The sequence below is a fragment of the Halomonas sp. LC1 genome (genome assembly GCF_030247125.1).
GTDB lineage: Bacteria > Pseudomonadota > Gammaproteobacteria > Pseudomonadales > Halomonadaceae > Vreelandella.
In genome coordinates, this window is sequence record NZ_JASSPG010000008.1 from 224240 (window position 1) to 274114 (window position 49875).

Sequence of the window (49875 nt, forward strand, 5' to 3'; positions counted from 1 at the left end):
GAATGACTCGCGCCTGCTGGCTGACGGCATTGGGAGTCACCAGCGCAGCGACCACTTCGGCCAAGCTGAAACGGGCGGGGCCGAGTGCCAAATCCACACAGAGACTGAGCAGCAGCGCGAGGGTCAGCCCCACCAGAATCAGCTGTCGACGCCACACTTGAGCGCGATAGAACGTGCGTCCGGCGGTTGGGTGGGCGACGTTGGCATTACTCATCATGAAGCGTTATCCAGTAGCCGGGCTGATAATCGATCGGCAGAAACCGGTCGTGAAGCTCTTCCAAGGTAGCTTCGGGGTCTAAATCTTCAAACAGCTCGGGATGGAACCACTTGGCTAGCTGCTGTACGGCAACGAAGTAGTAGGGGCTGTTATAGAACTGGTGCCAAATCGCGTGAACGTTCCCTGTCTCGACGGCGTCGATGCCGGTCATGGCGGTGCGGGTCGTTAACGCTTGCAGTTTTTCCCGTGCCTGCGCCTGATCGGCGCCGGGACCAACACCAACCCAGTCACCGCCTGGCACGTAGGCATCCCAACTGCCGCCCGTGACCACCACGTGCTGCGGGTTGGCGGCGATGATTTGCTCGGGGTTGAGGTTGCCAAAGCTGGCGGGGATGATGCCGTCGGCGATGTTGGTGCCGCCTGCCAGCGTCACGTACTCGCCAAAGTTGGCAGGGCCGAAGCTCATGCAGCACTCATCCGAATAGCCGCCTGCACGATCGACGAAGACCCGTGGTCGTTCGGGATTGGCTTGCTCGATGACCTCCGTAACCCGGGCGAGCTGCGCTTCGGCAAAGGTGATGAACTCCTCGGCAGCGGCCTCGTCGTTCATCAACTGGCCGATCAGACGCATCGATGGAATGGTGTTCTCGATGGGGTCTTCGCGGAAGTCCACGTACACGATGGGAATGTCCAGTTCCGCGAGCTTGTCATCGTAGGCGGCATCCTCGGTGGCTGCTTTTGCCTCGATGTTCATCAGAATCAGGTCGGGATTCAGCGACGCCGCTTGTTCGACATCGAAGGTGCCATCTTTGAAGCCTCCAAAGGTGGGAATCGAAGCCATCTCGGGGAAGCGCTCTAAGTAGCGCTGGTAGTTGTCAGGGTCTGCTTGTGAAAAGTCTTCTCGCCAGCCCACCACGTGGGCCAGTGGTGCGTCGGGTTCGAGCATGCCCAGCAGATAGATTTGCCTGCCTTCGCCCAGGATGACGCGTTCGGCAGGGGCGTCTAGGGTGATCTGTCGGCCAGCAATATCAGTGACCGTGATGGGCGCCGCGATAGCCGACGCGCAAACGAGAGATGTCAGCGCACCGACGAAAGGAAGAGAGAGACGTAACAGCATAGTGGCATTGGTTACCTGAGTTCTTTAGCGTCTACGCTAACGATGAGTGTTTAATCAAACATAGATGTTGATGTTAATTGCTATTCTCATGTCGGCATTATCCTCAAAAGCGGGAAAGGTGTCGAGGTAAGCGATAAGCGTTAGCGTTGAGCAACACGCCGTTGCAACGAATTCTCATTCGTTGCTTGGCTCTTGCGGGGGCGGCGATTAGGCTAGTAGGGCATCACGTCTGTCGACTTGGAGAGAACCGCATGCCTTTATCCCGAGCAGAGATTGCCACCCCATCCGGCGCGCGGTTGATCAACCGCCTGTGCAAGCACTGGGCCCATAAACTTGAGGTGGAATACACCGAGCAGGACGCCAAAATCGTGTTTGCCAGCGGTACCTGCCTGATGCACGCCGAGCCAGAACGGTTGCTGGTCTCTATCGAAACCCTCGAAGAGGAGCACCTGGATCAGCTCGAAGGCGTGGTCGAAAGCCATTTGGTGCGGATGGCGAAAGACGAACCGCTAGAGATCGTCTGGGAAAATTGAAGTGATCGAGGGGCGGCGGCGTTAGCGCCGCATCGGCCGGGGTGGTCTGTTATAATCTCGGCCACCCTTTTTGTTTCTAGATTGATGCCAAATAGCGCACGCGTAGGAGTTTCCATGACCCGAATTGCCATTGTAGGCGTAGCTGGCCGCATGGGCCGCACGTTAGTCAACGCCGTCGAGCAAGAAGCCGATGCCTCCCTGGCGGGCGGTATCGTGGAGCCGGGCAGCTCCTTGGCCGGTGCCGATATCGGCGAGCTGGCGGGCGTAGGCAAGCGGGGCGTGGTGGCGGTCGATTCGCTCAGCGCCATCGTCGATGACTTCGACGTGCTGATCGACTTCACCGCACCGCAGGTGACGCTGGCGAACCTGGCATTCTGTGCCGAGCACGGTAAGCGCATCGTGATCGGCACCACCGGCATGAACGATGACGAACTGGCCGAGCTGGATAGCTACCGCGATAAAGTCGCCATGGTCTTCGCCCCCAACATGAGCGTGGGCGTGAACCTAACGCTGAAACTGCTGCAAATGGCGGCCAAAGCGCTGGGTGATGAAGGGTACGACATTGAAGTGATCGAATCGCACCACCGCCATAAAGTCGATGCGCCTTCCGGTACGGCCATCAAAATGGGGGAAGTGGTCGCGGAAAGCCTTGGCCGCACCCTAAAAGAGCACGGCGTGTTCGAGCGGGTAGGGCAGTGCGGCCCGCGCACCGACAAAGAGATCGGCTTTGCGACCGTTCGCGCAGGCGATATCGTCGGTGAGCATACCGTGATGTTCGCCACCGAAGGCGAGCGCATCGAGATTACCCACAAGGCCTCAAGCCGCATGACCTTTGCCAAAGGCGCTGTGCGCGCCGCTCGCTGGGTCGCCAGCCAGCCTCATGGCCGCTACGACATGCAAGACGTCTTGGAGCTTCATTGATTGGCAAAGCGTTCTTTACCCTATGCTGAAAATAAAGGGCTAGCCGACGGTCGGTAAATCCTGTAACATTCCAAAAATTTTGGCCGAGTGGCTTTCAATAGCCAGTAAAACGCCTGCAGCGAATGTCTGTGGTAGTGGATGTCAGTGGAAAGTGAACCACGCTTGTTGCACTGGCCGTTAGGTTAGAGAAAAGAGTCAGCGAACTGCTGCGCCATGGTCACGACCGTTACGGTGGCATGGATGAGAACAACAAGCGGGATGAAACCGATGTTTTTATTGTCGGCTTCGTCCCGCTTTTTTACGACCCGACGTTTGCACGCAAACGCCGACAACCGGATCGCCGAGCCTGCGCCCACAGGCTCCCACCAGCATGGGAGAACTTGTCTTGAATAACCCCGCATTGAGCAAACCCGCGATATTGGCCCTGGAAGATGGCAGTGTGTTTCATGGAACGGCCATTGGCGCGGATGGAGTCACAAGCGGTGAGGTGGTGTTCAATACAGCCATGACCGGCTACCAGGAAATCCTCACCGACCCCTCTTACACCCGCCAAATCGTCACCCTGACTTACCCGCATATCGGCAATACCGGTATTAATTCCGAAGATGTGGAGTCCGCCTCCATTGCGGCAGCGGGCCTGGTGATTCGCGATCTTCCCCTGCTGGCCAGCAGCTTCCGCTCCGAGCAAACCCTCTCTGATTATCTGAAAAGCCAAAACGTGCTAGGCATTGCGGATATCGATACCCGCCGCCTAACGCGTATTTTGCGCGATAAAGGTGCCCAGAACGGCGCGATTCTGGCAGGTGCCGATGCAGAGGGCGACGATGCCGTCGAGCGGGCGCTGGCAGCGGCGAAGGCGTTTCCGGGCTTGAAGGGCATGGATTTGGCCAAAGAAGTCTCTTGCAAAGAGGCTTACGAGTGGTCGGAAGGCGAGTGGACCTTGGGCGAAGGCTACGCGGATGCGAGCCAGGGCGAGCGCCTCTACCACGTGGTGGCGTTCGATTACGGCGTGAAGTTCAACATCCTGCGCATGCTGGCGGCGCGGGGCTGCCGCTTGACCGTGGTGCCGGCGCAAACGCCTGCGGCAGAGGTGCTGGCGATGAACCCGGACGGCGTGTTCCTGGCCAACGGCCCCGGCGACCCCGAGCCCTGTGACTACGCGATTAAAGCGATTCAGGAAGTGTTGGAAACCGACACGCCGGTGTTCGGCATTTGCTTGGGCCACCAGCTGCTGGCGCTGGCCTCCGGTGCCAAAACCGTCAAGATGGGCCACGGCCACCACGGTGCCAACCATCCGGTACAAGACCTGGATACCGGCACGGTGATGATCACCAGCCAGAACCACGGCTTTGCGGCCGATGAAGCGACCCTGCCGAGCAACGTACGTGCCACGCACCGCTCGCTGTTCGACGGCACTCTGCAGGGGATTGAGCGTACCGATCGTCCGGCGTTTAGCTTCCAGGGCCACCCGGAAGCCAGCCCTGGCCCGCGCGATGTAGCGCCGCTGTTCGATCGCTTTATCGCCATGATGCAGGCGCGCCGCTAGGTTCGCCGCGCTGCCTCTCATTGCCTAGTTACGCCGTTTTGATGCTCATCGTCACCACTTTTTGCGGGAACCGTTATGCCTAAGCGTACCGATATCAATAGCATTCTTATCATTGGCGCTGGTCCGATCGTCATCGGCCAGGCCTGCGAATTCGACTACTCCGGCGCCCAGGCGTGTAAAGCCCTGCGCGAGGAGGGGTACCGGGTTATTTTGGTCAACTCCAACCCGGCCACGATCATGACCGATCCCGCCATGGCCGATGCTACCTACATCGAGCCGATTACCTGGCAGGCGGTCGAGAAAATCATCGAAGCCGAGCGTCCTGACGTGATTCTGCCCACCATGGGTGGCCAGACCGCGCTGAACTGCGCGCTCGACCTGGACAAGCACGGCGTATTGGCCAAGTACGGTGTCGAGATGATCGGTGCCAATGCCGATGCCATCAACAAAGCCGAAGACCGCGATCTGTTCGACAAGGCGATGAAGAACATCGGCCTGGAGTGCCCCAAAGCGAAAGTGGCGCACACCATGGACGAGGCGTGGGAAATCCAGGCGGAGCTTGGCTTCCCGACGATCATTCGCCCCTCCTACACCATGGGCGGCTCCGGCGGCGGTGTGGCGTACAACAAGGAAGAGTTCGAAGAGATCTGCACCCGCGGTTTCGAACTGTCCAACAACCACGAGCTGCTCATCGATGAGTCGCTGCTGGGTTGGAAAGAGTACGAAATGGAGGTGGTGCGCGATAAGAACGATAACTGCATCATCGTCTGCGCGATCGAAAACTTCGACCCGATGGGCGTCCACACCGGCGACTCCATCACCGTGGCACCGGCGCAAACGCTGACCGATAAAGAGTATCAGATCATGCGCGACGCCAGCCTCGCGGTGCTGCGCGAGATCGGCGTGGAAACCGGCGGGTCGAACGTTCAGTTCGGTATGGACCCGAAGACTGGCCGCATGGTCGTCATCGAGATGAACCCCCGCGTCTCCCGTTCGTCGGCGCTGGCCTCGAAGGCCACCGGCTTCCCAATTGCCAAGATCGCGGCGAAGCTGGCGGTGGGATATACCCTGGACGAACTGCAGAACGACATCACGGGCGGCCAAACCCCAGCGTCGTTCGAACCGTCCATCGACTATGTCGTGACCAAAATTCCGCGTTTTACCTTCGAGAAGTTTCCCCAAGCGAACGATCGCCTGACCACCCAGATGAAGTCGGTGGGCGAGGTGATGGCGATTGGCCGTACGTTCCAAGAATCGCTGCAAAAAGCGCTGCGTGGCATGGAAACCGGTAACGACGGCCTCGACCCGATCATTACCGAGTTCACCGATGACGCCATGGCCCAGATCAAGGGCGAGCTGCAGGCGGCAGGGGCCGAGCGTATCTTCTTCGTGGCCGACGCCATGCGCGCGGGCATGAGCGTGGACGACGTGTTTGCGCTGACCAATATCGACCGTTGGTTCCTGGTTCAGCTGGAAGACCTGATTCTGACCGAAGCGGCGGTCTCCAAGCGCGCGTTGGCGGATCTCTCCGCTCGCGAGCTGTTCCAGCTCAAGCGCAAGGGCTTCTCGGATGCACGTCTAGCGAAGCTATTGGGTGTGTCCGAAAAAGAGTTCCGCAAGACTCGTCAGGCAGCCAATATCCGTCCGGTCTACAAGCGCGTGGATACCTGCGCTGCCGAATTTGCGTCGGACACGGCCTACATGTACTCCACCTACGAGGAAGAGTGCGAAGCGGACGTGTCTGATCGCCAGAAAATCATGGTGTTGGGCGGTGGCCCGAACCGTATCGGCCAGGGTATCGAGTTCGATTACTGCTGCGTTCACGCCGCCTTCGCCATGCGCGATGACGGCTACGAAACCATCATGGTCAACTGCAACCCGGAAACCGTCTCTACCGACTACGACACCTCTGATCGTCTCTACTTCGAGCCGGTCACGCTGGAAGACGTGCTGGAAATTGCCGATAAAGAGAAGCCGGTAGGCGTGATTGTACAGTTTGGTGGTCAAACGCCGCTGAAGCTGGCCCGCGAGCTGGAAGCTGCAGGCGTGCCGATCATCGGTACCACGCCGGACGCCATCGACCGCGCTGAAGACCGCGAGCGCTTCCAGGTGATGATCGACAAGCTCGGCCTGAAACAGCCGCCCAACGCCACTGCGCGCAGTTTCGAAGATGCCTTCGCCAAAGCCGAAAAAATTGGCTACCCCCTGGTCGTGCGCCCGAGCTACGTCCTGGGCGGCCGGGCGATGGAGATCGTCTACGACGCCTCCGAGCTCGAAAACTACATGACCAACGCGGTGAAGGTCTCTAACGACTCGCCAGTACTGCTGGATCACTTCCTGAGCGCCGCGGTGGAAGTGGATATCGATGCAGTCTCTGACGGCCAGCAGGTCGTAATTGGCGGTATCATGCAGCACGTCGAGCAAGCGGGCGTTCACTCTGGCGACTCTGCCTGCGCGCTGCCGCCTTACTCGCTGCCTGCCGACGTGCAGGACGAGATGCGCGAGCAGGTCAAGAAAATGGCCGTGGAGTTGGGCGTCAAAGGCCTGATGAACGTGCAGCTGGCGTGGCAAGATGGTGAGATCTACGTGATCGAGGTCAATCCACGCGCCTCGCGTACCGTGCCGTTTGTTTCCAAGTGCATCGGCACCTCGCTGGCCCAGATTGCTGCGCGCTGCATGGCCGGTAAAACCCTCGCCGAGCAGGGCTTCGAGCGGGAAATCGTGCCGCACTTCTACAGCGTCAAAGAAGCGGTCTTCCCGTTCAACAAGTTCCAGGGCGTTGACCCGATTCTCTCGCCGGAGATGAAGTCCACCGGTGAAGTGATGGGCTCGGGCGATACCTTCGCTGAAGCCTTCTTCAAGGCGCAGCTAGGCGCGGGCGAAGCGATCCCGGCGCTGGATGGCGACCGTAAAGCGTTCCTGTCGGTGCGTGAACCTGACAAGCAGGGGATTATCGAAGTGGCCCGTTCTCTGCTAACATTGGGCTTCACACTTTGTGCAACACGCGGTACGGCAGCGGCCATCGAAGCCGCCGGGCTACCCGTGGAGCACGTCAATAAAGTCTACGAAGGCCGTCCCCATATCGTCGATCTGCTGAAGAACGACGAAATCGCCTACATCGTGAACACTACCGAAGGTCGTCAGGCAATTAACGACTCTTCGATCATTCGCCGTACTGCTCTCGCGCGCAAGGTGCCCTATGCGACCACCTTGGCGGGCGCTAATGCTGTTTGCATGGCGCTAGAGTACGGTAGGGAGATTACGGTGCGGCGCCTTCAGGATCTGCATGCAGGAGCAAGTCAATGAACAAGGTCCCGATGACGGTGGCGGGAGAAAAAAGCCTTCGCGAAGAGCTCAACCACTTGAAGGGCGAAGAGCGCCCCCGAGTGATTGCGGCCATCGCCGAAGCGCGTGAACACGGTGACCTCAAGGAGAACGCCGAGTATCACGCCGCCCGCGAGCAGCAGGGGTTTATTGAAGGTCGTATCCAGGAAATCGAGAGCAAGCTTTCGGGTGCCCAGGTGATCGATGTCACCAAGCTGCCGAAGACCGGTAAGGTGATTTTTGGAGTGACTGTGTCGCTCTTGAACCTGGATAGTGATGCCAGCGTTACCTATCGCATTGTTGGCGAAGATGAAGCCGACATTAAAGCGGGTCGTATTTCGGTCACTTCACCCATTGCGCGCGCGCTGATTGGTAAAGAAGAGGGCGATGTGGTGGTGGTGAAGACGCCCGGCGGCGACGTTGAGTACGAAATTGAGAGTGTTGAACACCTCTAATGCTGTGCGAATAGCGCCATAAAAAGGCCCGATGCAGGTAGCTGCTTCGGGCCTTTTAGCTTAGCGGCGCTTGGCGCCGTGTCAGCATAGTGCTGTGCGCGTTAGTGCCGCCCGTGATGGTTCTCGAAGCGGGTAACGTTGGAGAGCTTGGGGTTAGCCTTTGGGTTGCGGCGATAAAGCAGCGCCATTTTGCCAATGGTCTGCACCAGCTCGGCGTTGCTGTCAGCCAGCAGCTCGTTGATCATCGCAGCGCGGTCATCCCGTTCGGGTAGGGCGAGCTTTACTTTGATTAGCTCGTGATCATTGAGCGCGCGGCTGAGTTCTGCGAGCAGATTTTCGGAGACGCCGTTCTCAGAAACGGTGACCACGGGGTTCAAATGGTGGCCAATGCTACGAAATGCTTTCTTTTGTGCCTGTGACAAGCTCATGGTATCTTGCGGTATCCCGGTTAGCGCTTAACGTTCCATCTTACGGTGAAATGCCGCTAAGTGAAAGCAATCACGTGAACGCGCCCATCTCTTATTCCAGTGTCAGATTCCCACATGCAGCAAAAGCCCCCAAGCCGTAAACATTCAGTGAGCAAAACCAGCAACAACTGGAAGAAAGAACACTTCGACGACCAGTATGTGAAGCAGAGCTGGCAGGATGGCTACCGCTCTCGGGCGAGCTACAAGCTGCTAGAGTTGGACGAGAAAGATAAGCTGTTTCGCAACGGGATGACGGTCATCGACCTCGGCGCTGCCCCAGGTGGGTGGAGCCAAATCGCTGCCGAAAAAGTCGGCCCGGAAGGGGTCGTCATTGCGTCGGACATCTTGGAAATGGACGCTCTGGCCGGTGTGGACTTCATTCAGGGCGATTTCACCGAAGAGAGCGTGCTCAATGCGATTCTTGAACGTTTGGGAAATCGTCCGGTAGACCTTGTTATGTCGGACATGGCCCCCAATATGAGTGGTATGGCAGCCATCGATCAGCCCCAGGCCATGTATCTCGTCGAGCTGGCATTGGAACTGGCCCGGGAAACGCTTTCACCCAAAGGTCGGTTTTTGGTCAAGGTCTTTCAAGGCGAAGGGTTCGATGCGTATCTAAAAGAACTGCGCGGCAGTTTCGACCGTGTGGTCACTCGTAAGCCAGACGCCTCGCGTGCGCGCTCTCGGGAAGTCTACTTTTTAGCGGAGGGCTTTCGCGGTTAACCAGGGCTGGCAAGGCGCTGGCGCAATAGCAAAGATTTATCACCGCGATTGCCAGACAGGCAAGCGCAAGGTGTGTCACATTAGGCACAATGGACGAGCGTGACACAGATGGCCCAACGCCCAATGGGCTTTGGCAATGGTTGAACGTTAAGCTCTAGTGTAAGGTCAGAGTATTAGCGGTTAACTGACGGATTCTTGTAATGAGGGTAGCCCCTTGAACGATATGGCGAAGAACCTGATTCTGTGGTTGGTCATCGCGGCCGTTCTACTGACAGTGTTCAATAATTTCAGTACGGAAAGCGCACCGCAGACCACGAACTACTCCCAGTTCGTGCAACAGGTGCAAAATCAGCAGGTACGTAGCGTCACCATCGATGGCTACACCATCACCGGTGAGCGCACGGATGGTTCGCAGTTCCAGACCATTCGCCCAGCAGCGGAAGACCCCAAGCTGATGGACGACCTGCTCAGCAATAACGTCACCGTGGTCGGTAAGGAGCCAGAGCAGCAGAGCATCTGGACACGTCTGCTGATCGCCAGCTTCCCGATTCTGCTGATTCTGGCCATCTTCATGTTCTTCATGCGCCAAATGCAAGGCGGCGCTGGGGGCGGTAAAGGCGGCCCGATGAGCTTTGGCAAGTCCAAAGCGAAGCTGCTCTCTCAGGACCAGATCAAAACCACCTTTGCCGACGTGGCAGGCTGTGACGAAGCGAAGGAAGAGGTCGAAGAGCTGGTCGACTTCCTGCGTGACCCGACCAAGTTTCAGCGCCTGGGTGGAACGATTCCCCGTGGCGTGCTGATGGTGGGCCCGCCCGGTACCGGTAAGACACTGCTTGCCAAGTCCATCGCGGGCGAAGCCAAAGTGCCGTTTTTCTCGATTTCTGGTTCCGACTTCGTCGAGATGTTCGTCGGTGTGGGCGCGTCTCGCGTTCGCGATATGTTCGAACAGGCCAAGAAGCAGGCGCCCTGCATCATCTTCATCGATGAGATCGATGCCGTTGGCCGTTCGCGCGGTACCGGCATGGGGGGCGGCAACGATGAGCGTGAGCAAACGCTGAACCAGCTGCTGGTGGAAATGGACGGCTTTGAAGCCAACGAAGGCATCATCGTCATCGCCGCCACCAACCGTCCGGACGTTCTCGACCCGGCGCTGCTGCGCCCCGGTCGTTTCGACCGTCAGGTCACCGTTGGTCTGCCAGACATTCGAGGCCGCGAGCACATTCTGGGCGTTCACCTGCGCAAGGTGCCGCTGGCCGATGACGTCAAGCCGCAGCTCATCGCACGCGGTACGCCTGGCTTCTCGGGGGCCGATCTCGCAAACCTGGTGAACGAAGCTGCTCTGTTTGCCGCACGCCGTAACAAGCGTTTGGTGGGCATGGATGAGCTTGAGCTTGCCAAGGACAAGATCATGATGGGCGCAGAGCGCAAATCCATGGTCATGACCGACAAAGAGAAGCTCAATACGGCTTATCACGAAGCGGGCCATGCGATCATCGGTTTGGTCATGCCCGAGCACGACCCGGTCTACAAGGTGACGATCATTCCCCGTGGCCGCGCGCTCGGTGTGACGATGTTCCTACCCGAAGAAGATCGCTACAGCCTGTCGCGTCAGCAAATCATTAGCCAAATCTGCTCGCTGTTTGGTGGTCGTATCGCCGAAGAGATGACATTGGGTGCCAACGGTGTCACGACCGGTGCTTCCAACGATATCAAGCGGGCGACCGAATTGGCCCATAACATGGTCGCCAAGTGGGGGCTCTCGGATGAGATGGGTCCGATCATGTACGACGAGGACGAGTCTCACCAGTTCCTCGGCGGCCCAGGCCAAGGTGGCGGCAAGCTGAAGTCGGGCGAAACCACGACGCGGCTCGATAAAGAAGTGCGCAAGATCATCGATGAGTGCTACGAGCAGGCGCGTCAAATCCTGCATGACAACCGCGATAAGCTGGATGCCATGGCAGAAGCGCTGATGAAGTTCGAAACCATCGATGCCAACCAGTTGAAGGATATCATGGAAGGTCGTGATCCTCGTCCGCCGGAAGGTTGGAACGACGGTGACTCCTCCGGTGGCGGCATGCGTGTCAGCGATGACAAGCCCGACACCAAGGCAGACGATCAAGCGTCGAACGCATCGAGCGACGATGGCGAAGAGGATGACGACGAGCCTCGTCGTCGGCCCTCCGATCCACTGGGCGGCCCTGCCGGCCCCTAGGCCATGCCGGTCGCGCAGCCAAAGGCGTCCCCAATGGGGGCGCCTTTTTGTTATGCTGTGAGGCAGTGACAGTTACGTTTCATTTTTGATTTTAGGCGGCAGCATGACTCCGAACGTTGACCCTTCATCGCCTTCACGCCAAGCAGAGAGTGCGTTGCAGCTGCGCTGTGGGCGCCATACGCTTGATCTTTCATTCCCGCGCGTCATGGGAATTTTGAACGTCACGCCGGATTCGTTCTCCGATGGCGGTCAGCATGTCGCGCTGGACGATGCGCTGCGCCACGCCGAGCGTATGCTGGCCGAAGGGGCGGCGATGATCGACGTGGGCGGCGAATCGACCCGTCCCGGGGCAACGCCGGTTTCCGAGCAGCAGGAGCTGGATCGGGTCGCGCCGGTGGTCGAGGCGCTGGTGCGGGAACTCGATGCGTTGGTCTCGGTGGATACCAGTAGCGCCACGGTGATTCGTGAAGCCAGTGCCTTGGGCGCAGGCATGATCAACGATGTGCGGGCCCTAGAGCGCGAGGGTGCTCTGGCCGCCGCCGCCAGCAGCGGCTTGCCCGTATGTTTAATGCATCGTCAGGGTGAGCCCCAGAGCATGCAGCAAGCGCCGAGCTACCGCGACCCCGTCGAGCGTGAAGTGGCCGCCTACCTTGCCGACCGCATCGCTGCCTGCGAAGCCGTCGGCCTGCGCCGTCAGCGCTTGCTGATCGACCCAGGGTTTGGCTTTGGTAAAACCGTCGAGCACAACCTGCGGCTGCTGAAGTATATGGACTCGCTGAGGGCGCTGGAACTTCCCATTCTGGTTGGCATGTCACGCAAAAGCATGATCGGTAAAGTGCTGGGGCGTCCTGTGGAAGAGCGGCTAGCCGGTGGCTTGGCGCTGGCGGCCATGGCGGTGGAGCGTGGGGCGAGCATCTTAAGGGTGCATGATGTAGGGCCAACGGTGGATGCCGTGAACATGGCGTGGGCGGTGCTGCAGGAAGGCTGTGAGCCGCCCGTGGATAAGGAATTTTGATAATGACAAGACGCTATTTTGGTACCGACGGCATTCGCGGTACCGTGGGGCAAGCGCCCATTACGGCCGACTTCATGCTCAAACTGGGCTGGGCGGCCGGGCAGGTGTTGCGCCGTGAAAAGGGGCGTACTCGCGTGTTGATCGGTAAGGATACGCGGATTTCCGGTTATATGTTCGAATCTGCGTTGGAAGCCGGTCTGTCGGCGGCCGGGGTCGATGTGTCGCTGCTCGGGCCAATGCCCACGCCGGGCATCGCCTACCTGACGCGCACTTTCCGTGCCGACGCCGGTATCGTGATTTCGGCGTCGCACAATCCGTTTGACGATAACGGCATCAAGTTTTTCTCTGCGGAAGGCAAGAAATTGCCAGACGAAGTGGAAGACCGCATCGAGACGATGCTGGAAGCGCCGCTCAGCACTGCCGATGCGGCGCAGTTGGGTAAGGCGACGCGCATCGATGACGCCGCTGGTCGCTATATCGAATTCTGCAAATCGACGCTGCCGGACCGGCTGAGCCTGCACGGGCTGAAAGTGGTATTGGATTGCGCTCATGGGGCCACTTACCATATCGCCCCCAGCGTGTTTCGCGAGTTAGGCGCGGAGGTGAGCGTGATCGGTGCTGCGCCGGACGGCTTGAATATCAACCATCAAGTTGGCTCGACGCACCCGGCGGCGCTACGCGCGGCGGTCATCCAGCAAGGCGCCGATTTGGGGGTCGCCTTCGATGGTGACGGCGACCGCGTGCTGCTCGTCGATGCCGATGGCCGCGAAGTCGACGGCGACGATATTCTCTACTTGATTGCTCGCGACCGCCACGAGCGCGGGCTGCTGGACGGCGGCGTGGTCGGCACGCTGATGAGCAATTTCGGCCTTGCCATGGCGCTGGATCGGCTCGGCATACCTTTCCAGCGTGCCAAGGTAGGTGACCGCTTCGTCATGGAAATGATGGCCGCCAACGGATGGGAGCTGGGCGGCGAAGCCTCTGGGCACATCGTTTGCGGTCACGTGCAGACCACAGGCGACGGCGTTGTATCGGCGCTACAGGTGTTGGCGCTGATGGTGCGCGAGCAGAAACCGTTGCCCGCCCTGTTGAAAGGGCTCGAAAAAGTGCCGCAATCGCTGGTCAATGTGCGCCTGCCCGCAGGATCGAATGCCAGCGACGTGATGATGGCCCAGCCGCTTCTCGACGCCGTGGCCGCCTTGGAAGCGGAGCTGGGTGATCAGGGGCGGGTGCTGCTGCGGCCATCGGGCACCGAGCCTTTGATTCGTGTCATGGTCGAAGGGCGCGCACATCTTGACGTTGATCGCTTGGCCCATAAATTGGCGGGCCAAGTCGAGACGCTGCTTGGCTAACGATTTCGAAAAGTGGGAGCCGCTTTAGTGCGAAAAGCGCGCTATGCCTGCGATTGGCCGTGCAACAGCGGTTGTCTTGACAAGGCGGCTCCTATACCATTTCGCTCCACCTTGAGTGAGGATTCTCCATGCGTACGCCATTGATTGCCGGCAATTGGAAAATGAACGGTTCCAAGGCGCTCATCGATGCGTTTGGCCAAGCCTTTGCGTCAGCGGCGCTGCCCACGTCCATCGACGTGGTCGTGATTCCGCCGTTTCCCTATTTAGACGCTGCGCGTCAGGCGTTTAGCGGCACGCCGTTGCAGTTAGGGGCGCAAACGCTCAACCCCCACCCCGCCGGTGCGCATACCGGCGAAGTGAGCGGCGGTATGCTTAAAGAGGTTGGCGCGGCTTACGTACTGGTGGGACACTCGGAGCGTCGGCAGCTCTACCGTGAAAGCGATGAGCAGGTGTGTGACCGTCTATTGGCGGCGCTGGACGCCGGGCTTACGCCGATTTTGTGTGTGGGCGAAACGCTGGAAGAGCGCGATGCGGGCCACACGATGGACGTTGTGCTGGGCCAAGTAGGCTATATCATGGATCGCCTATCGCCTGCACAGCGCTTGCAGGTCGTCATTGCCTACGAGCCTGTTTGGGCCATCGGTACTGGTCGCACGGCGACGCCAGCGCAAGCGCAAGAGGTCATGGCAGGCATTCGTGCCTATCAGGCAGGGTTTGATGCGTCGCTTGCTGAGCAGCTGACACTGCTTTACGGCGGTAGCATGAACGCAAGTAACGCGGCTGAGCTGCTGGCTCAGCCGGACATCGACGGCGGTTTGGTGGGCGGTGCCTCGCTCAAAACCGACGATTTCTACGCCATTTGTCAGTCAGCAGGATAACTCCATGCAAGTTGCAATTCTTATGGTTCACGTGGTGATTGCGGTCGCCTTGGTTGTACTCATCCTGCTTCAGCAGGGTAAAGGTGCCGAAGCAGGCGCGGCCTTTGGTGGCGGTGCATCGCAAACGGTCTTTGGTTCACGGGGTAGCGGTAACTTTCTTTCCCGCACGACCGGCATTTTGGCCGCAGGCTTTTTCGTGACATCGATGGCGCTGGCGTACTTTGCCACTCAGGCAGGCCAAGCACCGGAAGCCGGTATTCCCGATGCGCGAATGATCGAGCAGCAGCAAAACGTTCCAACGCTTGACGACTCTCCTGCAAGTATGGATAATACCGCGCCAGTGCTAGAGGAAAGCAGCGAGTAACATCTTGATGTCGCTTTCTTTAGCCTCCCCTGATGCCGAAGTGGTGGAATTGGTAGACACGCTATCTTGAGGGGGTAGTGACCTTACGGTCGTGCGGGTTCAAGTCCCGCCTTCGGCACCATCTGATTCGCTGGTTTACCAGCTTCCCAGAATGTCAGGATTGGCACCTGAGACGTAAGACGCATTTGAAACAAGTGCTCGGAATGAGTTCTTGACGTAACCTCTTCAAGTGTCTATTATCGTCGATCTAGATTGATGCGGGGTGGAGCAGTCTGGTAGCTCGTCGGGCTCATAACCCGAAGGTCATCGGTTCAAATCCGGTCCCCGCTACCATTTAGTTAGTAACATGGATATGTCTACAAGTGATCAAGATGGTACTTGGTAAGACAGCGAAAAGTTCGCGACATGTTGCTAGAATGGTACTACAGGTTTCTTTCGAAAAGCCCCTTCCTGTGAAGGGGCTTTTTGTTAGTAGCTTTTTGTAAATAGCTTTTTGCGAGCCAAGAGTGTCTCACGAGCGGATGTTGTCCGAATAGCCAGAGACACATTCCCAGGTAATGCCAATCAGCCACCTAGCTTTTCTTATGACTCCTGGCCAGGTGCCTGATGCAACGGCTATAGGAGCTTTGTCTGTGGCCACAAAACACGCTGCGCTTCACGCGCTGATCGAACCTGTCGTTGCCGCCATGGGCTTCGAGCTATGGGGTATCGACCATATTTCCCAGGGCAAGCATTCGCGGCTGGTGATTTACATCGAGCGCGAGAGCGGTGTCAGCGTGGAAGACTGCGCTGATATTAGCCGTCAAGTCAGTGCCGTGATGGATGTGGAAGACCCGATTCCCGGCGAGTATCGCTTGGAAGTCTCGTCGCCCGGCATGGCACGCCCCCTCTACTCCCTGGATCACTTTATCCGCTATCAGGGCCATCAGGTGGCTCTGAAGCTGCGCGTCGCGTTTGATGGGCGTCGCAAATACCAAGGGCTCCTCGCAGGTGTCGAGGGTGATGAAGTGCTGCTGCAACTGGAAGGCGAAGAGTACTGCTTTCCTATCGAAAGCATCGATTCTGCGCACGTTGTCCCGCAGTTCGACGAATAATACGGGTCGCGGCTTCCGGCAGGCGCCGGGATGATGCACAAAAGGACAGGTTTTCTGGCGAGGCAAACGCATGAGTAAAGAAATTTTAATGGTCGTGGACGCGATCTCTAATGAAAAAGGCGTCCCCCGCGATGTCATCTTCGAAGCGGTAGAAGCCGCGCTGGCCAGCGCGTCGCGCAAGCGTTTTGAGCATGAAGAGGCCAATGTGCGCGTGCATATCGATCGCCGCACGGGCGACTACGATACGTTCCGCTACTGGACCGTGGTCGAAGATGACGAATTCGAAACGCCAGACTACGAAATCAAAGAGAGCATCGCCGAGCAGCGCGATCCGCCGCTGAAACTGGGCGACGTGGTCGAGCAAAAGATCGAAAACGCCGTGTTTGGGCGCATTGCTGCGCAAACCGCCAAGCAGGTGATCGTGCAGAAGGTGCGTGAAGCCGAGCGCGCCGAAGTCGTGCGTCAATACGCCGATCGTGAAGGCGAGCTGGTGGCGGGTATCGTCAAGAAGACTACCCGTGACGGTCTGATCATCGACCTAGGTGAGAACGCCGAAGCGTTTTTGCCGCGCAACGAGATGATTCACGGCGAGCGCTACCGGATGAACGAGCGCGTACGTGCACTGCTGGTCAAAGTCGATCCGGATGCTCGCGGTGCTCAACTGCAGCTTTCGCGTACCTGTCCTGAGTTCATCATCGAACTGTTCAAGATCGAAGTGCCGGAAATCGCCGAGCAGCTGATCGAAATCAAGGGTGCCGCTCGCGATCCGGGGTCACGGGCGAAGATCGCCGTGAAAACCAATGATCGTCGCATCGACCCCGTCGGTGCCTGTGTCGGTATGCGCGGTTCTCGCGTTCAGGCGGTCTCTTCTGAATTGCAAAACGAGCGCGTAGACATCGTCCTGTGGGACGACAATCCCGCACAGCTGGTGATCAACGCCATGGCACCGGCCGATGTGGCGTCTATCCTAGTGGACGAAGACGCGCATGCCATGGACGTCGCAGTGGCTCAGGACAACCTGGCACAGGCGATTGGCCGTAGCGGCCAGAACGTACGTTTGGCGTCTGAGTTGACCGGCTGGCGGATCAACGTCATGACCGAAGACGAAGCCGAGTCCAAGCGCGAGCAGGAAATCGACAGCTTAGTGGATTCGTTCGTCCAGCACCTGGGTGTCGATGAAGACGTCGCTCGATTGCTGGTGGAAGAAGGGTTCACCACCCTGGAAGAAGTTGCCTACGTGCCGCTGGAAGAGATGCTCGAAATCGAAGAGTTCGACGAAGAGCTGGTAGAAGAGCTGCGTGCACGTGCGAAAGACGAGCTGCTGACGATGGCCATTGCCTCGGAAGAAGCGCTAGACGGTGCCCAGCCAGCGGACGACCTGCTGGAAATGGACGGCATGGAGCGCCACCTGGCCTTCATCCTGGCTAGCCGCGGCATTGTCACAATGGAAGATCTCGCCGAGCAGTCTGTCGACGATCTGGTCGATATCGAGGAGTTGGACGAAGCGCGCGCAGCGGCACTGATCATGACTGCCCGTGCGCCCTGGTTTGAAGTCGATGACGCATCGGACTCAAACACACAGTAAACAGGTCACGGGCTGAGGAGGGTCACTATGTCAGATATGACAGTTAAAGATTTTGCAGTAAAGGTGGGCCGCGATGTGCCCCGCCTCTTGGAACAGATGAAAGAAGCCGGTTTGAAACACCGTTCAGAAAGCGACGCCGTCTCTGAAGACGACAAGCAGACGCTGCTGAGCTTTTTGAAGAAAAGCCACGGCGGCGGCGACAGCGAGCCGAGCAAGAATCGCATTACGCTGACCCGTAAAACCCGCAGCCGTATCAAGACCGGCGAGCGTGGTAAAACGATCGAAGTGCAGGTACGTAAGAAGAAAACGTACGTCAAGCGTGAGGAGGAAGAGAAGCCGAAAGCGCCTGAGCCCAAGCACTCTGGTCCGCGTCAGCTAGTGGGCGACATGGCAGAAGCGGAAGCCGAGCGTAAAGCACGCGATGCCCGCGCCGCGGAAGAAAAAGCCGCAGCGGCCAAAGCCAAGGCTGCCGAAGATGCCGCGCGTAAAGAAGCGGAAGAGCAGGCTAAAGCCAAAGCCGCTGAAGTGCCGGATATCGAAGTGCCCGAGCTGGAAATCGACGATACGCCAGCGGCCGATGACCTGCCGCCTGCACCGCCGAAAGAGGGTCGTACCGACCGTCGTACCGCACCGCCCAAAAAGGCGGCTGCGAAGAAGAAAGGTCGTGACGACGATGACGATCGCGGCGATCGCGAAGAGCGTAAGCGTGGCGGCGGCAAGAAAGTGAAGCGTGCCGAGCGCCGTGGCGGACGCCGCGGTGGCGCAAGCCAAAGCGGCAACGGCAAGCACGGCTTCCAGAAGCCGACTCAGCCGATCGTGCGTGAAGTCTCGATTCCTGAGTCCATCAGCGTTGCTGAGCTGGCCGACAAGATGTCGATCAAGGCCAACGAAGTCATCAAAGCCATGTTCACCATGGGCGCGGCGGTGACCATCAACCAGACCATCGATCAGGATACCGCCGCGATCGTGGTGGAAGAGATGGGCCACAAGGTCAAACTGGTGAAGGATGACGCGCTGGAAACGGAAATGCTGGAAGGCATCTCCTACGAAGGCGAAGAGATCACCCGCTCACCGGTCGTCACCGTCATGGGTCACGTCGACCACGGTAAGACCTCGCTGCTGGACTACATCCGTCGTGCAAAAGTCGCCACTGGCGAAGCGGGCGGTATTACCCAGCACATCGGTGCCTACCATGTGGAAGATGACCACGGTGGCGTGACCTTCCTGGATACCCCGGGTCACGCGGCGTTTACCGCCATGCGTGCTCGCGGTGCGAAAGCCACCGACGTGGTCATCCTGGTGGTGGCGGCCGACGACGGCGTGATGCCGCAAACCATCGAAGCCGTCGAGCACTCGAAAGCCGCTGGCGTACCGATGGTCGTGGCCGTGAACAAGATCGATAAGCCCCAGGCCGATCCCGATCGTGTCAAAAACGAGCTGTCTCAGCACGGCGTCATCTCGGAAGAGTGGGGCGGTGATACACAGTTTGTTCACGTCTCTGCGAAGAGCGGTGAAGGCATCGAAGACCTGCTGGAAGCGATTCAGCTCGTGTCCGAGGTTCTCGAACTCAAAGCCGTGCCGTCTGCGCCGGGTAAAGGGGTCGTCGTCGAGTCGCGCCTGGACAAAGGTCGCGGTCCGGTCGCTACCGTGCTGGTACAAAACGGTACGCTAAAGAAGGGCGACATCGTCCTGGCGGGCCTGCACTACGGCCGCGTTCGTGCGCTGACCAACGAGCTGGGCAAGCAAGTCGATACCGCAGGCCCCGCCATGCCGGTCGAGATCCAGGGCCTGGATGGTACGCCGGATGCCGGTGACGACTTCATGGTCGTGGCCGACGAGAAGAAGGCCCGCGAAGTAGCTAACTTCCGTCAGGGTAAATACCGCGAAGTGCGTCTGGCACGTCAGCAGAAGGCCAAGCTGGAGAACATGTTCAGCCAGATGGGCCAAGACGAAGTGGCCAAGGTCAACATCGTCCTCAAAGCCGACGTACAGGGCTCGCTGGAAGCGATCAAAGGCGCCTTGGAAGAGCTCTCCACCGAAGAAGTACAGGTGGCCGTGGTCTCCTCTGGTGTGGGGGGTATCACCGGTACCGACGCCAACTTAGCGCTGGCCTCGGAAGCCATCGTGGTGGGCTTCAACGTCCGTGCCGATGCCGCTGCTCGTGAGATCATCGAGCGTGAAGGTCTGGATCTGCGCTACTACAGCGTCATCTACCACCTGATCGACGAAGTCAAACAGGCGATGAGCGGTATGCTCGCCCCCGAGTGGAAAGAAGAGATCGTGGGTGTGGCCGAAGTACGCGACGTGTTCCGCGCGCCGAAGATCGGTGCGGTGGCTGGCTGTATGGTCGTCGAAGGCACCGTGTCGCGCAGCAAGCGTATCCGCGTTCTGCGTGACAACGTGGTCATCTACGAAGGTGAGCTCGAATCGCTGCGCCGCTTCAAAGACGACGTTCAAGAAGTGCGTAACGGTATGGAGTGTGGCATCGGCGTGAAGAACTACAACGATGTCCAGGTCGGTGACAAGATCGAAGTCTTTGACCAAGTGAAGGTCGAGCGCAGCCTGTAAGGCCGCGCGAGGAGCAACCATGCGCGAATTTAAGCGTACCGACCGAGTAGCCGACCAGCTCCAAAAGGAGCTGGCGGTACTGATCCAACGCGAAGTGAAAGACCCGCGCTTGGGCATGGTCACGGTGAGCGGAGCAACCGTCAGTCGTGACCTTGGCTACGCCGATATCTACGTCACCCTGCTGGGTGAACAGGATCCCGAGCGTATCAAGGAGAACCTGCAGGTACTGAAACGTGCAGCAGGGTTTCTGAGAAGCCAAATCGCCCAGCGCATCAAGCTGCGTCACGTACCCGAGCTGCGCTTTCATTTCGATGAAAGCGTGGTGCGCGGCCAGCACCTCTCATCGCTGATCGACGAAGCGGTCTCATCTGACCGTGCCCGTCAAGCGGAAGACGAGGGCGGCAGTGAAGAGCAAGGTGAGGAGACGCGCTAATGGCCCGTCGCCGTCGCGGATTGCCGGTCAATGGCGTGGTGCTGCTGGATAAGCCGAAAGGCCTCTCCAGCAATCACGCGCTGCAGCGTGTGCGCCGTCTGTTCGACGCGCAAAAAGCCGGGCATACCGGCACGTTGGACCCGATGGCGACAGGCTTGCTGCCTATCTGCCTGGGAGAGGCCACCAAGTTTTCCGCGCACCTGCTGGAAGCCGACAAGATGTATCGCACCCGGGTCGAACTGGGGGTGATCACCGACACCGGCGATGCTGAAGGCACGGTGCTGGAGCGTCGCGAGGTGCCAAGCCTTGCGGTCGAGGACATCGAATCCGTCTTGACGCGTTTTCGCGGTGAGATCGATCAGGTGCCCCCCATGTACTCGGCGCTCAAGCATCAGGGCAAAAAGCTCTACGAGTTGGCCCGCGAGGGGAAACAGGTTGAGCGTGCAGCGCGGCGGGTAAGCGTGTATGATGCGCGCCTGCTTTCGTTCGAGGGCACGGCGTTCGAGCTGGAAGTCAGCTGCAGCAAAGGCACGTACATCCGCACGTTGGCGGAAGACATTGGCCACGCGCTGGGCTGTGGTGCCCATATCAGCCAGCTACGTCGGCTCAAAACCGGGCCGTTCGATGGCGATGCGATGTGGACACTCGAGGCGCTGGAAGCCCTCGTCAGCCAAGCCGACCGCGAGGCAGAACTGATGCCCGTGGACGTGCTGGTCGATCACCTGCCGTCGCTTAGCGTCGATGACACTTCGTTTGGCCGACTGGCCCACGGGCAGTCAGCCACGCTCGCCATCGATGACCTGGCCCCCGATGCGTTGGCACGACTTTATTACGCCGAGACGTTTATCGGCCTTGGCGTTGTAAAAGGGCCGCAGGAAGTGGCCCCCAAGCGGCTGTTAAGTACGGTCGCTATCTCGTAAAGCGTTGCAAGGATGTGGCGATTTGCGCGAAAATAGTCGCCTGAGACTGCAAATATGCGTGGTCTCACCCATTCATTTTTAGGCATATTGCTTACTGGAGAGACAGATGGCATTAACCGCTGAGAAAAAGGCCGAGATCGTCAACGAATACGGCCGCGGCGATAACGATACCGGTTCCCCTGAAGTTCAGGTTGCACTGCTGAGCGCCAACATCAACGGCCTGCAGGACCACTTCAAGACCAACAAGCAGGATCACCACTCTCGTCGTGGTCTGATCCGCATGGTAAACCAGCGTCGTAAGCTGCTGGACTACCTGAAGCGTAAAGATTTCGAACGCTATCAGTCTCTGATTCAGCGTCTGGGTCTGCGCCGCTAAGTTCTTAACGGCCATGATCTAAAACGGGCAGCTCCTTGTGGGCTGCCCGTTTTTTTGTTTCTGGTAGCCGTACGGCGCGTCAACGCCTAGAATGGTGGCGAGTCAAACGACCCAAGCGAAAAGACAAGTAGCTATTAATGTTAAAGGAAGTAGCCGTGAATCCGGTCAAAAAAACGTTCCAATACGGTCGCAGCACCGTCACCCTCGAAACTGGGCGTATCGCTCGCCAAGCCACTGGTGCCGTGATGGTCACCATGGACGAAACCGTCGTGCTGTGTACGGTGGTGGCGAAGAAAGACGTCAACCCAGGCCAGCCCTTTTTCCCGCTCTCGGTACACTACCAAGAGAAAACCTACGCTGTGGGTAAAATCCCCGGTGGTTTCTTCAAGCGTGAAGGCCGCCCGACGGAGAAAGAGACCCTCACGTCGCGTTTGATCGACCGTCCGATTCGCCCGCTGTTTCCTAAAGGTTTCATGAACGAAGTGCAGGTCATCTGTACCGTTCTCTCCACCGACCGTAACCACGATCCGGATATCGCGGCCATGCTGGGCACCTCGGCAGCGCTGAGTATTTCTGGCGTACCGTTCAATGGCCCGATTGGTGCCGCCCGCGTTGGCTTCAACGAAGAGCAAGGCTACTTCCTGAACCCCACCGTTGAAGAGCTGACGACCTCCGAGTTGGACATGGTCGTGGCCGGTACCGAAAACGCCGTGCTGATGGTGGAGTCCGAAGCGCAAGAGTTGCTCGAAGACGAAATGCTGGGTGCCGTACTGTTTGGCCACCAGGAGATGCAAGTCGCGGTCAACGCCATCAAAGAGCTGACCGCTGAAGCCGGTAAGCCGCGCTGGGAGTGGCAGGCACCGGCAGAAAACGTGGCGCTGAAAACGGCCATGGCCGATGCCTTTGAAGCCAAAGTGGGCGAGGCTTATCGCATCACCGACAAGATGGCCCGCCAAGATGCACTCGCGGCGCTGAAAGACGACGCCGTCGAGCAGTTGGCGGCCGCGGAAGGCGAAGAGGAAGCGGAAGGCAAGTTCAGCAAGGATGACGTGAAAGGCGCGTTCGCAGCGCTTGAGAAGCGTGTGGTGCGTTCCCGCGTGGTCAAGGGCGAGCCGCGTATCGATGGCCGCGACAACGTCACCGTGCGTCCGCTGAACATCGAAGTCGGCGTGCTGCCGAAAACTCACGGTTCGGCCATCTTCACCCGTGGTGAAACCCAGGCGATTGCCGTGGCGACACTGGGTACACTGCGTGATTCGCAGCTGATCGAGTCGCTGGAAGGCGAGCGTAAAGACCGCTTCATGCTGCACTACAATTTCCCTCCCTACTCGGTGGGTGAAGCTGGCTTCATGGGTGGCCCGAAGCGTCGCGAAATCGGTCACGGCCGTTTGGCGCGTCGCGGTGTCCAAGCGATGCTGCCGTCTGAAGAAGAGTTCCCCTACACCATTCGTGTGGTGTCGGAAATCACCGAATCCAACGGCTCTAGCTCCATGGCGTCCGTGTGTGGCTCCTCGCTGGCGTTGATGGATGCGGGCGTTCCGCTGAAAGCCCCGGTGGCGGGTATTGCCATGGGCCTCGTCAAAGACGAAGACGGCTACGCGGTGCTGACCGATATCCTGGGTGACGAAGACCACCTGGGTGACATGGACTTCAAAGTGGCCGGTTCTGAAGAAGGCGTCACTGCCCTGCAGATGGACATCAAGATCGAGGGCATCAACGAAGAGATCATGGAGACTGCGCTGCAGCAGGCCCACGAGGCGCGCATCGGTATCCTGGCGCAGATGAACGCCGTGATCAGCCAGAGCCGTAACGAGGTGTCGGAAAACGCCCCCTCCATGGCGACGATCAAAATCGATCCGGACAAGATTCGCGACGTCATCGGCAAGGGCGGCGCCACCATCCGCAAGATTTGCGAAGACACCGGCGCATCGATCGATCTTGATGACGATGGCACCGTTCGCATCTACGCCGAAGACAAAGCTGCTGCCAAGAAAGCGATCGATACCGTACTGGCGATCACCGCCGAAGCGGAAATCGGCAAGCTGTACAAAGGCAAGGTCGTACGTATCGCCGACTTTGGTGCGTTCGTGAACATCATGCCGGGAACCGATGGCCTAGTGCACATCTCGCAAATCGTCCAGGAGCGCGTCAATAACGTGCGCGACTTCCTGAACGAAGGCGACGATGTCATCGTGAAGGTGCTGGATATCGACAACCGCAACCGCGTGAAGCTCTCGATCAAAGAGATCACCGAAGAAGAGAAAGCAGCGTTTGAAGCTGCCGAGGCGGACGTCGCTAGCTAACTAGCGCTCAGCGTAGGATTCACCGCCCCCGCAGCCCTTGGCTGTGGGGGCGGTGTCGTTTTGATAGGTCAGGAATGCGAGGACATAGCATGGAGCAGCAGGAATCGCCGCGTTGGTGGGCGGTGGTGGCCGTGATGATCGGCATTTTTTTGTTGGTGACCGCAGAGCAACTACCTATCGGCTTGCTCTCTCAGGTGGCAGAGTCGATGGGCGTGACCCCGGGTATGGCAGGGTTGATGGTGACGGTGCCCGGCGTCGTGGCGGCGTTTTCAGCGCCGCTGCTGCCGGTGGCGGTAGGGCGTCTCGATCGCCGTATCATGCTGACGCTGATGATGGCAGTGATGGTGCTGGGCAGCGTGCTCTCCGCCATGGCCAGCAACTTTGCCCTACTTTTGGCGGCGCGAGTGTTGGTGGGGATCAGTATCGGCGGTTTTTGGGCCATTGCGGGCAGTATTGCGCCACGCCTGGTGCCTAGCGATCAGGTATCGCGGGCCATGACCATCATTTTTGGCGGCGTGGCGGCGGCCTCGGTGCTCGGCGTACCGTTGGGCACGCTGCTGGGTGATATCAGTAACTGGCGCGTGGCCTTTGGTGCCTTGGGGGGCTTGAGTTTGCTCACGGCGTTGGCGCTTTGGCGCTGGCTACCGCCACTGCCGCCCCGAGAGCCGGTGCGGCTTCGGGTGCTGGCGCAACAGCTAAAGAATCGTGGCGTGCGGGTAGCCGTGTTGACCACGGGGTTTGTCGTGGTTGGCCACTTTGCGGCCTACACCTTCATTAGTCCTATTTTGCAAGAGATCAGTGGGGTCGCGCAGCGCCATGTCGGAAGCCTGCTGCTGCTGTACGGTGCGTCGGGAATTTTGGGCAATATCGTTGCGGGGATGTTTGCTGGCCGTCACCCGTACCGTGCGGTGCTCGCGATTCCTAGCGTACTGCTGGTGGTCGTGGCGATCTTCCCGGTGGTAGGCGTAGAGCCGACTAGTGGCGTGCTGCTGTTAATGCTGTGGGGCGCTGTATTTGGCAGCGTATCAGTGAGTATTCAGACGTGGATTCTACGCACGGCGCCCAACACGGAAGCCGCCACGGCGTTAATGGCGTTCGTCTTCAACATGTCGATTGGCCTTGGGGCCATGGTAGGTGGTCAAGTGGTCGATGGCACTAGTCTACCGGTGACGATGTGGGTCGCCTCGGGATTGTTCCTCATGGGCGTGCTATTGGTATGGCGAACGCCGTCGCGCATCGTTGGTGAAAAGCGCCGCTAATACGCGGTAGGCAAAAAAAGCCCCCACCATGGCGGGGGCACGCTTTAGCAAGGCACAGCGGGCGTTACGGACGCTCGATGGCCAGGGCAACCCCTTGGCCGCCGCCAATACATAGCGTCGCCAAGCCTTTTTTGGCATCGCGAGCAATCATTTCGTGGAGTAGGGTCACCAGCACGCGGCAGCCCGACGCACCGATGGGGTGACCTAGCGCGATGGCGCCGCCGTTGACGTTCACCTTCGACGTGTCCCAGCCCAGCTCTTTATTGACCGACAGCGCTTGAGCAGCGAAGGCTTCGTTGGCTTCGACGAGGTCTAGGTCATCCAGGCTCCAGCCCGCTTTTTCCAGGCATCGACGGGTGGCAGGGGCCGGTCCGATCCCCATGATGGCCGGGTCGACGCCTGCGTTGGAGTAGGCGGCAATGCGGGCTAGGGGCTCCAAGCCAAGCTCTTTGGCTTTTTCCGCCGAGCAGAGCATAACCACGGCCGCGCCGTCGTTCAGCGACGAGGCGTTACCCGCCGTCACGGTGCCGTCTTTCTTGAACGCAGGACGCATGCCAGCCAGCTTGTCTGCCGTGACTTCGCGAGGGTTTTCGTCGGTATCGAACACCACCGGGTCGCCTTTACGCTGCGGCACCTCGACCGGCACGATCTGGCCTTTGAATTTACCCTCTTTGATGGCGGCAGCGGCTTTTTGCTGGGACGCGGCGGCAAAGTCGTCCATCTCTTCCCGGGTGATGCCGTACTTCTCTGCTAGATTTTCGGCAGTAATGCCCATGTGGTAGTTATTGAAAGCATCCCACAAGCCGTCGTGCACCATGGAGTCGATAGCTTTCCAATCGCCCATGCGCTGGCCGTTGCGCGAGTTCGGCAGGATGTGTGGAGAGGCGGACATGTTCTCCTGGCCACCGGCCAGCACGATCTCGGCATCGCCGCAGCGGATGGCTTGGGTCGCCAGATGCAGCGCTTTCAAACCCGATCCACACACTTTATTGATCGTCATGGCCGGGACGGTGTCTGGCAGGCCTGCCTTGATGGCTGCTTGGCGCGCCGGGTTTTGGCCAACGCCTGCGGTCAGCACCTGGCCCAGCAGCACTTCGTCGATCTGCTCCGGCGCAACGCCGGTGGAAGCGATAATGTCTTTGATGACCAGCGCACCCAAATCGCTAGCTGGAATCCCGGCGAGTGAACCCCCAAAACTACCTACAGCGGTGCGGCGAGCCGCCACAATGACCACGTCTTGCATACAATAACTCCTTGAGTAAGTGTCGCATCGTTCCTACGGCAGATAGACGTGTCGCCTATCCATTGTTGTTAGCGTCGTTATTAGCGTGTCGTGTCAGGCTTGGCTATCAGCATAGGGGAAGGTTGTGCATTGCGGCAATACGCTTTTAACGCCAATAAAAAACGGGCCGATCAACGGCCCGTTCTTAGCGCGTCAGTTGGCTTACGCCAGCTGTACCGGAATGGCGTTACTGGTATGGCTGACGTGGTTGCCTTCCTGTAGATACACCAGCGCGGGCTGATGATTCTCCAGCTCGGCCTCCGAGTAGTGCGCATAGCTGCAAATGATGATGCGATGCCCCGGCGAGGCCAAGTGCGCTGCCGCGCCGTTGATCGAGATCAGGCGCGATCCCTCTTCGCCACGGATGGCGTAGGTGGTGAAGCGCTCGCCGTTCTCGACGTTGTAAATCTGGATCTGTTCGTTTTCGCGGATACCGGCCATATCCAGCAGGTCGCCGTCGATGGCGCACGAGCCTTCGTAGTTGAGAACGGCATGGGTAACGCGGGCCATGTGCAGCTTGGCTTTTAGCATGATGGTGTGCATGGAAACTCCTGAGTAACGGGCAAGCCTTGCAGGCTAGCGACGAGCAGCGCTGGGTAGCTGCACGCTGAGATTGTCAATGAGCCGGGCAGGACCGAGCTTGGCGGCGGCGAGCAGTACGGCATGACGCGTAGTATCGGTGACCGGGCCAAGGGTAGCATCCCTGAGTTCGAGGTAATCCGGCGTAAAGCCGGCATCATACAGCGCCGTTTTACCCCGGTGTAGTACCTGTTCGGCGGATTCCCCTCGTGCCAGCGCATCACGCAGTTCGCACAGCGTTTTGTAGAGCATCGGCGCCGTGGCGCGCTCCTGCGCGCTGAGATAGCCGTTGCGGGACGAAAGGGCCAAGCCATCGTCGGCGCGCACGATCGGCACGCCGATGATCTCGATGGGCATGTGCAGGTCGGCCACCAGCTTACGAATCACCGCCAGTTGCTGATAATCCTTTTCACCAAAGCAGGCGACGTCCGGCTGCACCAGGTTGAATAGCATGCTCACCACGGTGGAGACGCCGTCGAAGTGGCCGGGGCGCGAGCCACCGCAAAGCCCGTCGCCGACCTCGGGTACGTGGACACGGGTTTGCGCATCCAAGCCGTTGGGGTAAAGGGCGCTCACCGTGGGGGCAAACAGCAGGTCACAGCCGGCGTCGGTGAGCTGGCGCTGGTCGGCGTCGAACGTGCGCGGATAAGCGTCTAGATCTTCACCTGGGCCAAACTGCATGGGATTGACGAACAGGCTAGACACCACCACGTCGGCGTGCTGGCGGGCGGTGGCGATCAAAGCCAGATGGCCAGCATGCAGGTTGCCCATGGTCGGTACCAGCGCAATGCGCTGGCCCTTTTGGCGATAGTCGCGCAGCGTGGCGCGAAGCTCGGATATGTCTCGCAAAGTGCGCATAGTGAAGTCGCTGTTGCTCACTGAAAAACGGTTACGTAAAGCAGTTACTTAAAAACAGTGCTCTGGAGCGGGGAACGCTCGGGACTTGACCGCTTCATGGTACTGCTCGAAAGCACCCTGAATGGAGCTCGCCTCCGCCATGAAGTTCTTCACGAAGCGCGGTGTGCGGCCGTGGGTAACGCCCAGCACGTCGTGCATCACGAGAATTTGGCCGTCGGTATCCGGGCCTGCGCCGATCCCAATGACCGGCACGTCCAGCGCTTCGGTCACTGCTTTGCCCAAGCTGGCGGGCACGCACTCCAGCAGAATCACCGAGGCGCCTGCCTCGACCAGCACTGTCGCATCGTGGATGATCTGCTCGGCTTGCGCCGCTTCGCGGCCCTGCACTTTATAGCCACCCAGTTGGTAAACGGTTTGCGGCGTCAAACCCAAATGGGCGCACACCGGTACACCGCGGCGCGTCAGTTCGCGAATGCCGTCGGCCATCCACGCTTCGCCCTCTACCTTGACCAGTTCCGCGCCTACTCGCATGAGCGCCGCGCCATCTTCTAAAAGGCGTTCGGTGGTGGCATTGCTCATGAACGGTAGGTCGACCATCAGCAAGCTGTGGCCTTTGCCGCGTGCGGCACAGCGGGTGTGGTAACAAATGTCATCGATGGTTACGGGCAAGGTGCTGCTGTGCCCCTGTAACACCATTCCCAGGGAGTCGCCTACCAGCAGGACATCGATACCCGCGGCGCTAGCAGCATGGGCAAAGGAGGCATCGTAAGCAGTCAGGCAGCTGAACGTTTCACCGGCGCGTTTATACGCCTGCAGGGTGCTCAGGGTGACGGTTTTCATGGCGTGCTCTCATTCAAACGTTATGGGGCCGATGCGGCGAGTGCGCACGAGGCGCCTGCGCTCTGCTCGGCCATTATTATCGCAGCGTCCCTGCCTGCGCGATGTGGCGTAACCGGCAATTGTTACCTGATTGGGGGCGTGGTGTCGAGATTTGTGTCAGATGGTAGCAGTGGCGGTGACATCGGTAGCACTTAAGTGCCGAATATCGCTCGTATTGAGGCGCGACAGCCACGCTTCGAGCGGTTGCTGGTGCAGCGTGATGGGCTGCTGAAGCGCCGTGGCGACCTCTGCCAGCGGTACGAGTACGAAAGCGCGGGCGTGCATCTGCCCATGAGGTACGGTCAAGCGGGGGTGCTGCAGGATATGTTCGCCGTAAAGCAGCACATCTAGGTCCAGCGTGCGTGGCCCCCAGTGGCGTAACCGCCGCCGCCGATGGCGCTGCTCCAGCGCCTGTAGCTGGTCGAGGAGCGCCAGCGGCGATAGACGTGTCTCCAAACAGGCGACGGCATTGATGAAGTCCGGCTGATCTTGAGGGCCGATGGGCGCCGTGGCGTAGAGCGACGAACTGGCCACTTGCCGTGACAACGGCAAGGCGGCCAATTCCTGGAGCGCCTGCTGCACCTGCCCAATGGGATTCTCTAAGTTGCTGCCAAGGCCGATATAGCAACGAACGGCGTTATTCACTGTTTGCCTTCCGCGGTTTGCGGCGCTTTTTACGACGGCGGTCGCCTTGGCTGGCCGGGTCGCTGCCAACCTTTTGCAACAGGCGACGCTGTTCGTGATCGTCGCCTTTCTGGAAGGCATCCCACCAGTCGCCAAGGCCGCGAGGAATTTCGCCCGCCTGCTCACGTAGTATCAGCAGGTCAAAGGCGGCGCGAAAGCGCGGATGTTCACGGGTTTGGAACGCGCGCTTGCCCCGGCGCATCGGCAGGCGTGCCTGCAGCTCCCAAATTTCGCGCATGGGGATGCCAAACCGTTTGGGAATGGAGGTGTGCTGAAGCTGGCGCGATACGACCTGCTGAGCGGCGGTTTGTAGGGCGGGCACGGCAGGCATGCCCTCGCGCTCGAGCTCGGCCTGACGATGCACCACGGGAGCCCATAAAAAAGCCGCCAGCAGGAAGGCGGGCGTGACCGGGCGGTCGTCGGCAATGCGCTTGTCGGTATTGGCGAGCGCCTGCTCGATGAGTTCCTCTGCCCAGGCGGCGTCGGCCATGGCCTCTTCCGCTTCTGGAAAGAGCATGCCAAACAGGTTGTAGTGGCTCAGCAGGCGGAAAGTGATTAGCCCGTGGCCGGACATGAAGAGTTTGAGCACTTCATCGAACAGGCGTGCTGGCGGAATTTGCAGCAGCAGCGGCGCGAGGTCGTACATGGGCGCTTCGGTGGCAGGCTCGATGGTGAAGTCGAGCTTGGCCGCGAAGCGAACCGCGCGCAGCATCCGTACCGGGTCTTCACGGTAGCGGGTCGCGGGGTCGCCAATCAGCCGCAGCGTGCGTGATTCGATGTCCCGCGCCCCGTTGGCAAAATCATGGATCGTGAAATCGGCAATGTTGTAGTAGAGCGCATTGACCGTGAAGTCGCGGCGCAGCGCGTCCTCTTCGATATTGCCCCATACGTTGTCCCGCAGCAGCAGGCCATCGTCCGACTGGTGAGCGATATGGTCGCCGTGCTCGTCCTGGGGTTTACCACGGAAGGTGGTTACCTCGATGACTTCGCGGCCAAAGCGCACGTGAACGATGCGGAAACGGCGGCCAATCAGGCGTGAGTTGCGAAATAGGTCGCGCACCTGCTCGGGCGTTGCGTTGGTGGCAACATCGAAGTCTTTCGGCATTTTGCCCAGCAGTGCGTCGCGAATGCAGCCACCGACAAGATAGGCATCGAAACCAGCCCCATTGAGGCGGTACAGCACCTTGAGCGCGGCTTCACTGATTTGCTGACGAGAAACGGGATGCTCGGAGCGCGGAATAATACGAGGGCTGGGCGCATCGGAGGCGCTCTCTGGGGAATCGAGCAGGGATTTCAAGTGCTCTCCCGGACTATGTAATAAACGGGTAAATCCTTTAAACATGCGGCGATGTCGACTCGCAGTGTAGCGAAAACGGGTTCGAAAAACGTGACCGTATGGAGGACGGTAAGGGGTTGAGTGTATCCGACCCCCTGGGGCTTGCAAAGAGCGGTATGCAAAGAGCCGCCGACCAGAGCGTCGATGGGTGCCCATAAACGCGGAAAGGGGAGGCTACGTGAGCCTCCCCTATAAAGCAGACAATCAGCGTCCATGCTGCTGTTTTTATTCATGATGGCACATCGCCCTGAATACGCACCGCAGTCGGCAGGCGTAAAGAACCACTCTGATTCCGACCGCCTCGTATTCAAAACAATAATCCAACCGCGAACTTTTCTCTCCCGGCGAGTTGTTATTGGCTCCGGGGGTGTACACGTATGCTGCTATTGTTGTTGTTTGGGTGCAGACCCTTGTGTACGTCGCGTCCTTATTTGGGCACTTGCTGACTGTTGTTATTGTTCGCTGCGCTTTGTTGCATGGCTCCGCTTAGTGGCCTTGTGCTGCGCATGCAAGTAATGAGACTCAAGCCTGTTGTTCTTATTCGTGCCGTTATCTCTACCTGGCCCTGTTGTTTTTGTTTTGGCTCAGGTCGGGGCGGTGTCATGTTGTTCTTGTTAGCGACTTACCGCGCTGCCCAGTTTGTTCTTCTTGCCTAGTAATAGTGCACTCGCCGTGCCACTCATTTGATACCCCATGTATTTCAGTGGTTTGGCGATTTTTGGGTAGGCCAGGGAACTATTTGGAAGAGAAAGTGTTACCCATTTTAGCGGCTATTTTGCGTGTCATTGTGTGGGAAGGTAACAGTGGTTGGGTAACGATTTTTGGATATTTCTCAGGTAAATCAATCTATTAGACGTTAGTCTTACGGTCAATGACTAACGTCTTGACCGCTCTTATGGGGGCTAGCTTTGTCGGCGAGCGGTTTTCTTTCTCGGAATGCCCAGCCGCTGGCGGCGCTCCCACAAATTTTTACGACTAATCCCTAGCTTCTGCGCTAGCTCGGTTTCGCTCATTTGATCCTGGTGTTCCAGCACGAAATGTTGGAAGTAGTCTTCCAGCGAGAGGTCGTCTTCGTCGATGGTCGCCGCAGTCTCGCTGGGGGATGGAGCCGCGCTGGGCGCTGGCGGGTGAGAACGGTTGGTGACCGGACCAAGCCCTAAATCGTCGGGATGAATCAAATGGCCTTCGGCAAGAATCACGCCGCGCTCTAGCGCATTTTCCAGCTCGCGCACGTTACCGGGCCAGGGGTAGTCGCGTAGATCCTGGCGGGCCGCTCTGGAGAGCCGTAGTCCTGGGCGTTCGTGGCGCTTGCAGGCCTTTTCCAGCAGGATGTCAGCGATTTTGAGTACGTCGTCTTCGCGCTCGCGCAGCGGTGGCAGGGCGATCTGCATCACGTTCAGCCGGTAGTACAAATCAAGCCGGAACTCGCCGCTTTTGGAAAGCGCGCGCAGGTCACGGTGAGTGGCGGCAATCAGGCGCACGTTCACATGGCGGGTTTCCACGGAGCCAATTTTGCGGATCTCGCCCTCTTGCAGTACCCGCAGCAATCGCGCCTGGGCGTCCAGCGGCAGCTCGCCAATCTCATCCAGAAAGAGCGTGCCGCCGTCGGCGGCTTCGACCAAGCCGGTGCGCGCCGCGCTGGCGCCGGTAAAGGCGCCTTTTTCGTGACCAAACAGCTCGGATTCGATCAGCGTTTCGGGAATCGCCGCGCAGTTCACGCAAATCAGCGGCGCTTTGGCGCGCTTGCTCTGCTGATGGATGGCGCGCGCGACCAGCTCCTTGCCAGTGCCAGATTCGCCTTGGATGAGCACGGTGACGTCCGCAGGCGCGGTTTTGCGGATGCGCGTGTACACCTCCTGCATGGCGGTACAGTCACCAATCATGGTTTGACGGCCGCCGCCCTCGTCGGTGACATCCGGCGGCGTGCCCTGCTGCATCGACTGCTTGTGCAGAATACGCTCGACGGTTTCCAGAAGCTCGGTGTGGTCGAAGGGTTTGGCGACATAGTCGACCGCGCCCTGCTTGAGCGCATCCACCGCCGAACGCATGCTGGCGTAGCTGGTCATGATCAGTACCGGAGCGGGGGCCGCCAGCTCAATGAGCGTCGTGCCCGGCTCCCCCGGCAGGCGCAGGTCGCTGATGATGAGGTCAAAGTCGCTGAGTGGCTGCGTGCGGGCCTCTTCGGCGCTGGCCGCTTCGCTGACACTGTAGTGATGACGTTCCAGTAAGCGCTTTAACGCGCTGCGAATAATCGCTTCATCTTCAACAATCAGTATCCTGGGCATGGGGCAAGTGATCATCCTGTTGGTAAAGCGGTAGCCATAGCGTAATGGCCGTGCCGCGAGGCTTTCCGGGAGGTGGCGAAGCGACCTCTATTTTGCCTTGGTGCTCATTGATAATTTGATACGCCAACGATAGCCCAAGTCCGGTGCCTTCACCCGCCGGTTTGGTGGTGGTGAACGGTTCGAACAGGCGGTGTTTGACGCTGGGGTCGATCCCATGGCCGTCGTCAACGACGCGCCACCAAGCGTGGCGGGCCTGAGTGCCTGCCTCAATTAGCACCGTTCCCTGGGGGGAGCAAGCATCCTTGGCGTTGCTCAGTAAATTTACCATGACTTGGGTTAGACGCTGAGCATCACCGCTCACCACAATGTCACTTGGGCAGTGATTGGTAAAGGTGACATCCTCCCCCGAGCGGGCTAAATGGATCAAGTGCAGGGCGTCGTCGCTGACCGTTTTCAGCGAGGCTGGGGCGGCAGGAAGCGGCAGTGCCGGGCGTCCGCCATGGGCAAAGCCCACCAGTGAGTTGACGATTTTAGTCACCCGCTGAGTGAGCTGCTGAATTTGGTCGGCGGTTTCCAAAAGCGCCGGGTCGTCGGTGTCGTAGCGCAGGTTTTGCGCCAGCGATGAGATGCCGGTAATCGGGTTGCCAATCTCGTGAGCGACCCCAGCGGCAAGCTGGCCAATGGAGGCGAGCCGCGCGGCGTGCACCAACTCCTCCTCCAGCCATTTCATCTCGGTGTGATCCTCGACCAGAATGACGCTGCCGCCGCGGCTATCGTGGCCGCGGAGCACCGCTTTATGCAGCGTCAAAAAGTAGTCTTTGCCGTGCAGCGTGACCGCCTGTTTGTACAGCGGCGTTTGGCTGGCGTTCAGCACGCTGCCCAGTAGCGTGGGCCAGGGCGGCGGCAGGCTGTCGCGCCGGGAGCCGATCACGCTATCGCCGCTGATGCCAGAGAGCTGGGAGAGCGCTTGGTTCCACATCAGCAGCTCATCGTCGTCGCCTAACACGCACAGCCCCACCGGCAGATAGGCCAGGGTTTGCCGATGGTGACGGCGCAGCCCGTCGAGTTCTCTGGCAAGCCCGGTGAGACGCGAGCGGTAGGCTTCTAAGCGGCTCTCGACAAAGTGGATGTCGTCGGTGACAGGAGCATCGTCGTGGCGGTAGGGCAGGTAGCGGTCGACGATATCCCGCGCCACCGACGGCCCCATCAGCCCTGATAAGTTGGCCTGAATACGGTCACGTAAACGGCGCAGCGCATAGGGTCGGCGCTCTTGCGGGGTCAGGTTGAGCGCTTTCAGGGCGCGGTCCACTTCGCGGCTGGCGGCTTCATCGCCAAGTGCCTGAGCCAAGTGGGCGGGGAAATCCCCCGCCGTGGCGGCTTCCAGCGGTAGGCGTTTCGAGCGGATGACCGCATCCACCGAGCAGGCTTCCGCCGCCGAGCGCTCGCCCTCGGAGATGCGCGTAAACAGCGACACCACGATCAGCAAGACGATATTCACCGCCAGCGAGATCAGCGTGGCGTTGTACCACGCGGGTGCATCGGCGGGCATCAACAGAGTGAACGGCAGTGCGGGAAGGGCGATATCGAACAGCAGCGGTAGCCATAATCCCCATAGCCAGACGCCAATACCGCCGATAAGGCCGGCAATCATGCCTTTGCGGTTGGCACCCGGCCAATAGAGCAGTGCTAGAAGGCCCGGCAAACACTGCGCCATGCCCACGAACGCGGCCAACCCGAGGTTCGTCAGGGAGTGATAGCGCCCGACGCTTTCGGCAAACAGCCAGCCACCGACAATCACGGCCCCGACCAGCCCCCGGCGCAGCCACAGCAGCCAGCCGTAGAGGTCGCTACGCGCCTCTGGCGGACGGGCGACCAGCACGATGTGGTTCAGTACCATGCCGGAGAGCGCGAGCGCAATCATCATCATGGTGCCGCTGGCGGCCGCCAAGCCCCCAATGAACGCCAGCGCGCCGACCCACCAGTGCTCGGTCATCAGGTACGCCGCGTAAGCGGCCAGCGGTACGCTCTCGTTGGCCGACTGCGCCGCCCACAGGATCATCGGCACCGGTAGCGCCATCAAGAGCAAAAAGAGCGGTAGCGTCCAGCTGGCTTGCAGCAAGGTATGGCGAGAGAGGCTTTCGGCAAAGGTGATCTGAAACAGGTGCGGCATCATAAAGGCCGCCGCGAAAAACAGCAGCAGAAGCGTGCGCCATTGGGGGGCTTCGAGCTGTGGGGTGGCGCTCTGGAGTGCCGCGCCCGGGCCTTCCAGCCAGCGCTGTAAGTCTTGAGGCCCATCAAACACCCACCACAAGGCAATGGCACCGAGCCCGAGCATGGCCAGGAGTTTGATCACCGATTCGAAGGCAATCACGCTCAGCAGCGTATCGTGGCGGTGCCGATGACTGTGGCGGGCGCCAAACAGCACGGCGCAGGCGGCAATGATGCCACAGAACAGCAGCGCTACCGCAGCACTGTAGCGACTGCCGGTCAGTAGTTGCACGGCGTCACTCAAGGTTTGCACCTGAATGCCCAGCAGCGGCAGCACGGCGAGCAGGCTCAAGAGCGTCACCAGCGTTCCCGCCCAGCGGGAGCGGTAGCGAAAGGCGAATAGATCCGCCAGTGAAGAGAGCTGGTAAGTGCGGGTAATGCGCTGAATCGGTACTAGCAGCACAGGGGCGAGTAAGAAAGCTCCCGCTGGCCCTAGGTAGTAAGCGAGGTAGCCAAACCCGGCATTCGCGGCGAGTTCGATGCTGCCGTAGATGGCCCAGGCGCTGGCGTATACGCCGAGCGCTAGGGTATACACCATCGGGTGGCGAGTAATGCGCACCGGCACCCAGCCCCGCTCGACGGCCATGCCACAGCCAAACAGCAGCCCAAGATAGCCAAGCCCCAGTAATACGACGCCTACTAACTCAGCGTTCATCCAACTTCCTCTTCTGCTCGAGCCATAGCGTCAGGGCAATCAGGACCCCCCAAATGGCAAACGGGCGGTACCAGGCCACGCTCGGGTCAGCCCAGCCATCCATGAACAGCGGGGAGAGAAGATACCCGCCAAAGACAAGAAATAGCATGATGCGGTAAACGTACATCTTACGGCTCCGGTGGCGAAGAGCGGTGGGCCTGCGGGGCCAGCTGGGCCACCGACCAGTGCTCGATGGCCCAGCGTAGCTGCACACTCGGCGCTTCATCGATTAGAGCCGGTGGCGGGGTCTGGTCGAGGAGTTGAAGCGCCTGAAATAGCTGGCGACGAATACCGCGGCTCTCCTCGGCCAGTGCAGGGGCGAGGTTTTGCTTGGAGAGCTTTTGGCCGTCCGCCGTGACTACCAGCGGCAGATGCAGGTAGCGCGGCGTGGGCAGCTGTAGCGCTGCCTGTAACTGCTGCTGCCAAGGCGTGTTATCCAGCAGGTCGTACCCCCGTACGACATCGGTGATGCCCTGATGGGCGTCATCCACGACTACCGCAAGTTGATAGGCCCATAGTTGATCTTTGCGTTTTAACACGACATCGCCCAGCTCGGTGGGATCGAAGCGCTGCTCGCCGAATAGCCGGTCGTGCCAGCCGACGGGGCGTTTGGCGAGGTCGCTGCGCAGCCGCCATGCGACCGGCTTGCTGGCATCGCGCACACCGTCTCGGCACCAGCCGGGGTAAATATCGTAAGCCTGCCACTGCTTGCGTGAGCAGCTACATGGATACGCCAGCCCCTGATCGATGAGCTGGTCCAGGGCTTGCTGGTAGGCATCATGACGATGGCGTTGCCATATTACCTCCCCATCCCATGTCAGGCCGAAGGCCTCTAGCTGGCGCAAGATGGTGCTGTCCGCGCCTTCTGGGCAGCGTGGTGGGTCGATGTCTTCGATCCGGAGCAGCCACTGGCCGCCCGCAGCGCGGGCATCCAAATAGCTGCCGAGCGCGGCAACCAGCGAGCCAAGATGAAGTGGCCCGGAGGGGGTGGGGGCAAAGCGCCCTCGATAGTGAGCGGTGGCGGTCATGGCAACCCGTGCGTGAAAACGGTCAAGCGGTGAGAAGCACACAAGATGACAAACAAAAACGGGCACCTCAAGGGTGCCCGCTGTCGGCCATCGTCTTAGCCGGATGGCAGGGTGCTTAACCGCCTAGCTGCTTCTCTTTCAGCTCGGCCAAGGTTTTGCAGTCGACGCACAGTGTGGCGGTGGGGCGTGCTTCCAAGCGACGAATGCCGATCTCCACGCCGCAGGCTTCGCAGAAGCCGTAGTCGTCATCATCGATCTTCTCGATGGTTTCGTTGATCTTCTTCAGCAACTTGCGCTCGCGATCCCGGGTGCGCAATTCCAGGCTAAAGCCCTCTTCTTGCGTGGCGCGGTCGGCGGGGTCGGCGTAGTTGTTAGCATCTTCCTGCAGGTGGCGTACGGTACGATCCACCTCTTCCATGAGGTCCTGTTTCCAGTCCAGAAGCAGCTGGCGGAAGTGCGCGAGCTGCTTCTCATTCATATACTCTTCACCCGGTGCCGGCTCATACGGTGTGAAGGACTTGGACGCTTCCGGTTTCTTTTCCGCTACTGGCATGGGAGTGCCCCTTACGTATGTGACTGCTGATCGACCATGAGCGTGTGTCACGATCTCACGCCAAAGGGATGCTTGTTTAGCTGAAAATTGCGCGCGATGCAAGCATAATAGTGCGCTTTCGACCATGGTCCCACATCTTGTGCGACCTGGGTCATGGTTTAACTACTGCTAGGTGAAGGAGCCGTTATGGCCTGGAATTCGCGTGTCGATCACGTTGCGCCTTTTCGCGTAATGCACTTATTGGAAATGGCTCAGGCGCGTGAAGCGGCAGGTCATGACGTGATTCACCTGGAAGTGGGCGAGCCCGATTTCGCAACGCCCGCTCCCATCGTCGCCGCCGGGCAGCAGGCGCTTGCCGAAGGCAGAACGCGCTACACCCCCGCAGCCGGTTTGGCGTCGCTGCGTGAGGCCATTGCGGGGCACTACGCCGAGCACTTCAACGCCACGGTGGATCCCGCCCGTATTCTGGTCACCCCCGGGGCGTCTGGCGCACTGCTGTTGGCCAGCCAGCTGCTCGTCGAGAGCGGCGACCGAGTGCTCATGGCCGACCCAAACTACCCATGCAACCGCCACTTCATGGCGTTGGCAGGGGCCGAGGTCGACGCCGTGCCGGTAGGGCGCGACACCGGCTGGCAGCTCACCGCACCGCTGATCGAGCAGCATTGGCAGGCCAAGACGCGTTTAGCCATGCTGGCCAGCCCCTCAAACCCGACCGGGCATACGCTGGAGGCCCCGGCGCTCACGAAGGTGATCGACACGGTGGCGGCCAAGGGCGGCGATATCATCGTCGATGAGATTTACCAGGGGCTGAATTACGACGACGTGCCGCTGTCGGCCACGTCATTGTCGGATGATGCCTTTGTGGTGAACAGTTTCTCCAAGTACTTCGGCATGACCGGCTGGCGCTTGGGGTGGCTGGTCGCCCCGGAGCAGGCTGTCGAGCCGCTGACTCGGCTGGCACAAAATGTGTTCCTCGCCGCGCCAACGCCTTCCCAGCACGCGGCGCTGGCAGCGTTTACCCCGGAGTGCCGGGATATTCTGGAAACCCGGCGAGCCACTCTTAAGCAGCGCCGCCAAGTGCTGCTGGATGGTTTGGCCGAGCTAGGGCTTGCGCCGGATCTACCGCCCCAGGGGGCGTTCTATCTCTGGCTGGATATCTCCCGCTACAGTCGCGACAGCCAAGCCTTCTGCGAGCGCCTGTTGGTGGAGGAGAACGTCGCCATCACGCCGGGTATCGACTTTGCCGTACAGGGCGGCGAGCACCATGTGCGCATCGCGTTTACTAACGATGTAGCACGGCTGCAGGAGGCGGTGGTGCGCATCGCACGCTTTGTGAGCCGCTTATGATGACCTATCCAGGGCTGGTGCCCGGCACGCTGCTGCGCCGCTATAAGCGCTTTCTAGCCGATGTGCGCCTGGATAGTGGTGAGGAAGTGGTGGCTCACTGCCCGAATACTGGCTCGATGAAGGCGGTGAACGTGCCCGGCTGCCGGGTATGGCTCTCGCCCAGTCATAACCCCAAACGCAAGCTGGCCTGGACCTGGGAGTGGATAGAGCTACCCGAGCCAGATGGTGAAACGGCGCTGGTATCGGTTCACACCGGGCGAGCGAATGGCTTGGTCGAAGCCGCGATTAATGCAGGCGAAATAGCACTTCTTACGGGCTATCAAACGTTAAAGCGTGAGGTAAAGGTAGGCGAAGCGCGGCTCGATTTTCGCTTGGATGACCCTGAAAAGGGCGCCGCCTACGTGGAAGTCAAACAGGTCACGCTGAAAGAGACGGATGGTCACGGCTACTTTCCCGACTCCGTGAGCGTGCGTGGTACCAAGCATTTGCACACGTTGGCGGCGCTGGCCGAGCAGGGCGAGCGGGCAGTGCTGCTGTTTTGCGTGGCCCATGAGGGGATTGCGGACGTGGCACCGGCGACTCATATCGACCCTACCTATGCGGCAGCGTTAAGTGATGCGGTGAACGCGGGTGTGGAAGTAGTGGCGTATGGCGTGAGGGTGGAGTGGCAGCAGAGTGTACCGGTAGCGGCCCGCCTGGCGCGGGCGCTACCGGTACGGGTTTAGCGTTCGATATAGAAGCGCTGGATAAAACTCACCGGCTCGGGGTTTTCATTGCGGTCGTAGCGCACGTCGAGATTGAAGCGCATCGGCTCGTCTTGGCGCAGGGTGAACGTGGCAAGATGGTAGGTGGCATCGCCATCGTGAACGGTGCGAAAACTGAGCGGCTCGCGGGTGTCGGTGAGGTCGCTAACATAGCCCTCAACGCTGGCGTTGACCGGTTGTGTGGAGCCATCCGGCTGGCGCTCGCGCACGCTCACATTCACCAAACCGTGCCCGATACTGCGCTGGATACTGTTTGCCTGCGCCACTTCTGGAGTGAGAAAGCGCGTTTCGATGGCGTTGTAGTGGATCTCGTATTCGCCCACTCGCACCATCTGCTCTGCCGCTGCCTGGGTGGCGCTGAGCAGTGTCCCCAGCAGCACTAGCAGCAGTGGAAAGCGTCGCAGTGTCGCAATAGCCATAGCGTGTCTCCTCTCATGGGTGAGGTAAGTGCGGTATTAGGCGCGTCGGCGCACTCGGAAAATGGCGATTTCACCAAACAGATTCGGCCACCACTTCGAGGTCCAGTGCCCCTTGTGGTCGCCAACGCCCACGGCGCGGTCAACAATCACCAGCCCTTTCTCTTTGCACAGGTGCTCGAAGTCGTTAAACGTCGATAGGTGGATATTGGGGGTGTCGTACCACGCGTGGGGCAGCGATTTTGACACCGGCATGTAGCCGCGTAACCCCAGGTGAATGCGATGACGCCAGTAGGCGAAGTTAGGGAAGGTGATGATTCCCTCCTCGGCTACTCGCAGCATTTCATCGAGCATCTTGTCCGGGCGGCGCAGCGCTTGCAGCGCCTGGGTCATGATGACCTGGTCATAGCTGTTATCGCAGAAGCTGCCCAGGCCGTCATCCAGGTTATGCTCGATCACGTTGACGCCGCGTGCCACGCATTGGGTGATGCCGTCGGGGTCGATCTCTAACCCATAGCCGGTCACACCTTTCTCTTGGGCCAGCCGCTCCAGCAGAATGCCGTCGCCGCAGGCGAGATCCAAAACGTGTGCACCTTGGGGAACCCAGTCGTAAATCAGTTCAAGATCCGTGCGCATTAGCGTGTTTCCTCCGCGCCTGCGGCGTCGATGTGCTGCTCTCGTGCGACGCGGCCCATAAAGGCGCTGAACAGCGCTTGATAACGCGGTTCCGGCAATAAGAAGGCATCGTGCCCGTGGGGCGATTCAATGTTGGCATAGCTCACCGATTTGCCCGCGCGCGTCAGCGCATCCACCAACTCCCGGGAGCGCGACGGCGGGAAGCGCCAGTCGGTGGTAAAGCTGACGATCAAAAAGGGGCACTGCGCCGGTGCCAGGGCGCAGGCAAGATCGCCGTCGCAGCTGGCCGCCGGGTCGAAGTAGTCCAGCGCTTTGGTCATTAGCAGGTAGGTATTGGCATCGAAGGCGGTCGAGAAGGTATCGCCCTGATAGCGCAGGTACGACTCCACCTGGAACTCGACGTCGAAGCCAAAGTTCAAATCATCGCTGCGCAGGTCGCGGCCAAACTTGCTGCCCATGGCGTCTTCGGAGAGATAGGTGATATGTCCGACCATGCGGGCCAGCTTTAGCCCCCGTTTGGGCACGGTGTCGTGTTCGGCGTACCAACCGTCGAAGAACTCCGGGTCTGAGCGGATGGCTTGGCGGGCGACCTCGTTGAAGGCGATGTTCTGCGCCGAGAGGCGCGGCGTGGCCGCAATGACGACAGCATTGGCGACCCGTTCGGGGTAGGTGATCGTCCACTGCAGCACCTGCATGCCGCCCAAACTGCCGCCCACTGCCGCTGCCCAGCGCTCGATGCCCAGATGGTCGGCGAGACGCGCTTGGCTGGTGACCCAATCGCTCACTGTCACCACGGGGAAGTCAGGGCCCCACTGGCGGCCGGTGTCCGGGTTATGGCTCACCGGGCCGGTACTGCCGTGGCAGCCGCCCAGGTTGTTCAGCGACACCACGAAAAAGCGATTGGTGTCGATGGATTTACCGGGGCCGATATGAGCATCCCACCAGCCAGGTTTGCGATCATCAGCGGTGTGATAGCCCGCAGCGTGATGATGCCCCGACAGCGCGTGGCAAATCAGCACCGCATTAGAGCGCTCGGCGTTCAGCGTGCCGTAGGTCTCATAGATCAGTTCGTACTCCGGCAGCGTCTTGCCGCAGGCAAGCGGCAGCGGCGTATCAAACTTAACCACGTGAGGGGTCACAAGGCCAACGGAGTCCGCTGGCCGGTCGTCATAAGCAAGAGTGTCTGAATCAGGCATCGAAAGCGCTAGTCCTGCAAAAATAAGTCCTGCAAAAAGTAAGCTCGGGGCGTTCGTTGCATCGATAGGCGCGTTATAGCCCTACGAGTGCCCCCGAAATGCCTGCTGCACGAATCAGCGAGCCCACCACAACGCCGTCTACCAGGTTGATGGCGATAAAGACCACGATTGGTGAAAGATCGATCATGCCTAGCGGCGGAATCACTTTTCTCACTGGAGCCATGATCGGCTCGACCAACTGCATCACCAGCAGTGCGCCGGGGTGGCTGGCATTCGGCGCGACCCAGCTCAGAATGATCATCACGATCATGGCAAAGAAGTAGATCTTCAAGATGGCGTTGGCCAGCGCGGCCACCCCGGCAATCAGCAACCCTGCAACGGGCGGCATGCCCACGCCGATCACCATGAAAATGGCAATCATACTGACGACTTTCAGCACGAAACCGGCTGCCAGAGTGGCAAGGTCAAAGCGACCGGCGACCGGCCCTAAAAAGCCTTGGAACAGCCCCACGACTGGCTGGGTGATTTTGACCACCGACTGGCTGAGCGGGTTGTAGTAATCCGCCCGGGATGCCTGCAGCAAAAAGCGCAGCATCAACAGAAACAGATAAATATTGATCAGCGAGTTCACCAGCATTAATCCGGCGCTGCCTAATTGACTTCCCATTGCGGCTTCTCCTCAAACATATCGTTCTTATGGCGTCATTCACGGCTCGTTAGCGGTGTGCGACTCACTCGTGTCCGCTGAGCTCTTTGGACATGGCATCGGCGCGCTCGGCGCAGGCCTGCATGGCGTCGGCGATGATCGTGCGCAGGTGCGCCTCTTCCATATGCGCAATAGCGCGCTCGGTGGTGCCGCCGGGTGACATCACGTTCTGCTTCAAGGTAGCCGGGTCTTTGTCGCTGCGCTGGGCCATAGTGGAGGCCCCCAAGGCGGTTTGAATGGCCAAGCGGCGGGCGGTTTCAGCAGGCAGGCCGAGCTTCACGGCGGCCTCTTCCATGGCTTCAAACATCAAGAAGAAGTAAGCCGGGGCGCTGCCGGAAACCGCGGTCACCGCATCCAGTAAACGCTCTTCCTCGACCCACTCGACAATGCCCACTGCTTCCATGAGCTGGGTGGCGAGGGTGCGCTGGGCATCGCTGACCGCCGCGTTGGCGTACAGGCCGCTGGCGCCGATACCGACCAGTGACGGGGTGTTGGGCATGCAGCGCACCAGGGCGTTGCCGCCGCCCAGCCACTGGTCGATGGTGTTAGCATCCAGGCCAGCAGCAATGGACATCACCAGCGGCGCCTGCTGCTGAACGCTTTCACGCAGGGCTTCACAAACGCCGCGCATGATCTGCGGTTTGACCGCCAGCACGACCACATCTGCACCGTTAACCGCTGCACTGTTGTCGGTGTGGGTATGAATACCCAGGCGCGCCGCGAGCGGAGCCAGTTCGCTTTCGTTGGGGGCCGTGGCGGTGATGTCGCTAGGTGAGACACCGCTTTCGATCAGGCCGCCGATAATGGCACAGGCCATATTGCCTGCGCCAATGAAGGTGATCTTGCTCGCCATGGGGGTATCCTTTTTCGCAAATGGCTGCGTCTTGCAGCGTGTAAAGTAAACCGTGTGTTGTGTGAGCCGCGTGCTGTGTGAACCGTAGTTAGCCCCGAGCGCCAAAAATGGCGGTGCCTAAACGTACCAGCGTGGCGCCTTCTAAGACAGCCGCTTCTAAATCGTCGCTCATGCCCATCGAGAGCGTATCCAGCGGCGCTTCAGGCAGTGCCGTCTGGAGCTCTTCCAAGAGCTGGCGCAGCGCTGCCAGCGGCTGGCGCTGTGCTTCTAGCGTCTCCGCCGGGGCGGGAATCGCCATCAGCCCGCGCAGGGCGAGGCCTGGCAGGGCGGCAATCTCTTGGGCCAGCGCTAAGGCGTCTTCCGGCAGCACGCCGGATTTCGATGCCTCGCGGCTAATATTGACCTGCAGGCAGACGTTTAACGGTGGTAACGCTGCCGGGCGCTGTTCGCTCAGGCGTTTGGCGATTTTTAATCGGTCAACGCTGTGTACCCAGGCAAACTGCTCGGCCACGGCGCGGGTCTTGTTCGATTGCAGCGGGCCAATGAAGTGCCACACAATGCCGTCAAGATCCTCAAGTGCCGCTTGTTTATCCAGCGCCTCTTGCAGGTAGTTTTCACCAAACTCGCGCTGGCCGTGCTGCCACGCTTCGCGCAGCATCTCGGCGGGCTTGGTTTTGCTCACTGCCAGCAGGGTGGCGCTGGTGGGCGAGCGTCCGGCATCCTCAAGCGCCCGGCGCAGGCGTTCACGCGCAGATGCAAGTGACTCGGGGAGCGCGTTGTCTGTCATACTCAAGCACCTTACCGCAGCTGGGAAAGAGAGATGGATATTACCGAACTGCTGGCATTCTCGGCAAAGCAGAATGCATCCGACCTGCACCTTTCGGCGGGTCTGCCTCCCATGATACGTGTTGATGGCGATATTCGTCGGCTTAATGTGCCCGCCATGGAGAACAGCGACGTTCGGCGGCTGATCTACGACATCATGAACGATCGGCAGCGCCGCGACTACGAAGAGCACTTAGAAGCGGACTTCTCGTTTGAAGTGCCGGGCGTGGCGCGCTTTAGGGTCAATGCCTTTAACCAGGCACGCGGGGCGGGGGCGGTGTTCCGTACCATTCCCAATAAGGTGCTTTCCATGGACACCTTGGGCATGGGCGAGGTGTTCCAGCGCCTTTCGATGCTACCCAGGGGATTAGTGCTAGTGACCGGGCCCACGGGATCGGGCAAAAGCACGACCTTGGCGGCGATGATCGACTACATCAACGAACAGCGCTTCGAGCATATTCTGACCATCGAAGATCCGGTGGAGTTTGTGCACACCAGCAAGCGCTGCCTGATTAATCAGCGGGAGGTTCACCGCGACACCCATAGCTTCTCTGGGGCGCTGCGTAGTGCGCTGCGCGAAGACCCGGACGTGATTTTGGTCGGCGAGCTTCGCGATCTCGAAACGATCCGTTTAGCGCTGACCGCTGCTGAAACGGGGCATTTGGTATTCGGCACCCTGCACACCACTTCCGCGGCGAAAACCATCGACCGGATTATTGATGTATTCCCCGGTGAAGAGAAATCCATGGTGCGCTCGATGCTGTCTGAATCGCTCCAGGCGGTTGTCTCGCAAACGTTGTTGAAGCGTCAGGGTGGCGGACGCGTGGCGGCCCACGAGATCCTGATTGCCACGTCTGCGGTGCGTAACCTCATTCGCGAAGATAAAGTGGCGCAGATCTACTCCGCTATCCAGACCGGCGGCGCACTGGGAATGCAGACCCTGAATGCCTCGCTCGCCAAGCTGGTTAAAGAGGGCGTGGTGAGTATGGAGGAAGCCCAAGTAAGGGCTAAAGGCACGCTGACGTTAAAAGATGAGTAAGGCGGCACAAGGATAATAGACGCGATGAGTGAGTCAGCCAGCGGTATGACCGCGACCCAGTGGCTGCACCAACTGCTGGGCATCATGGTCGAGCAGCAGGCATCGGACCTGCTGATTTCGGTGGGCGCGCCGCCCAGCTTGAAAACGCCCAAGGGGCTGATGCCGCTGGGGCGCCAGCCGCTCTCCTCTAGCCAGGTGCGCAGCCTGGTGCTGAATGCGGTTCCCGAGAAGCAGCGGGAGCGATTTCATGAGGAGCACGAGGCGAACTTTGCCCTAAGCCTGGAGAGTGCGGGGCGGTTTCGGGTAAGCGCCTTCCAACAGCGCAACGAGCCCGCCATGGTGGTGCGCCGTATTGCGCAGACCATTCCGACCCTCAGCGCGCTTGGCGTGCCTAGCCAGTTAGCGACGCTGGCCAATGCCAAACGCGGGCTGGTGCTGGTGGTGGGCGGCACGGGAACGGGGAAATCCACCACTCTGGCGGCAATGATTCAGGAGCGCAACGCCTCAGTCGGTGGGCACATCATCACCATTGAGGACCCCATCGAGTACTTGCATCCGCATCAGCGAGGCATCGTTAATCAGCGCGAAGTAGGGGTGGATACGGAGACCTTCGAGGTGGCGCTGAAAAATACGCTACGCCAAGCGCCGGATGTGATCTTGATTGGTGAAGTGCGTACCCGCGAGACCATGGAGCACGCCCTCACTTTCGCGGAAACCGGACATCTCTGTTTGGCGACGCTGCACGCCAACAACGCCAACCAGGCGTTGGAGCGTATCCTTCACTTCTTTCCCCATGAGCGGCACGAGCAGGTGCTGATGGATCTGTCGCTGAATCTGCGTGCCGTGGTTGCACAGCAGCTGCTGCCTACTCAGCAGGGTGGCCGCTGCGCGGCGATCGAGATTCTGCTCTCGTCGCCACGGGTGGTGGATCTGATCCGAAAAGGGCGTATTGATGAATTAAAGCAGGCCATGGCAGGCTCCCGCGACGCGGGGATGCAAACTTTCGATCAGGCGCTTTACGCGCTTTATCAAGCGGGCCAAGTCAGCCAGCAAGTGGCGCTGGCCCATGCGGATTCCGCCAACGACCTGCGGTTGATGATCAAGCAGGGCGACGCCGCTGCCAGCGGTAAGCCGTTAGACGCGCAGGTGCCGCCCCATCTTGCCCTGCGCGACGGTGACGATTATTGACGGCCTTCGCCGCTAGGGGGCATAAATACCGCCCAGCACCCTCGGGCCGCTGGCGCCTGTCACGGAAGGCAAGTTGCCGGGTAGCCCGTGCAGGCGCTGGTGGGCGAGCCAGGCAAAGGCTCCTGCTTCAATCCAATCCTCTGGCCAGCCCAGCGTAGCGGGGGAGAGCAGCGTGACCTTGGGCAGGTGCACGGCTAGCCTTTCCATCAAATAGGCATTGTGAGCACCGCCACCGCCCACCAGTAGCGTGGCGCTGGGCTGGCTTAGCGGCAGTTGGGCCACCCCTTGCGCGACACTCACCGCCGTCAGTTCGGCCAGCGTTGCCTGAACATCACGGGGGGCTTCGTCGCCAGTGAGGTGGTCGCTCAACCACGCTAAGTGAAACAGCTCGCGCCCGGTGCTGCGCGGCGGCGGCTGATGAAAAAAGGGTTCTTGCAGCAGGCGGGCGAGCAGCGCTTGGTCGATTTGCCCGCTGGCCGCCCAAGTGCCGTTCTCATCAAATCGCCCGGTGTGATGCTTGGCAAACCAGGCATCCAGCAGCACGTTCGCCGGGCCGGTATCGAAGCCCACCACGGCGCGCTCCTGCTCTTGAGGAAGCCACGTAAGATTGGCAAAGCCGCCCAGGTTCAGCACGAGCTGTTCGCCTGGGCGCTGCCCAAACAGCGCTTGGTGGAAGGCGGGTGCTAAAGGCGCTGCTTGGCCGCCAGCGGCCAAGTCCCGGCGGCGAAAGTCGGCCACCACCGTGCACCCCGTCAATTCTGCCAGCAGGCTCGGGTTATCTAGCTGTAGCGTATACGCCGGACCACCCTGGTGACCTTGCGGCGCGTGCTCAATCGTCTGGCCGTGGCTGCCAATCGCCGTAATCTGAGCCGGGACGAGCCCCTGTTCCGTTAAGAGTGCTGTAACGGCCTGGGCCTGGAGGCGGCAAAAGGCATCCTCGGCGGCGGCCAGTTCGGCAAAGCGCGCTGCTGGCGCGTGGCAAAGGTGCAGTAGCTGCGCGTGCAGCGTATCGGGCATGGCAACGGCAGCCGTGGCTAATAGCTTAGGCGGCATGCCAGGAGTGATAGAGACTAGGGCGGCATCAATACCGTCCAGGCTAGTGCCAGACATTAAGCCAATATAGTAAGCGGGTGACGAAGGGTGCGAGGTTTTCATCATGCGGGTCATCCAAAACGGGGTGAAGGCTCAACCAAGGCGGTGGAGCGTGATAACATCGCCCACTATTGATTATTTAAACGCCTTTAACGGCACATAGTACATGGAGAGAGGCAATGAGTGAGGTGGATCAGGCGTTAGCGCTGCTGTCGCGGGGGACGCATGAAATCCTGGTAGAAGACGAGCTGCGTAAAAAGCTCGCGTCCGGTCGCAAGCTGCGTATTAAAGCAGGGTTTGATCCTACGGCACCTGATTTGCACCTGGGTCACAGCGTACTGCTGACCAAAATGCGCCAGTTCCAAGATCTTGGTCATACCGTTATCTTTTTGATTGGGGATTTCACCGGCCGCATTGGTGACCCGACCGGTAAAAACGTTACCCGCAAGCCGTTGACCGAAGCCGACGTCAAGGCGAACGCAGAAACCTATAAAGAGCAGGTGTTCAAAATCCTCGATCCAGAAAAGACCGAGGTGCGCTTCAACGCCGAGTGGTTTGGCGAGCTAAGTGCCGCCAAGATGATCGAGCTGGCCGCGCAAAGTACTGTAGCGCGGATGCTGGAGCGCGATGACTTTGAAAAGCGCTACAAAGCCAACCAGTCCATCGCCATTCATGAATTCCTCTACCCGCTGGTGCAGGGGTACGACTCGGTCGCGCTGGAAGCCGACGTGGAACTGGGCGGTACCGACCAGAAATTCAATCTGCTCATGGGGCGCGAGATTCAGAAGCACTTCGGTCAGGAGCCCCAGGTGGTCATTACTATGCCGTTATTGGAAGGTCTGGACGGCGTGCAGAAAATGTCCAAGTCGCTTGGCAACTACGTGGGCGTGGATGAAGCACCGGGTTCCATGTTCAATAAGCTGGTCTCCATGCCCGACAGCTTGATGTGGCGTTACTTCGAGCTGCTCTCGCTGAAATCGAACGAAGAGATCGAGGCGCTGAAGCAGAGTGTCGAGCAGGGTGCGAATCCTCGCGATGTGAAAATGGAGCTGGCTCGTGAACTCATCGCTCGTTACCACGGTGATGAAGCCGCCGCGAATGCGCACAAGTCGGCGGGTAACCAACTGGCCGATGGTGAGTTGCCGGAAGACCTACCGGAAGTAGAGGTCGATTTCGAGGGTGGCGAGCAGGCGCCGATTGCAGCCGTGCTCAACCGCTCTGGGCTGACCAAAAACAGCGCGCAAGCGAAAGACATGCTGAAAAACGGCAGTGTCAAAGTGGATGGTGAGGTCGTTGCTCAAGACACCATGCTCGCCACTGGTAAAGTGTATGTGATTCAAGCGGGCAAGAAGCGTTACGCTCGCGTGACCCTTGTTTGAACTTTCTGAAAACTTTTTCACATTAGCCCTTGCCAACCCGGCCGCGAATCCGTAAAGTACGCATCCGCTGCCGGGGACGCCAAGCGTTACCAGCGGTGAAGGAGGTTGAAAAACCTCTGGTTTGTCAGGAAGTTAGCGCCGTCCTGTTATTGGTTGGATCGCTCGCTTCACCCGCTGAAAACAGCGGTTGACAAACACCACGGAATGCGTAAAATAAGCCTTCCTCGCTGAAGCAACACGGTTCAGGTCATCGAGCCCGCACAGCGAAACAGCTCTTTAACAATTTGATCAGGTAATTCATGTGGGCGCTTGCCGATGAGGGTGAC

45 protein-coding genes and 2 tRNA genes (1 of these 47 running past the window's edge) are annotated in these 49875 nt (G+C 59.6%); 26 read left to right on the forward strand and 21 right to left on the reverse strand.

Annotated elements, in window-relative coordinates:
* Both QIT27_RS14550 and QIT27_RS14555 read right to left on the reverse strand, forming a co-directional pair.
* A protein-coding gene (locus QIT27_RS14550) for a FecCD family ABC transporter permease (RefSeq protein WP_285264217.1) crosses the window boundary here: on the reverse strand, nucleotides 1–217 show its beginning. Its footprint begins 851 nt before the window's first position; the window shows 217 of its 1068 coding nt (coding positions 1–217); the start codon lies at nucleotides 215–217; its stop codon lies off the left edge, out of view.
* Nucleotides 207–1334 (reverse strand): ABC transporter substrate-binding protein, encoded by a 1128-nt coding sequence (locus QIT27_RS14555; RefSeq protein ID WP_253019175.1) that lies wholly within the window; start codon nucleotides 1332–1334, stop codon nucleotides 207–209. The genes QIT27_RS14550 and QIT27_RS14555 overlap by 11 nt, the downstream gene beginning before the upstream one ends.
* Nucleotides 1335–1585: 251 nt before the next feature.
* Here QIT27_RS14555 and QIT27_RS14560 point away from each other — a divergent pair, with 251 nt between their 5' ends.
* The 5 genes from QIT27_RS14560 (at nucleotide 1586) to greA (ending at nucleotide 8113) form a co-directional block, all read left to right on the forward strand.
* Nucleotides 1586–1867, forward strand: a complete 282-nt coding sequence (locus QIT27_RS14560; RefSeq protein WP_139527961.1) for a DUF2218 domain-containing protein — start codon at nucleotides 1586–1588, stop codon at nucleotides 1865–1867.
* A gap of 114 nt (nucleotides 1868–1981) precedes the next feature.
* The gene (gene dapB, locus QIT27_RS14565; RefSeq protein ID WP_285264218.1) at nucleotides 1982–2788 is read left to right on the forward strand and encodes a 4-hydroxy-tetrahydrodipicolinate reductase; all 807 of its coding nucleotides are present in this window, start codon (nucleotides 1982–1984) and stop codon (nucleotides 2786–2788) included.
* 400 nt (nucleotides 2789–3188) lie between these two features.
* Complete coding sequence (carA, locus tag QIT27_RS14570; protein ID WP_285264246.1) at nucleotides 3189–4334, forward strand: glutamine-hydrolyzing carbamoyl-phosphate synthase small subunit; 1146 nt, start codon at nucleotides 3189–3191, stop codon at nucleotides 4332–4334.
* Nucleotides 4335–4409: 75 nt separating this feature from the next.
* A complete protein-coding gene (carB, locus tag QIT27_RS14575; RefSeq protein ID WP_159340792.1) occupies nucleotides 4410–7640 on the forward strand; it encodes a carbamoyl-phosphate synthase large subunit in 3231 nt (1076 codons plus the stop codon).
* The gene (gene greA / locus QIT27_RS14580; protein WP_139527965.1) at nucleotides 7637–8113 is read left to right on the forward strand and encodes a transcription elongation factor GreA; all 477 of its coding nucleotides are present in this window, start codon (nucleotides 7637–7639) and stop codon (nucleotides 8111–8113) included. The genes carB and greA overlap by 4 nt, the downstream gene beginning before the upstream one ends.
* Nucleotides 8114–8214: 101 nt before the next feature.
* Here the strand turns inward: greA and yhbY are convergent, their stop codons facing one another.
* The gene (yhbY, locus tag QIT27_RS14585) at nucleotides 8215–8541 is read right to left on the reverse strand and encodes a ribosome assembly RNA-binding protein YhbY (protein WP_062360548.1); all 327 of its coding nucleotides are present in this window, start codon (nucleotides 8539–8541) and stop codon (nucleotides 8215–8217) included.
* Between the two features lie 114 nt (nucleotides 8542–8655).
* Between yhbY and rlmE the strand changes: the two genes are divergently transcribed.
* The 16 genes from rlmE (at nucleotide 8656) to QIT27_RS14665 (ending at nucleotide 25662) form a co-directional block, all read left to right on the forward strand.
* Nucleotides 8656–9303, forward strand: a complete 648-nt coding sequence (rlmE, locus tag QIT27_RS14590) for a 23S rRNA (uridine(2552)-2'-O)-methyltransferase RlmE (protein ID WP_159340793.1) — start codon at nucleotides 8656–8658, stop codon at nucleotides 9301–9303.
* Between the two features lie 214 nt (nucleotides 9304–9517).
* The gene (gene ftsH / locus QIT27_RS14595) at nucleotides 9518–11515 is read left to right on the forward strand and encodes an ATP-dependent zinc metalloprotease FtsH (RefSeq protein ID WP_159340794.1); all 1998 of its coding nucleotides are present in this window, start codon (nucleotides 9518–9520) and stop codon (nucleotides 11513–11515) included.
* A 103-nt stretch (nucleotides 11516–11618) separates the two neighbouring features.
* The gene (gene folP / locus QIT27_RS14600) at nucleotides 11619–12530 is read left to right on the forward strand and encodes a dihydropteroate synthase (protein WP_285264219.1); all 912 of its coding nucleotides are present in this window, start codon (nucleotides 11619–11621) and stop codon (nucleotides 12528–12530) included.
* A gap of 2 nt (nucleotides 12531–12532) precedes the next feature.
* Nucleotides 12533–13882 carry a phosphoglucosamine mutase gene (gene glmM, locus QIT27_RS14605; RefSeq protein ID WP_285264220.1) on the forward strand — a complete coding sequence of 450 codons (1350 nt, stop codon included), beginning with the start codon at nucleotides 12533–12535 and terminating at the stop codon, nucleotides 13880–13882.
* A gap of 128 nt (nucleotides 13883–14010) precedes the next feature.
* On the forward strand, nucleotides 14011–14760 hold the full coding sequence (tpiA, locus tag QIT27_RS14610) for a triose-phosphate isomerase (protein WP_159340797.1): 750 nt from the start codon (nucleotides 14011–14013) through the stop codon (nucleotides 14758–14760).
* A gap of 4 nt (nucleotides 14761–14764) precedes the next feature.
* Nucleotides 14765–15124, forward strand: a complete 360-nt coding sequence (gene secG / locus QIT27_RS14615) for a preprotein translocase subunit SecG (RefSeq protein WP_159340798.1) — start codon at nucleotides 14765–14767, stop codon at nucleotides 15122–15124.
* A gap of 34 nt (nucleotides 15125–15158) precedes the next feature.
* Nucleotides 15159–15245: transfer RNA gene (locus QIT27_RS14620), tRNA-Leu, on the forward strand.
* 135 nt (nucleotides 15246–15380) lie between these two features.
* Nucleotides 15381–15457: transfer RNA gene (locus QIT27_RS14625), tRNA-Met, on the forward strand.
* A 299-nt stretch (nucleotides 15458–15756) separates the two neighbouring features.
* Nucleotides 15757–16218: a ribosome maturation factor RimP gene (gene rimP, locus QIT27_RS14630; protein WP_044629473.1), complete on the forward strand. Its 462-nt coding sequence runs from the start codon at nucleotides 15757–15759 to the stop codon at nucleotides 16216–16218.
* 70 nt (nucleotides 16219–16288) lie between these two features.
* The gene (nusA, locus tag QIT27_RS14635) at nucleotides 16289–17803 is read left to right on the forward strand and encodes a transcription termination factor NusA (RefSeq protein ID WP_159340799.1); all 1515 of its coding nucleotides are present in this window, start codon (nucleotides 16289–16291) and stop codon (nucleotides 17801–17803) included.
* A 27-nt stretch (nucleotides 17804–17830) separates the two neighbouring features.
* Nucleotides 17831–20371: a translation initiation factor IF-2 gene (gene infB, locus QIT27_RS14640; RefSeq protein ID WP_159340800.1), complete on the forward strand. Its 2541-nt coding sequence runs from the start codon at nucleotides 17831–17833 to the stop codon at nucleotides 20369–20371.
* Nucleotides 20372–20390: 19 nt separating this feature from the next.
* Nucleotides 20391–20804 carry a 30S ribosome-binding factor RbfA gene (rbfA, locus tag QIT27_RS14645; protein ID WP_159340801.1) on the forward strand — a complete coding sequence of 138 codons (414 nt, stop codon included), beginning with the start codon at nucleotides 20391–20393 and terminating at the stop codon, nucleotides 20802–20804.
* Nucleotides 20804–21724, forward strand: coding sequence for a tRNA pseudouridine(55) synthase TruB (gene truB, locus QIT27_RS14650; RefSeq protein ID WP_285264221.1), 921 nt, complete (start codon nucleotides 20804–20806; stop codon nucleotides 21722–21724). The genes rbfA and truB overlap by 1 nt, the downstream gene beginning before the upstream one ends.
* 106 nt (nucleotides 21725–21830) lie before the next feature.
* On the forward strand, nucleotides 21831–22100 hold the full coding sequence (gene rpsO / locus QIT27_RS14655; protein ID WP_009723734.1) for a 30S ribosomal protein S15: 270 nt from the start codon (nucleotides 21831–21833) through the stop codon (nucleotides 22098–22100).
* A 137-nt stretch (nucleotides 22101–22237) separates the two neighbouring features.
* Entirely contained in the window at nucleotides 22238–24403 is a 2166-nt protein-coding gene (gene pnp, locus QIT27_RS14660; RefSeq protein ID WP_285264222.1) for a polyribonucleotide nucleotidyltransferase, read from the forward strand.
* 89 nt (nucleotides 24404–24492) lie between these two features.
* A complete protein-coding gene (locus QIT27_RS14665) occupies nucleotides 24493–25662 on the forward strand; it encodes an MFS transporter (RefSeq protein WP_159340804.1) in 1170 nt (389 codons plus the stop codon).
* Nucleotides 25663–25726: 64 nt separating this feature from the next.
* Here QIT27_RS14665 and QIT27_RS14670 read toward each other — a convergent pair whose 3' ends face one another.
* From QIT27_RS14670 to dksA, 11 genes are all read right to left on the reverse strand, one after another.
* The gene (locus tag QIT27_RS14670) at nucleotides 25727–26905 is read right to left on the reverse strand and encodes an acetyl-CoA C-acetyltransferase (RefSeq protein WP_285264223.1); all 1179 of its coding nucleotides are present in this window, start codon (nucleotides 26903–26905) and stop codon (nucleotides 25727–25729) included.
* 201 nt (nucleotides 26906–27106) lie between these two features.
* Complete coding sequence (panD, locus tag QIT27_RS14675; protein WP_058578292.1) at nucleotides 27107–27487, reverse strand: aspartate 1-decarboxylase; 381 nt, start codon at nucleotides 27485–27487, stop codon at nucleotides 27107–27109.
* A 33-nt stretch (nucleotides 27488–27520) separates the two neighbouring features.
* The gene (gene panC / locus QIT27_RS14680; RefSeq protein ID WP_285264224.1) at nucleotides 27521–28381 is read right to left on the reverse strand and encodes a pantoate--beta-alanine ligase; all 861 of its coding nucleotides are present in this window, start codon (nucleotides 28379–28381) and stop codon (nucleotides 27521–27523) included.
* 48 nt (nucleotides 28382–28429) lie between these two features.
* Nucleotides 28430–29221: a 3-methyl-2-oxobutanoate hydroxymethyltransferase gene (panB, locus tag QIT27_RS14685; RefSeq protein WP_285264225.1), complete on the reverse strand. Its 792-nt coding sequence runs from the start codon at nucleotides 29219–29221 to the stop codon at nucleotides 28430–28432.
* A gap of 156 nt (nucleotides 29222–29377) precedes the next feature.
* On the reverse strand, nucleotides 29378–29905 hold the full coding sequence (gene folK / locus QIT27_RS14690; RefSeq protein ID WP_285264226.1) for a 2-amino-4-hydroxy-6-hydroxymethyldihydropteridine diphosphokinase: 528 nt from the start codon (nucleotides 29903–29905) through the stop codon (nucleotides 29378–29380).
* A complete protein-coding gene (gene pcnB / locus QIT27_RS14695; protein WP_159340809.1) occupies nucleotides 29898–31286 on the reverse strand; it encodes a polynucleotide adenylyltransferase PcnB in 1389 nt (462 codons plus the stop codon). The genes folK and pcnB overlap by 8 nt, the downstream gene beginning before the upstream one ends.
* An 896-nt stretch (nucleotides 31287–32182) precedes the next feature.
* Nucleotides 32183–33565, reverse strand: a complete 1383-nt coding sequence (locus QIT27_RS14700; RefSeq protein WP_285264227.1) for a sigma-54-dependent transcriptional regulator — start codon at nucleotides 33563–33565, stop codon at nucleotides 32183–32185.
* Entirely contained in the window at nucleotides 33543–36488 is a 2946-nt protein-coding gene (locus QIT27_RS14705) for an ATP-binding protein (RefSeq protein WP_285264228.1), read from the reverse strand. Before QIT27_RS14705 ends, QIT27_RS14700 begins: the two co-directional genes overlap by 23 nt.
* Nucleotides 36478–36654 carry a hypothetical protein gene (locus QIT27_RS14710; protein ID WP_167520868.1) on the reverse strand — a complete coding sequence of 59 codons (177 nt, stop codon included), beginning with the start codon at nucleotides 36652–36654 and terminating at the stop codon, nucleotides 36478–36480. The genes QIT27_RS14705 and QIT27_RS14710 overlap by 11 nt, the downstream gene beginning before the upstream one ends.
* A gap of 1 nt (nucleotide 36655) precedes the next feature.
* Nucleotides 36656–37555 (reverse strand): tRNA glutamyl-Q(34) synthetase GluQRS, encoded by a 900-nt coding sequence (gene gluQRS, locus QIT27_RS14715; protein ID WP_285264229.1) that lies wholly within the window; start codon nucleotides 37553–37555, stop codon nucleotides 36656–36658.
* Nucleotides 37556–37670: 115 nt separating this feature from the next.
* On the reverse strand, nucleotides 37671–38108 hold the full coding sequence (gene dksA / locus QIT27_RS14720) for an RNA polymerase-binding protein DksA (protein ID WP_139527987.1): 438 nt from the start codon (nucleotides 38106–38108) through the stop codon (nucleotides 37671–37673).
* Nucleotides 38109–38294: 186 nt separating this feature from the next.
* On the opposite strand from dksA, the gene QIT27_RS14725 reads away from it, so the two are divergent.
* The gene (locus QIT27_RS14725) at nucleotides 38295–39455 is read left to right on the forward strand and encodes an aminotransferase class I/II-fold pyridoxal phosphate-dependent enzyme (protein WP_285264230.1); all 1161 of its coding nucleotides are present in this window, start codon (nucleotides 38295–38297) and stop codon (nucleotides 39453–39455) included.
* On the forward strand, nucleotides 39452–40180 hold the full coding sequence (gene sfsA / locus QIT27_RS14730; RefSeq protein ID WP_285264231.1) for a DNA/RNA nuclease SfsA: 729 nt from the start codon (nucleotides 39452–39454) through the stop codon (nucleotides 40178–40180). Before QIT27_RS14725 ends, sfsA begins: the two co-directional genes overlap by 4 nt.
* Here the strand turns inward: sfsA and QIT27_RS14735 are convergent.
* The 6 genes from QIT27_RS14735 to QIT27_RS14760 all read right to left on the reverse strand — a co-directional run bounded on the left by QIT27_RS14735 (nucleotide 40177) and on the right by QIT27_RS14760 (nucleotide 44813).
* Nucleotides 40177–40638, reverse strand: a complete 462-nt coding sequence (locus tag QIT27_RS14735) for a DUF4426 domain-containing protein (protein WP_285264232.1) — start codon at nucleotides 40636–40638, stop codon at nucleotides 40177–40179. The genes sfsA and QIT27_RS14735 overlap by 4 nt on opposite strands.
* A 36-nt stretch (nucleotides 40639–40674) precedes the next feature.
* Nucleotides 40675–41271 (reverse strand): methionine biosynthesis protein MetW, encoded by a 597-nt coding sequence (gene metW / locus QIT27_RS14740; protein ID WP_159340815.1) that lies wholly within the window; start codon nucleotides 41269–41271, stop codon nucleotides 40675–40677.
* Complete coding sequence (gene metX / locus QIT27_RS14745) at nucleotides 41271–42467, reverse strand: homoserine O-succinyltransferase MetX (RefSeq protein ID WP_285264233.1); 1197 nt, start codon at nucleotides 42465–42467, stop codon at nucleotides 41271–41273. Before metX ends, metW begins: the two co-directional genes overlap by 1 nt.
* A 73-nt stretch (nucleotides 42468–42540) precedes the next feature.
* Nucleotides 42541–43134: a YggT family protein gene (locus QIT27_RS14750; protein ID WP_285264234.1), complete on the reverse strand. Its 594-nt coding sequence runs from the start codon at nucleotides 43132–43134 to the stop codon at nucleotides 42541–42543.
* Nucleotides 43135–43198: 64 nt separating this feature from the next.
* Nucleotides 43199–44026, reverse strand: a complete 828-nt coding sequence (proC, locus tag QIT27_RS14755; protein WP_285264235.1) for a pyrroline-5-carboxylate reductase — start codon at nucleotides 44024–44026, stop codon at nucleotides 43199–43201.
* A gap of 88 nt (nucleotides 44027–44114) precedes the next feature.
* Nucleotides 44115–44813 carry a YggS family pyridoxal phosphate-dependent enzyme gene (locus QIT27_RS14760; protein ID WP_285264236.1) on the reverse strand — a complete coding sequence of 233 codons (699 nt, stop codon included), beginning with the start codon at nucleotides 44811–44813 and terminating at the stop codon, nucleotides 44115–44117.
* Nucleotides 44814–44846: 33 nt separating this feature from the next.
* Between QIT27_RS14760 and QIT27_RS14765 the strand changes: the two genes are divergently transcribed.
* Together QIT27_RS14765 and QIT27_RS14770 are read left to right on the forward strand one after the other, a co-directional pair.
* Complete coding sequence (locus QIT27_RS14765) at nucleotides 44847–45890, forward strand: type IV pilus twitching motility protein PilT (protein ID WP_159340820.1); 1044 nt, start codon at nucleotides 44847–44849, stop codon at nucleotides 45888–45890.
* A gap of 24 nt (nucleotides 45891–45914) precedes the next feature.
* Entirely contained in the window at nucleotides 45915–47078 is a 1164-nt protein-coding gene (locus QIT27_RS14770; protein ID WP_285264237.1) for a PilT/PilU family type 4a pilus ATPase, read from the forward strand.
* Nucleotides 47079–47090: 12 nt separating this feature from the next.
* Here the strand turns inward: QIT27_RS14770 and QIT27_RS14775 are convergent, their stop codons facing one another.
* On the reverse strand, nucleotides 47091–48233 hold the full coding sequence (locus QIT27_RS14775) for an anhydro-N-acetylmuramic acid kinase (protein WP_285264247.1): 1143 nt from the start codon (nucleotides 48231–48233) through the stop codon (nucleotides 47091–47093).
* Nucleotides 48234–48349: 116 nt separating this feature from the next.
* Between QIT27_RS14775 and tyrS the strand changes: the two genes are divergently transcribed.
* Nucleotides 48350–49549 (forward strand): tyrosine--tRNA ligase, encoded by a 1200-nt coding sequence (tyrS, locus tag QIT27_RS14780; RefSeq protein WP_253019158.1) that lies wholly within the window; start codon nucleotides 48350–48352, stop codon nucleotides 49547–49549.
* The last annotated feature ends 326 nt before the right edge of the window (nucleotides 49550–49875 follow it).

Coding starts and splice junctions, on each gene's coding strand:
- QIT27_RS14760 (WP_285264236.1), bottom strand. CDS start 44,813: ATGACAGACAACGCGCTCCCCGAGTCACTTGCATCTGCGCGTGAACGC.
- QIT27_RS14735 (WP_285264232.1), bottom strand. CDS start 40,638: ATGGCTATTGCGACACTGCGACGCTTTCCACTGCTGCTAGTGCTGCTG.
- greA (WP_139527965.1), top strand. CDS start 7,637: ATGAACAAGGTCCCGATGACGGTGGCGGGAGAAAAAAGCCTTCGCGAA.
- carB (WP_159340792.1), top strand. CDS start 4,410: ATGCCTAAGCGTACCGATATCAATAGCATTCTTATCATTGGCGCTGGT.
- QIT27_RS14765 (WP_159340820.1), top strand. CDS start 44,847: ATGGATATTACCGAACTGCTGGCATTCTCGGCAAAGCAGAATGCATCC.
- rpsO (WP_009723734.1), top strand. CDS start 21,831: ATGGCATTAACCGCTGAGAAAAAGGCCGAGATCGTCAACGAATACGGC.
- QIT27_RS14700 (WP_285264227.1), bottom strand. CDS start 33,565: ATGCCCAGGATACTGATTGTTGAAGATGAAGCGATTATTCGCAGCGCG.
- QIT27_RS14710 (WP_167520868.1), bottom strand. CDS start 36,654: ATGTACGTTTACCGCATCATGCTATTTCTTGTCTTTGGCGGGTATCTT.
- folP (WP_285264219.1), top strand. CDS start 11,619: ATGACTCCGAACGTTGACCCTTCATCGCCTTCACGCCAAGCAGAGAGT.
- panC (WP_285264224.1), bottom strand. CDS start 28,381: ATGCGCACTTTGCGAGACATATCCGAGCTTCGCGCCACGCTGCGCGAC.
- dapB (WP_285264218.1), top strand. CDS start 1,982: ATGACCCGAATTGCCATTGTAGGCGTAGCTGGCCGCATGGGCCGCACG.
- panD (WP_058578292.1), bottom strand. CDS start 27,487: ATGCACACCATCATGCTAAAAGCCAAGCTGCACATGGCCCGCGTTACC.
- glmM (WP_285264220.1), top strand. CDS start 12,533: ATGACAAGACGCTATTTTGGTACCGACGGCATTCGCGGTACCGTGGGG.
- tyrS (WP_253019158.1), top strand. CDS start 48,350: ATGAGTGAGGTGGATCAGGCGTTAGCGCTGCTGTCGCGGGGGACGCAT.
- QIT27_RS14560 (WP_139527961.1), top strand. CDS start 1,586: ATGCCTTTATCCCGAGCAGAGATTGCCACCCCATCCGGCGCGCGGTTG.
- yhbY (WP_062360548.1), bottom strand. CDS start 8,541: ATGAGCTTGTCACAGGCACAAAAGAAAGCATTTCGTAGCATTGGCCAC.
- sfsA (WP_285264231.1), top strand. CDS start 39,452: ATGATGACCTATCCAGGGCTGGTGCCCGGCACGCTGCTGCGCCGCTAT.
- QIT27_RS14705 (WP_285264228.1), bottom strand. CDS start 36,488: ATGAACGCTGAGTTAGTAGGCGTCGTATTACTGGGGCTTGGCTATCTT.
- metW (WP_159340815.1), bottom strand. CDS start 41,271: ATGCGCACGGATCTTGAACTGATTTACGACTGGGTTCCCCAAGGTGCA.
- infB (WP_159340800.1), top strand. CDS start 17,831: ATGTCAGATATGACAGTTAAAGATTTTGCAGTAAAGGTGGGCCGCGAT.
- QIT27_RS14770 (WP_285264237.1), top strand. CDS start 45,915: ATGAGTGAGTCAGCCAGCGGTATGACCGCGACCCAGTGGCTGCACCAA.
- metX (WP_285264233.1), bottom strand. CDS start 42,467: ATGCCTGATTCAGACACTCTTGCTTATGACGACCGGCCAGCGGACTCC.
- QIT27_RS14555 (WP_253019175.1), bottom strand. CDS start 1,334: ATGCTGTTACGTCTCTCTCTTCCTTTCGTCGGTGCGCTGACATCTCTC.
- QIT27_RS14725 (WP_285264230.1), top strand. CDS start 38,295: ATGGCCTGGAATTCGCGTGTCGATCACGTTGCGCCTTTTCGCGTAATG.
- nusA (WP_159340799.1), top strand. CDS start 16,289: ATGAGTAAAGAAATTTTAATGGTCGTGGACGCGATCTCTAATGAAAAA.
- rlmE (WP_159340793.1), top strand. CDS start 8,656: ATGCAGCAAAAGCCCCCAAGCCGTAAACATTCAGTGAGCAAAACCAGC.
- tpiA (WP_159340797.1), top strand. CDS start 14,011: ATGCGTACGCCATTGATTGCCGGCAATTGGAAAATGAACGGTTCCAAG.
- proC (WP_285264235.1), bottom strand. CDS start 44,026: ATGGCGAGCAAGATCACCTTCATTGGCGCAGGCAATATGGCCTGTGCC.
- QIT27_RS14775 (WP_285264247.1), bottom strand. CDS start 48,233: ATGAAAACCTCGCACCCTTCGTCACCCGCTTACTATATTGGCTTAATG.
- QIT27_RS14665 (WP_159340804.1), top strand. CDS start 24,493: ATGGAGCAGCAGGAATCGCCGCGTTGGTGGGCGGTGGTGGCCGTGATG.
- secG (WP_159340798.1), top strand. CDS start 14,765: ATGCAAGTTGCAATTCTTATGGTTCACGTGGTGATTGCGGTCGCCTTG.
- dksA (WP_139527987.1), bottom strand. CDS start 38,108: ATGCCAGTAGCGGAAAAGAAACCGGAAGCGTCCAAGTCCTTCACACCG.
- pcnB (WP_159340809.1), bottom strand. CDS start 31,286: ATGTTTAAAGGATTTACCCGTTTATTACATAGTCCGGGAGAGCACTTG.
- panB (WP_285264225.1), bottom strand. CDS start 29,221: ATGAAAACCGTCACCCTGAGCACCCTGCAGGCGTATAAACGCGCCGGT.
- gluQRS (WP_285264229.1), bottom strand. CDS start 37,555: ATGACCGCCACCGCTCACTATCGAGGGCGCTTTGCCCCCACCCCCTCC.
- QIT27_RS14670 (WP_285264223.1), bottom strand. CDS start 26,905: ATGCAAGACGTGGTCATTGTGGCGGCTCGCCGCACCGCTGTAGGTAGT.
- pnp (WP_285264222.1), top strand. CDS start 22,238: ATGTTAAAGGAAGTAGCCGTGAATCCGGTCAAAAAAACGTTCCAATAC.
- QIT27_RS14750 (WP_285264234.1), bottom strand. CDS start 43,134: ATGGGAAGTCAATTAGGCAGCGCCGGATTAATGCTGGTGAACTCGCTG.
- truB (WP_285264221.1), top strand. CDS start 20,804: ATGGCCCGTCGCCGTCGCGGATTGCCGGTCAATGGCGTGGTGCTGCTG.
- rbfA (WP_159340801.1), top strand. CDS start 20,391: ATGCGCGAATTTAAGCGTACCGACCGAGTAGCCGACCAGCTCCAAAAG.